Genomic DNA, 56,921 nt, shown 5'->3' on the forward strand with positions numbered 1-56,921 from the left:
CCACGGAGTGGATTATGCTTATGACGGCGAGGACCTAGGAGCCGGAGCTAAACAGCACAAACGCTTGTCGGATCTTGATTCACTTCTTATCTAGTTTTGAAGGTACTTTAAAAACTTCAAAAACACAAGTCCAGTAGCAAAAGCGGAGAGGTCACACCTGTTCCCATTCCGAACACAGAAGTTAAGCTCTCCAGCGCCGATGGTAGTTGGGGTTTTTCCCCTGCGAGAGTAGGACGCTGCTGGGCAAAGTAACATTTTAATTGCTCCATAGTGCCTTAGGGTAGAGCAGTCGTTAAATACCGTTTGGTTGTAGGTTCAACCTATCTATGGAGTCATTTTTATGTGAAATTTTAACTGGCCCGTTGGTCAAGTGGTTAAGACACCGCCCTTTCACGGCGGTAACACGGGTTCGAATCCCGTACGGGTCACCATATTGGAGGATTAGCTCAGTTGGGAGAGCACCTGCCTTACAAGCAGGGGGTCGGTGGTTCGAGCCCGCCATCCTCCACCATTAAAGAACTTCATATCACAGAAGCTAATATAGCTTTTGCACTATCGCGGGGTGGAGCAGTCTGGTAGCTCGTCGGGCTCATAACCCGAAGGTCGCAAGTTCAAATCTTGCCCCCGCAACCAAAATATTCATCAAACATCATTGAAAATTCACCATTGTAGGATGAGATAAGTTCGATATGGTACAACCTAATTATGGTCCGGTAGTTCAGTTGGTTAGAATGCCTGCCTGTCACGCAGGAGGTCGCGGGTTCGAGTCCCGTCCGGACCGCCATTTTTGTTGGGCCATAGCCAAGCGGTAAGGCATCGGGTTTTGATCCCGTGATGCGCTGGTTCGAATCCAGCTGGCCCAGCCATTTTATTTCATTAGCAAAGTAGTTAAACTAGTATACATTGTACGAGCCATTAGCTCAGTTGGTAGAGCATCTGACTTTTAATCAGAGGGTCGAAGGTTCGAATCCTTCATGGCTCACCATTTTTCATAATTTAATAACGCGGGTGTGGCGGAATTGGCAGACGCGCTAGACTTAGGATCTAGTGTCTTTCGACGTGGGGGTTCGACTCCCTCCACCCGCATTTTGCGAAAGTAGTTCAGTGGTAGAACACCACCTTGCCAAGGTGGGGGTCGCGGGTTCGAATCCCGTCTTTCGCTCCAGAACTTACAGCGATGCCGGGGTGGCGGAATTGGCAGACGCACAGGACTTAAAATCCTGCGGTAGGTTTCTACCGTGCCGGTTCGAGTCCGGCCCTCGGTACCATCATCATGCGCCCGTAGCTCAATTGGATAGAGCGTTTGACTACGGATCAAAAGGTTAGGGGTTCGACTCCTCTCGGGCGCGCCATTACGGGAAGTAGCTCAGCTTGGTAGAGCACTTGGTTTGGGACCAAGGGGTCGCAGGTTCGAATCCTGTCTTCCCGACCATTCGAATAGAATATCGTTCAAAACGGAGGAGTACCCAAGTCTGGCTGAAGGGATCGGTCTTGAAAACCGACAGGGGTGTCAAAGCCCGCGGGGGTTCGAATCCCTCCTCCTCCGCCAGAATGGCTCGGTAGCTCAGTCGGTAGAGCAACGGACTGAAAATCCGTGTGTCGGCGGTTCGATTCCGTCCCGAGCCACCATTCTATTCATAAATGCCGGCCTAGCTCAACTGGTAGAGCAACTGACTTGTAATCAGTAGGTTGGGGGTTCAAGTCCTCTGGCCGGCACCATTTGATGGAGGGATAGCGAAGTTGGCCAAACGCGGCGGACTGTAAATCCGCTCCCATCGGGTTCGTAGGTTCGAGTCCTACTCCCTCCACCATTTGCGGGTGTAGTTTAGTGGTAAAACCTCAGCCTTCCAAGCTGATGTCGTGGGTTCGATTCCCATCACCCGCTCCATCATAAAGATGGGCCTGTAGCTCAGTTGGTTAGAGCGCACGCCTGATAAGCGTGAGGTCGGTGGTTCAAGTCCACTCAGGCCCACCATATGGGGCCTTAGCTCAGCTGGGAGAGCGCCTGCCTTGCACGCAGGAGGTCAGCGGTTCGATCCCGCTAGGCTCCATTTAATAAAAAAAGACCTTAGTCTATATTTTATTAGACTAAGGTCTTTTTTTCGTTTATATTGAGAATAGTAGATTAAAAAATCGCTATATTGATCGTTCCTTACATAAACCATATCATAATTTTTCGAATGAATAGACCTATCAGTACCCCGAAGATTGAGAATAACAAGCCTATATTTATTAACCCTATGTTTAAATTAGACATGATCAAGCCTAAGTCACCAATCATTACCGCTGTTGCAAAGGGTATCATGTTAAATGGAAAGGGTTTGGTTGAATGAGCTAATTCAAATGCTGAATAATAGGCTTCAAACATTGCAACATAATACCAACTCATGTAGCTAAGACCCCAAGCTAAATTTAATATTTTGTCCCCATTGATAAAATCGCCTTTAAAAGTATATATTAGGGCTTCATTTAAATTTGCTTTCATATTTAAAAATATACTAATCAATACGAAAAAAATGGCCTTGATAAATTGTTGATTGTAAACTTGTCCTGCACCTGTACCTAGAGTAGATAAAAGAATGGCAATGAACGGTGATATTTTTGTTCATTCTTTTTCATCAAGTTGTTCCCCTTTTACCGGTTCGAGTGAGGGCTATAGTCCAAAAACACCAACGCTTTTCATATATTTTTTACAGACTAAGAAGTTATATTCTTTATATTTCCTTTGTTCTTCATTTCTTTTGAAGTGTATATATTAACAGATAATCGTAATCTGATTACATTTTATATTACATACTGAAAAGGGAGGAATTAGATGATAGGTCAAGAGTATTTAAGAATTGTGGTCGAACGATTCAATAGTGTGAAACGTCTTGGGGATCGAACCCTAGAGCAATTATCCGAACAAGAACTACATTGGTCACCAAATGAGGAGTCAAATAGTGTTGCCATTATCATCAAGCATATGAGTGGTAATATGATTTCAAGATGGACGGATATTTTTACATCAGATGGGGAGAAGGAGTATCGAAATCGTGATGACGAGTTTATTGATGATATTGCCTCGAAAACAGCGTTAACCAATGTTTGGGAGCAGGGGTGGCAAACACTTATGGCTACGCTAGATGGTTTACAGGAACAGGATTTATTAAAATCTATTTATATTCGGGGAGAGCGCCATATAGTCATAGAGGCGATTGAGCGGCAAATGGCTCATTATGCTTATCATGTCGGGCAAATGGTTTACATTGGAAAACAGCTGAAAACATCGAATTGGGAAAGTCTCAGTATTCCAAAGGGAAAATCTGAAGAATATTTACAACAAAAGCTGGATCAACACAAAAACAATTAACCCTCAATCCAACTACGTCTAAAGTCTTAGATACAATACACCACCAATCTGATGTCCTTTTATTCTTCAACTGTTACATTTAGATAGGATGAAATAAAATAGAAAGAAGGATTTGCGGTGGGAGAATTAGCTGTTGAGTCACTTGATACTACCTATGAAGAAGTATTGTTGGATGAAATTATGAATAAGTATGGTCAACTCATTTGGCGCTTGGTATATTCCTATGTCCGAAACCAAGCTATTGCTGATGATTTAACTCAAGAAGTCTATGTAAAATGCTATAAATCGCTTCATACATTCAGGCATCAGTCCAAGCTGAAAACGTGGGTGTGGACTATAGCAGCCAATCATTGTAAGGACTACTTAAAAAGTGCCTACCATCGTAAAGTCTTAATCACAGATCAGCTACCCGCTTTTTCTCAAATCGCGACCAATGATGTGGAGGATATAGTGGTAGCGAAGGAAATGGGGGAGAAGCTTGATGCTGCGGTCCGCAAACTTCCTGAGATCTATCAGGATATTATCATGCTTCACTTTTATGAGGAGCGCTCTCTGAAAGAAATTGAGGCCATCACAGAATTGAATATGAACACGATAAAGACAAGAATACGTAGAGGAAAGGACATGCTGAAACAAGAGCTGGCCAGTTCTTTAGTATAATTGGGGCCACAATCATAAATGGCCCCATTATCGATTGATGGAACGACACATGCGTATATACGTATGACGACGCCCCCTGATCGCAATCGAGTAGCTCATAATATTTTCAGGTATGGCGATGCCGTAATAACCCGCATCTCCTATATGATGAATGTCAGATCCGGCACTTTTATTCATAAGCGCGATTTGGCGAATGGTTTCTTTATCCGCACCCTCTTGGCTCGTTCCAATCGTTAGCATCGTGAGGGCACCTTTTTTATGAGCGATTTGAATCCATTTTTGTGCCGTCTCTAAGGTGACACCTGGCACAGTTCCAGGGGAGGGAAATAAGATAATATCGGCTCCAGCATCTACAAAGCCTGCAATCGATTGTTCATCGGCAATTTCTGCACCGCCCTCATTCGAAACGCCCGCTCCGTGCATTTTGCCTGCAATGATGAACACATCTTCACCTAAAATTTCCTTGGCCTTATGAATGGCCTTTTCAATTTGTGTATTGGTTACGCCTGTTTTCGGGTTTCCCGTTAGGCACACAAAGTCGATGCCTAATTTTTTGGCTTGATGTAGTGATTTTTCGGAAGCTGTTCTTCCTTGTGGTAATTCTCGAACGGATTCTACCAGGTCTGCATCTGGGTCAACCGGCTCCAGGTTAATGCCGACTGGTCGACCTGTTAGATGCTTAATTTCTGAAATGATTTGATTATTGTTCTCAACTTCGATTCCACTCACAACAGGGTTAAACACATCAAATACATTTAGTAGCAGGAGGTCGGCACCAAATCCAGCGGCTAATTCTGCGTTGGTTATTTCAGGGTAATGGGGCTGAACCGTGCCAATGATCTCTGACAGCATGACACGTCCTTCTGATGCTTTTATGGACTTGAGCAATTCCTTGCCCTTCATCGATTTAAAATCTGAAGCGGTACAATTTAATATTCGTTTCACGATTATTCCTCCATATGTAAAAGGTAAGGAGACCTCAGAAAGGCCTCCTTTATTTAATTTCAATAATATCGGTTGCTCCTTGCTCGTTTTGTCCTGTTTTCTTAAGCTCAATACTCTTTCCTTCAGGTAAATTGGTGAAGACAACAGGTGTAATTGCAGATGGCGCGTTACTACGCACATAATCGAGGTCAACTTCCAGTAATTTTTGACCCTTTTTCACCTCATCGCCTTCCTTAACAAAGGTATTGAACCCTGTTCCTTCCAATTTCACCGTATCTAAGCCAACATGAATGAGAATTTCGTAGCCTTGCTCAGACATAATGCCAATGGCGTGCTTGGTCGGAAAGACAGTGGCAATTTTTCCGTCAACAGGAGAGGTAATTTCGCCTTTTTCTGGAACAATCGCAAAGCCATCACCCATCATTTTTTGGGAAAAGGCATCATCCGGGACTTCGGTAATCGGCATGATTTTTCCCGTCACAGGGAGCACGAATTCGTCTGGATGGATTGGGTCACATGGTTCGGCAGTAGTCGTTGAACTCTGCTCGGTATCATCATCCTCCACCACAGGAGCTGCTTCGTTACTTTGCTTTAATTTTTTCATGGCCTCAGCAACAAATTCCACTGTGGTCCCGACAATGACCTGTACGTTTCGGCTTCCTACTTTCATGACGCCTTTTGCACCATGCTTTTTTAGCTTGCCTTCGTCTATTTTTTCCATGTCATTGACTTGGAGGCGAAGTCGGGTTGCACAGTTGTCGATGGAGTGGATATTTTCTTTACCACCTAAATCCTGCATGTACTGAGCAGCCATGCGTTCATATTTGTCACCGCCGTCTCCAGCTTTTTCAGGAGCAACCTGGTCATCCCACTCATCCTCATCCTCACGTCCAGGTGTCTTTAAATCAAAACGTTTAATGAGGAAGTAGAAGACGACAAAATAGATGCCTCCGAATACAAGCCCTTGCAGGAATAATAGCCAGGCTCCATCTGCAAGTCCCATATTTAAGAAAAAGTCAATGGCACCTGCTGAGAATCCAAAGCCGTGCCTAATGTCTAGCCAATAAGCTACAACCATCGAGGCTGCAGTTAAAAGCGAGTGTACTACATAAAGAAGTGGGGATAGGAACATAAATGAAAATTCTAGCGGCTCTGTAATGCCGGTTAAAAAGGACGTAAAGGCAATCCCAATCAGTGCTCCTGAGACCTTTTTACGTCTTTCTGGTTTGGCTGCTGCTATCATGGCAAGTGCACCAGCAGGTAGACCGAACATCATAATTGGGAAGAACCCGGCTAAGAAGTAACCTGCTGTTGGATCTCCAGCGAAAAAGCGGTTGATTTCACCGGTCGCTCCTTCAAATTCACCAAACACAAACCAAATAAGCGTGTTGATGACGTGGTGTAAGCCGGTCGGAATCAAGAGTCGGTTTAAGAAACCATACACCCCAGCTCCGAGCGAACCGGCACCGATGATCCACTCTCCAAGGGCATTTATTCCCCCTTGGATCGGTGGCCAAATAAAACCGAAAATAAAGGCCAGAATAACCATGGTTCCACCGGTTACAATCGGCACAAACCGGCGACCACCAAAAAATCCAAGCCATTCAGGAAGTTTAATATCATAAAAGCGATTATAAAGGAGCCCGGCAACGATACCAGAAATGATACCACCTAGTATATCCATGTTAATATCGGCGTTTATCGCTTTTGTTCCTTCTGTTAACACTAAGAACCCAATAGCACCGGCTAATCCTGCCGAGCCATTGCCGTCCTTGGAAAGTCCTATCGCTACGCCTATCGCAAAAATGATGGCCAAATGTCCAAATAGCGCATCACCTGAGGCGGCCATAAACGGAATGCCAAGCAGGTCATCCTGTCCTAGACGTAAAAGTAACGCTGCAGCAGGCAGCACCGCAACAGGTAGCATTAAGGCTTTTCCAATCTGTTGAAAAAAACCAAACATGTGGTCTCCTCCTTTCTAGGATGAAAAGACATATTTTTTTCTTAGCATTCACTGAACTGAAAATTTTATAGAGGAATACATATATTTGTTATGGAAAAAGTAAACGCAAACGGATTGGAAAGAGGGTACAATTATGAAAATCATTCGTGTCAAAGATGATCGAGAAATGAGTAAGCAGGCAGCGCGCCGTATTATCGAGCAAGTACGCCAAAACCCTGAATCCACCCTCGGACTCGCTACTGGAGGCACGCCAGAGGGAACCTATAAAGAATTGATAAAAGATTATCAGGAAAATCAAACCTCATACAAGCAGATTCGAACGTTTAATCTCGATGAATATGTAGGTTTGGCACCAGATGATCCAAACAGCTATCATTTTTATATGAATCAGAACCTGTTTGATCACATTGATATCCCCTCAGAAAACATTCATCTTCCCAACGGTCTAGCAGAGGATTTGGAAGCTGAATGTCAACGTTATGATGATTTAATTGCAGAATTGGACGGAATTGACCTGCAAATTTTAGGCATTGGTGAAAATGGCCACATCGGATTTAATGAACCTGGTACATCCTTTCAAAGTCATACCCATGTGGAAACTCTGACTGAATCGACACGGGAGGCGAATGCCCGGTATTTTGAGAGTCTTCGTGATGTCCCAACCCATGCGCTTACCATGGGAATTTCCACGATACTTCTGAGTAGGGAGATACTGCTGATGGCATCAGGGGAGCATAAAGCGGAGGCAATCTATAAATTGTTTTATGAGGATGTGGATGAGCAAATGCCAGCATCGATTTTAAAAACGCATGACAATGTGACGCTGATTGCGGATGAACAGGCGCTTTCGCGAATGGAAGAGGCGAGTAGGGAAAGTATGTGAATCGCTTTATAAGTAAGCTTGACAAACCACCCTTGTATTGGGTGGTTTGTCATAAATATGGTGAACTACGAAAAATGTTCTATGTGACTTAGCGGTTATGGCTCAATTTTAGAAAACACTCTTATTTCTTCTTCCTCAACAAACCCAATGCTAACGCACCGATTCCAACCGCAACGGCTGTAGAAAAAACTGGGTTTTGTGCTGCCTTAACCGTCATACTTCCTTGACGAACCCAACCTACATTGGTGCCCCGCTCGTGCATGCCGTAGCCTGCATGGTATAGGGCACTTTCTTCGGCTGGCTTGGAAGGACGATTGGCATCCACTTGAGTTGGATACATGTAAGATTCCACGATTTTATCTGTTAGCCGTGGGAATAGGGTGCCAAGCAGCTCAAAGACTTTTGCTTGTGAGCCTACATATATGTCTCTTTTTTCATGCTCTGCCGAATATAAAATCGCTTCTGCAACTGCTTCAGGTGGGTATATCATACCACCGTGTGCAGGTTGCTTGTTTAAATAACTGCGTGCATGCTCGTTATAGGGGGTATCAATTCGACCAGGATGAATCAGAGTGACAGAAACGGGGGCTTGCTCCTTTTCTAGTTCCATGCGAATGCTTTCTGTCCAGCCATGTACCGCAAATTTAGCAGCCGCATATGTAGATTGGATAACAGTTCCCCGATCCCCAAACAGGCTCCCCACGTTAATTAGTGCACCAGCAACGCCTCTTTCTTTAAAGTGTTTGACTGCTGTCTTTGAGCCATATACAACCCCCCAAAAAACAGTATCAAACATCCTTTTCATATCATCATTACTTACATCCATTGCGTGTCCATAAATCGAGACGCCCGCATTATTGACCCACGTATCAAAGCTTCCGTACTCGTTGATTGCTGTATCTGCAATTTTTTGAATATCCTCTTCACGACCCACATCGGCTTTCACATAGCTGGCGGTTTGTCCCTTGTTTTGCAGTTCCTCCACCAATTTTTGAAGAGCATCTTCATTTCGAGCAGCGGCTACCACCTTAGCTCCTCTTGCAGCTGCCATTCTAGCTGTGACCAGACCAACTCCACTTGATGCGCCCGTAATCACAATCACCTGATCCTTGAGACTTTTAAGGCCTGTATGCTGTGGTTGAAGGGTGGGGAGGGTGATATTTCGATTGTGTGGCACTTGGTTCATTGTTCAGCCTCCTTAAAATTTAGCATTTTCGTTTTATTATGGGCTCTTTTTTGGAGGAACATGCAGGTGATCATTTGCCCCTGTTTCCAAAATTTCATTTGATTTGTACACAGAGTTTACTAGAATTTAATATTCAGATGATATGATTGGTTTATCAATGAATGAGGAGGGCGTTTAATGAATATCCGTGCAATATTTATTGATATGGATGGGACACTACTAGATACCTCGAATCACATTTCCACCCGCAATAAGGTTGCTATTTTTCGGCTTATCAACCAGGGAGTTAAGGTTTTTCTTGCTACTGGCCGACATTATGAAGTTACCGCTCCTTACCATAAGGAACTAGGATTACGAACTCCGATGATCTGTTTAAATGGAGCAGCCATTCATGATGCTGTAACAGGAAGAATTATTCAAATGAATAACGTACAATTAAACGAGGAACGATTCCATCATTTGACTGCAGACCATTCTTGTAATGTGATTGTTCATACAGCGAGCGGGATTTATTGTAAAGAAACAAATGCAGAAATTGATTATTGGACCAACGTTGGGCAGATTCCGCCGAAATATATTGGTGATTTAAGGCAGGCAAACTATCAAGATGTTTTGAAATATAGTGTTCGAACAGGTGCACCTTCTCCGGCTCTATCCTCTTTATTTCAAAAGGAGGCAAAGGTCATTGATTGGAATGACGGCTTCGAGCTGGTTGCCCCTCATATATCCAAGTGGTCTGCGATCAAAACTCTGCTTTACCCATTTCGAATTCGTCCAAGCGAAGTCGCAGCCATTGGAGACGGACCGAATGATATAGAGATGCTTCGTCATGTTGGGATGGGTGTGGCAATGGGGAATGCCAGTGATGAAGTAAAGGCGGTGGCTGATTTTGTAACCGGGCACCACGAAAATAATGGATTAGCTGAATTTTTTGAACGTTATCTTCATGTAAGTGATGTAGAAGTACTTTAATTACGGGTAACCACATCCTCCGTCACTCCCGAACCCAAATTCTATACCAAAGTATAATTACCAATGAGAACCTTACATGGTAATATATACAAACAATATAATGGGAGTGATGAAGCCATGAGATATGCGTTATCCGTCATATTATGCCTTGGTATTGTAGTTCTTTCAGGCTGTGGAAGTGAAGAGACTGCAGAAGACAATACTGAAACCGTATCTGAAGAGAACACTGCTACAGATGCGAATCAAGGCAATGAAAAGGAAACGGAATCAAATGGAGATAAAGCGTCCAATACGGAAGCGGAAGTAGAGCCAGTCAATAAGGAAGGTGAAAACCTATCTGTACCTGAAAGTTTCCCGCCAGACATCCTGATTCCAGATGGAGCCAACATTATCAAAAAAGAGGTTGTCCCAGAAGAAAACGGTGTCCGTAATACGATTAAGTTCTTGCTCGACCAGGATATGAATAGTATTGCCGAACAGTATATCGCTTTTTTTGAAGAAAACGGCTATACCATTGCGTCACAAACAGAGCTTGAAGGTGTAAGTAAGGGGATTCGTGCAGTCCAAATTAATACAGAAACAGGGGTTATGGTAGATATTTTCACACCAGAAGAAGGGCCTGTTGAGACAACATTAGAGGTTTTTTAATTGTAACAGGACACCACGAAAATAATGGATTAGCAGAGTTTATTGAACGTTATCTTCATGCAAGTAATTTAAAAGTACTAAAAAAGGACTGTATAAGACTCAATTCAAAGATTACTATTCGCTTATTCCACATAGACCAAAAGGACTAATAACTGAATTGTTAGAAAAAATATTAAATTCACACTTGACTGTTTTTTGTGTGTTCGATATGATAGAAACACTTTAAAAATTATATACGCTTTTTCTTATCCAGAGTCGGGGGAGGAAACTGGTCCTGTGATCCCGCAGCAACCTGTAAGATACAAGGTGCTAAGTCCAGCAAGCATTTGCTTGAAAGATGAGATGATGTTTAATTGTTTATTAACCTCTTCCTCATCGGAAGAGGTTTTTTAAATTTGATGGAAAAGGGGAGGGTTCAAGGGCATTATTTAACTTTAATTCCGAGTATTCGGATTTGTGAAGTATATATTTATATGAAAGGGAGAGATTACCATGACCATTACAAAAACTGATAGCTTGTATCAAAAGTCTTATTTTAGCCGCATTACGGAATTAAAAAAGTATGCTCCAGAAAGCTTCCAAGCGTTTTTTCAATTTAATGACCAGGCACTAGCTGAAGGCGACTTATCCGTTAAAACAAAGGAACTCATTGCTGTTGCTGTAGCCCATATTACTGGTTGCCCGTATTGCATCGAGTTACATGTTCAGAATGCTAAAAAAAGTGAAGCAACTAAGGAAGAAGTAACAGAGGCAATTTTTGTAGCAACTGCACTGAAAGCAGGATCTTCAGTGGCTCACGGTGTTAATGCTTTGAACGCCTTTGATGGGGAATCAGATGAGGAGTTGTATAAGGCAAGCTATTTCAGTCGTATTAAAGAATTTGCCCAGTTAAAAGGGGAGACCTTTCAAGCCTTTCTTGATTTTGATCAGAAAGCAATTAAAACTGAACAGCTCACGGAGAAAGAAAAAGAATTAATTGCCGTAGCATCTGCCCATACAACAGGATGTGCTTATTGCATAGATCTGCATACGAAAAATGCTAAGAAAGCTGGGGCAAGTTTAGAAGAAATCTCAGAAGCTATTTTCGTGGCCGTTGCCCTTAAAGCGGGGTCCGCTGTTGCGCACAGTGTGAACGCTCTGAATGCATTTGATAATGAATAAAGGTTGTTGATTTGATTCAAAAAATCTGAAAGGGAGTTTTGACAAATGGCAAAGCAAATTCACTTAAACGGTTTTATTCAAAATTCACCCTCCCCGCATTCGACAGGATTGTGGAAGCATCAAAAAGACAAGGGAACCAATCATCACTCTTTGTCCTATTGGGTAGAGGCCGCACAGATTCTTGAACGAGGAAAATTTGACGCATTATTTATTGCAGATGTACTGGGGACGTATAGTGTTTATGAAAATAATCATCATGCTGCAACACGTGGTGCCGTACAGTTACCAGCCCACGACCCACTGATCCCCATTTCAGCGATGGCAGCTGCGACCGAACATCTCGGTTTTGCCCCTACGATTTCGGCTACATATGCACAGCCTTATTCTCTAGCACGTCAGCTTTCCACCTTGGATCATGTAACAGATGGGCGGGTCGCATGGAATGTGGTGACATCCTATTTGGAAAGTGAAGCGGTTAACCTTGGACTTTCCGGTCGTTTGCCAAAGGAACTAAGATATAACCGTGCCGATGAATTTTTAGAGGTAGTCTATAAATTGTGGGAGCATAGTTGGGAAGATGATGCGGTTGTGTATGACAAGGAGCGTGACATGTTTGCAGACCCTGAAAAGGTACATTTAATTAACCATGATGCAGAATTTTTCCATGTCCCAGGTCCTCATTTGGTAGAACCGTCACCACAGCGTACGCCGGTCTTGTTCCAGGCGGGAGCATCTCCTAAGGGAAGAGACTTTGCGGCTAAACATGCTGAAGCGGTATTTACCAAAAACCATTCATTAGAAGCATTAAAGCAATATTCTCAGGATATACGAAGGAGAACGAAGCTACAAGGAAGAGACCCAAATGAGGTTCTCATTTTCCCTATGATTCTACCAATCATCGGATCAACAGAGGAGGAGGCGCATGCCAAACTTGAGGAATTGACGAGTCATGTCAGCTATGAAGGTACTGCATCTCTTCTTTCTGGTCATACCGGGATTGACTTTTCCCAATATGATCCTGATCAGTACATTGAGGACATTGAAACCGATGCTGTTCAAGGAAATTTAGATATGTATACGAAAGATCCAAATAAAAAGTGGACGTTACGAGAGGCAGTCAAAAATCATGGTCTTGGTAATGGCACCGTGAAATTTGTCGGGACCCCAGAACAAATTGCTGACAAGCTTGAAAAATGGGCAGTTGAAGGTGATGTAGATGGATTTAATATTGCTCAAACCTACTCACCAGGTACGTTCCAAGAGTTTGTGGATCATGTCGTTCCTGAACTGCAAAAACGCGGTATATATCGGACGGAATATGAAGGGAAGACATTAAGGGAGAATATGTTTGGAAAAGGAAAAGCCCATTTGCCTGATCATCATCCGGCGAAAAGAGTAGGTCTTTTGCAACCAAAATAAATGAAAAGGCCTCCTAATGAAAAAGCTTAAAAAGAAAGGGGATGAAAATGAGTCAATTAACCCTCTATATGTGGATTGGATTTGGTTTGTTTCTAGCTGTGATGTTTGTTCTAGGCTTATGGAGTGCCAAGAAAACGAAAAACGTAGGTGATTTTGCCATTGGTGGCGCAAGCTTGGGGCCGTATGTGCTCGGGTTATCCTTTGCCGCAACATATTTAAGTGCTGCGACATTCTTAGGCTATCCGGGCTGGTCTCATGCCTGGGGCTATTCCAACCTATGGCTGTTTTTGGCCATCATTGGTGGAGGACCAATTGGGGTGCTGATGGTTGCCAAAAAGGTTAGGAAATTAAACATTGGACAAAAGTCTCTATCATTGCCAGATTGGCTAGGGGACTTTTACAAGAGTGATATTTTACGAGTTGGTACAGGATTGATTTTGTTGTTCAATATTTTTTATATTGCTGCTCAATTTGCGGCGGGAGCACGAATCTTTCAGTATATGCTCGACATGTCCTATACAAATGGATTAATTCTGATCGCATCGATAGTTGTATTGTATGTATTTGCTGGTGGAGCCTTCGCTGATATTTATACCGATGCGGTTCAGGCTGTATTAATGGCTATTGCGGGATTATTTATATTTGTTTCCGGAATCGTCATATTTTGGAAAGGGAGTATCACCCAAACCTTCACGGATATCTCCCAAAAACTATCAACTCAAAATGGTCATTTAGTCGAAATATTTAATCCTGAGTCAGCGCATTTTTATTCGATCGGTGTTGTGTCTGGTGCCATTATTATTCAGTGGGCCTTTGCCTCAGCTCCGCATCTATTTAACAAAGTACTCGGATTAAAGAACGAAAAGGACCTTGGAAAAATGATTTTAACCTATGTGATTGCGGCGGCTTTTTCTCTTTTTGTTTTATTTGGGGGAATCTATAGTAGAGCCGCATTAGGTAATAACGTAGTAGCTTCGGATTTGGCCTTAATGGAATATGCAGTATGGGCCTTTCCTGTTGTCATTGTGGCCATTTTAGGTGTGGTGATCCTTGCTGCTGCGATGTCAACAACAGATGGATTATTCGTTTCTATTTCCACCGTGTTTGCCAACGATATATTTCTAAAAGTGTTAATTAAGAAGAGAATCATTAAAGCTAGTAATGAAAAAGCACAGAAGATCGCTCTTCAAATTAGTCGGCTCACCGTCCCGTTGATTGGATTGGCTGCTTTTCTCATTGTGTTAAGGCCACCAACCTATATGGGGGATGTGATGTGGGTTGGAATATCTGGCGTAGCTGCGGGAACCATGGGGCCAATTTTATATGCAGTTTATGCAAAAAGAAAAGCCTCAGCACGCGCAGCTGAACTGTCGATGTTTGCCGGTTTAATCTCTTATCTGGTGATTTATTTTGGCGGAATTATTCCCAGTACGATGTCAGCAGGAGCTGTCGCCACCTTTATTGGGATTGCTACCATTGTGATTTTCGCTCGTGTCATCAAAGATCCAAAATCGTCCACAGTTTATCGCTTTGAGGAAGAAGGTTCAAAGGCGAATTAAAGAAAGGGTGAATCGCTATTTTTGTGAATGGGATGCTGTCTGTTTGGCTCTATGGTTTTATCACGTTTCTAGTCATAATCGGATTCTTGCTGCGAATCTGGTATTTTACGAAATAGGGGGAAGGATGGCGTGAGTCACTTCCCCAGAATTTTTCTGGAGTGAGATGATATACATGAGTACTAGAAGATTTCTACTTTTGGAGGTGTTACGATGATTCAAATTAAACAACAGACACTCAAAAACTATGTCGGTGGAAAATGGATGAGCCCGAAATCAAATCAAACCGAACAGGTCTATAATCCAGCAACAGGAGAAGTCATTGCAGAAGTACCGATTTCAGATAAAGAGGACGTAGATGATGCAGTTCAGGTTGCGGCTCAGGCGTTTCAAGAATGGAAGGAGGTTCCTGTTCCAAAGCGAGCCCGAATCTTATTTAAATATCAGCAATTGCTTGTCGAGCAATGGGATGAACTAGCGGAAATTATTACCATCGAAAACGGAAAAAGCTTAAAGGAAGCCAAGGGCGAGGTGCAACGTGGGATTGAAAATGTGGAATTTGCAGCTGGTGTCCCTTCATTAATGATGGGAGAACAGCTTCCTGCTATTTCAGAGGGGCTAGAGTCCGGAGTATACCGCTATCCGATTGGTGTAATTGGTGGAATCACTCCCTTCAACTTTCCGATGATGGTTCCTTGTTGGATGTTTCCGATGGCCATTGCAACCGGGAATACGTTTGTTTTGAAGCCATCGGAACGGACACCTCTATTAGCCATTCGTTTAGCAGAATTATTGGAGGAAGCGGGGCTGCCAAACGGTGTGTTTAATATTGTTCACGGTGCACATGATGTTGTGAACGGATTGCTAGATCATGAAAAGGTTGCCGCGATTTCTTTTGTAGGCTCACAGCCAGTGGCAGAGTATGTATACAAACGAGGAACAGACAATTTAAAGCGTGTTCAGGCACTTTCCGGGGCTAAAAATCACTCAATTGTCTTACACGATGCAAACCTCGACAACGCGACTACCCAAATCATCAATGCAGCCTTTGGTTCGGCGGGTGAACGTTGTATGGCCGCATCAGTGGTAGCGGTTGAAGAGGCAGTTGCCGATGAGGTGGTTTCTTTACTTGTTCAAAAGGCAAATGAAATCAAAATCGGAAACGGCTTAGATGAAGACGTGTTCCTCGGTCCTGTGATACGTGACCATCATAAACAGCGGACATTGAAATATATTGAAAAAGGTGAAGAAGAAGGAGCCAAGCTCATTCGAGATGGTCGAAAGGATCAAGATACCGAGCGTCAGGGCTATTTTATCGGACCTACTATTTTTGACGAAGTAACATCTGAGATGACAATCTGGAAGGATGAGCTTTTTGCTCCTGTGCTATCGGTTGCTAGAGTGAAGGACTTGGATTCAGCTGTTGAATTAACCAATCAATCTCGCTTTGCCAACGGGGCTTGTATTTTTACGAACGACGGGGGAGCCGTAAGGAAATTTCGGGAAACCATTGATGCTGGGATGCTAGGGGTCAACATTGGAGTGCCGGCTCCCATGGCTTTCTTCCCCTTTTCAGGCTGGAAGGATTCCTTCTATGGAGATCTTCATGCCAACGGAAAAGATGGGTTGGCCTTTTATACGAGACAAAAAGTGATAACGACAAGGTGGGTGTAAATGTAGCCACAGGCGGATTGCTGTGACGTTCATTATCAGACTGTAGTTGTGTTCAAATTATACAGGCGTATATAACTTATCTCCATGGAAATCATACTAAAGAAAATATGTGAAGATATAGGAGGATATTGAACCATGCTCAAAGAGTTAAAAGCAGAAGAGTTTGATAATGCAGTAAAAAATACGAACAAATCCATTGTTCTAAAATTTAAGGCTGATTTATGAACAACCTGTCAACAACTAGTTCCAGTTGTAAGTGCAGCTTCTGAGGAGTTAGCTGATCAAGCGGAGTTTTACACTGTCGATGTCAACGAGGAGGAATCCTTAGCGAAAAAGTTTGAGGTTCAAGGCATTCCTGCATTGGTACTGGTAAAAGACGGTCAAGAAGTAGATCGTTTAACCGGAACACCTACCGAGGAAGAAATAAAAGAGTTCGCAAGTCAATAAGAATAGAAAATACGATACTTAAAAACACACGAAAACACTAGTATGCTAATGTTTTCGTGTGTTTTGTCTTGCTTTACGAATTATTCAAAATCTATTTGATATCCATCCTATAGCGACTGACTGAATCAGAACTAGCTTAAATCAAGGCGACGTGATTACGATTAAAGTAGACGTGATTCTACCAATAAGTGACTGATAAAATAATAGAAAGGACGTGATTCCAATCCGAAGCGACAGGATGAAAAACACACAAACGACCATTAAACCCAGAAAAAAACACACGAGCCTATCAACTCGTGTGTTTCTGCATAAAATTCATTCCGAAAAATCCATATTCGTCGAAAACAAATGCGCAAGCTCCTCCTTAGGATGAATATGCAGCTTAGCACTGTTCACTGCAATAGGTCCTTCATTAAACCCGCCCGCAATTAACGGAAGTTTGTTCTCAAAATTGGCGATGTCCCCAACCGCGAATATCCCTGGAATGGTCGTGGCCATTTCCTGGTCGACCTGCACGCTACCATTTTTCATTTTCATGCCCCACTCAGCAATAGGACCAAGGTCGATTTCAAATCCATGGTTGACGATAACCGCATCAACGGACAACTGCTCCGTTTCCTTCGTTTCCACGTTTTGAATGGTTACCGTCTCAACATGCCCCTCTTTACCTGCTAGTTCTTCAATGACATAAGGGGTCTTCACATCAACAGATGAATTTTTCATTTTGGTAATGTTGCTCTCAATTCCTTTAAAATCTGTCTTTCGGTAAATCAATGTTACCTTTTCCGCAATAGGCTCAAGCTCATTAGCCCAGTCCACAGCAGAGTTTCCACCACCTGAAATTAACACATGCTTTCCACGATAATGCTCGAGTCGTTTAATCGTATAATCTAGGTTATTTTCTTCAAATTGACTGGCATTGGGCAAATCTAGTTTGACCGATTTCAACGTACCAAATCCGGTTGCGAGAATAATGGTTCGGGTGTGATGTTTCGCCCCATTGTCGTTCGTTAGGGTAAAGGTGCCATCATCGTGTTGTTCGAGGTGCATGCACTGCTCCCCCAACACAACGGTCGGGTCAAATGTCATCGCCTGTTCAATGAGCTGCTCGGTCAGTTTTTCCCCTGAAATGCTTGGGATTCCTCCAATATCGCGAATGATTTTTTCTGGATAAAAGTACGGAACCTTTCCCCCTAAAAACGGTAGATATTCGATAATTTTTGTTTTCATTTCACGCATTCCACTATAAAACGCGGTAAACAAGCCGACAGGTCCTCCGCCGATAATGGTTACGTCATAGAGTTCGTCTTGATGGGTCATGGACATGGCCTCCTTGGTTTACTTGGTTTTCATTAATAGATAGACAAAATAGGGTGCACTTAAAATAGAAACGACAATGCCAACTGGAATCTGAGTTGGCGTTAGCAGATTTTTTCCGATGGTGTCTGCAACCATCAAGAGTAAAGCACCGGTTAATGTTGAAATCGGGATGACGTATTGGTGCAAGGGCCCAATAATTTTCCGCGTAATATGTGGCACGACGAGTCCTAAAAAGGCTATCGCACCACCCGCAGCCACACTTGCTCCAGCTAAGGCAACCGCAATAATGAGTAGAATTCGTCGCTCTTTTTCAACCTTTGATCCTAAGCCTGCTGCCACTTCATCGCCTAATGTGATGACATTTAGGGCGTTTGATTTGTGAAGTGCATAAGGAATGAGAATGAACAACCACGGCAATAACGCAAGCACAAACATCCAGCTAGCATTCCAGATGTCCCCAGACAGCCAGACGGTCGCTTGGCGGAAGTCCTGTGGGTTCATTTTCAGCTGAAAAATAATTAAAGCGGCGCTAAATCCGGCATTGACCCCAATCCCAACAAGGACGAGCCGAATCGGATTAATGCCTTTTTTCCAGGCAATTGAATAAATTAAAATAGCCGCAAACAACGCACCGACCAATGCAAATAAAGGCATCATGAAAATAGATGCAGTTGAATTGAACGTGTCTTGAAAAAAGAATATAAATAACACAACCGCAAGACCTGCTCCTGTATTGATTCCGAGAATTCCAGGGTCAGCTAAATCGTTCTGGGTGACTCCTTGTAAAATAACCCCGGACACAGACAGCATGGCGCCAATGAGAATGGCCAAAACAATGCCAGGTAAGCGAAAGTCAAATAGTACAAGTTCTTGTTTGTCTGTTCCCTGATTCATCAGCGTTTTGATGACTTCCATCGGAGAGATGTTGATCACGCCCGTACTTAGGGTCACAAAGAACATGACGATAATCAATAATATAAGTACTAGAATAATTCCTACAAAACGGCTAGGTCTCTTTTTATGTTCAGTATTCATGATTTTTCACCCCCACTACCACGTGCCAGATACAAGAAGAATGGAACTCCAATCAGCGATGTGACGGCCCCAACTGGTGTCTCAAATGGGGCATTGATGAGTCGTGATACCACATCTGATAGTACGAGTAAAAGCGCACCAAACAAGGCAGAGGAGGGGATGATCCAACGATAGTTTGTCCCTACAATAAAGCGGGTCAAATGGGGAACAATAAGTCCAAGAAACCCAATGACACCTGCAACAGATACGGCTGCTCCGGTTAAAATTAAAACAGATATGATGCCAAGAACTTTAACTAAAAAGCTGTTTTGGCCAAGACCTGCTGCAACGTCTTCGCCTAAGTTTAAAACGGTAATGGAATGGGCAATCATAAGGGCAATTACCATTCCAATCGCTCCGGATATCAGTAAAACCTGAATCGAAGTCCAATTCGTACCAGCTAATCCACCAGCTAGCCAGAATCCGAGTTGTTTTTCGAGTTGAAAATGCAACGCTAGTATATTGGATAAGGAACTAAGCATTGTTCCAATGGCCACACCAGCTAAAGCTAACTTCGCAGGGGTGAGACCACTTGCGGAAAAAGAACCCACCATAAAAACGAGAACAACCGCAACACCCGCACCGACAAACGAGGCAACCGTCTGTCCAAAATTCGTAGCAGCGGGAAAAAAAGCTAGCACAATCACGAGTGCGAATGCTGCACCATGTGTAACCCCCATGATGGATGGGGAAGCCAGCGGATTTCGGGTCATGCCTTGCATAATCGCACCTGAAACCGCCAAGAACGCTCCGACTAATGCTGCTGCAATCGCTCGGGGCAACCGCAGCTCCTGAATGACCTGGTGGGAGGTCAGATTTTGATCAAAATTCACAATGGCTTGCCACACTGTTGATAGTTGAATCTCAACGGCACCAAAAGCAACCGAGAGGCCAATCGCAAACAGTAGGATGATGAGTGTGACGATATTTACAATGATTTTTAACGTTGTTGATCTGTGTATAAAAGATAGCATGCTTTCTCCTGCTCCTAAATGAATTTCTATTTATGTATGACTGATTCCATATGGGTCATAGGAAAACTTCCTTAATTATAAAGTTTTTCCTAACATGTCGCAATTGTTGAAAAGCAATTGACAAATTAGATGAAAATGATTATCATTACCATTGTCAATAGTTAGTATAGCATATATAGGGGGCATACATAATGAGAATTTGTAGATATTTTTTAACCATTGGATTATTAGCTTTGATTCTGTTATTAGCTGCCTGCGGTGGAGAAAATGAAGATTCTGGTTCTGAGTCTGCAGACAATAGTGACGAACAAAACATAGAGGTCACACTGGACAGTCAACAGGGTGAAGTGACCCTTCCGACGGATGCCGAGGCGATCATGGCTCCGTACCATGAGGATGCATTAGTGGCGTTAGGTGTTACGCCAGTTGCCAAGTGGGCGATTGGGGAAAGTATACAGGACTATTTGGAAGAGGATTTAAAGGACGTTCCGAAAATCGAATGGAACATGCCGCTTGAACAAGTGCTAAATCATAGTCCAGACTTAATCATCCTAGAGCACGGGCTCGACAGCTACGAAGGAACCTATGAAGACTATAAAAAAATTGCGCCAACCTATGTGATGAAAGAAGAAGTTACGAATGACTGGCGTAAACAAATCGAAGTGTTCGGCAAAATCCTTGGCAAGGAAGACAAGGCTGAGCAAGTGATGAACCAATACAATGAAAAAGTAAAAAGTGCAAAAGAGGAAATAAACAATGCCATTGGCAATGAAACAGTCGCAGCGATTTGGGCAACTGGCAACCAATTCTTCCTATTTGAAGAAAATCGCCACAGTGCAGAAGTGCTTTATTCTGAATTAGGTGTTCAAGCGCCTGAGCTGGTGCAAAGCTTAAGTGGTGATGTAGAAGCCCAGTGGAATCCGATCTCCCTAGAAAAACTTTCTGAATTAAAAGCTGATCACGTATTCTTGTTGGCATCTGAAGGTGAACAAGGGATTGAAACCTTAGAAAACAGCTCCGTTTGGCAAAGCACACCTGCAGCAGAAAATGATCAAGTGTATGTGTTGAACGACCCTAGTAACTGGACAAATAAAGGTTTAATTGCTGCTGAGAAGACGATTGATGATTTATTGGAGTTTTTAGTGAAGTAAATTAGGTGAGGCGTCGCAACTATTATGGTTGCGGCGTTTTTTTTGTAGGCTGATTTGCTAGGGTGTTTGGGGAGGGGATGGGAATATTATCTTATAATGAAACCTATAAAAAGAGCTTTCCGTATTAAAATGGATCCGGCTCTCTTGGATTAGTTACCTATATCTTCTATTGATATCTAGGACTCCTCCTTGTTATAATAAGTTTTCATGGCTCCCCTGTAATCAGGGATGAGCGGGTAGGGAGAGGGATATTAATAGAAGGTCGTTAAAAATGAATAAATGGTTCAATCAATTTTTTCAGCTCGACACGAATGGAACGACGTTGAAGAGAGAAGTTTTTGCTGGGATGATTGGTTTTTTCACGATTGTTTACATTATTGCCGTTAACTCACTCATTTTATCTGAGGCAGGAATTCCACTTGAAGCGGCGATTCTGGCAACGATTTTAATATCGTTTGTAGGCTGTTTGATTATGGGATTTTGGGCAAATGTTCCAATTATTTTAGTTCCAGGTATGGGGATTAACGCGCTGTTCGCCTATACAATGGTTGAATCGATGGGGTTGACATGGCAGGAGGCCTTGGCGGTCGTTTTTGTTTCCGGCTTGATTTTTGCGGCGCTCGCTTTTTCACGTTTTGCCAAAACCTTAAGTGAATCCATTCCCCAATCATTGAAGGAAGCCATTACAGTTGGCCTTGGCTTATTTTTAATGTTAATTGGACTTGAAAAGGGCGGCATAGTGGAAAAGGGAACCAACTCAATTATTGCGCTCGGAGATCTTGGGGACCCACATGTTCTGGCCACAGTTCTCACCTTTCTGATTGCAATCATTCTTTTCCTCCGTAATGTTCCAGGAAATCTATTGATTACGGTTGTGGCCGGAACGATGATTGCGTGGGCGTTTGGATTGATAGAGTCTCCAACTGGAGGAGAGCAGCAGCTAGCTAGTTCGGATTATTTAGAAGTATTTGGGGCTATGTCATTTGAAAGTATATTCTCCATGACGTTTTGGGTTGCAGTGTTTTCACTTACGATGGTCTTAGTTTTTGAAAATATTGGCTTAGTTCATGGGCATGTGAACTTTATTAAAAGACCAGAACAATTTTCACGCGCATTCCAGGCGAGCTCGATTTCGGCGCTCCTCTCAGGAATTTTCGGCACGAGTCCTACCGTATCAACCGTGGAAAGTACAGCAAGCATGACAGCAGGTGGTCGTACAGGTTTAACCACAATCACAACAGGGCTGTTATTTTTGCTTTCCATCTTTTTTATTCCGGTGATTAAGCTAATCCCAAATAGTGCGATTGCGCCAATTTTGATCATCATCGGGAGCTTAATGCTTCAAAATATCCGTAACCTGGATTTGAAGGATATGAGTGAGAGCTTCCCAGCCTTCATCATTATTGCGCTCATTCCGTTCACTTACAGCATTGCTGATGGGATTGCAATTGGTTTTATTTTATATCCAATTTTAAAAATATCCATCGGAAAGGCAAAGGAAGTGTCATTTGCGCTTTATATTATCGCGGCATTATTCCTTGTTAATTTTGTCTTTCATGTGGTAGGTTAATAGAAAGTTTAGGGGGAGTGGTTTGCTGACTACTCCCCCTTTCTTGCATCGTCAAAGTATCTTTTTAAGGCAATCACGATTTTATGAAAGCAATTTTTAGATTTTCTTTTCAAAACGTCCTCGTGAGTGGCAATCGAGCGCTCAGATAAGCAATTCATTTCATACTAGGTTCAATAAAATTTGCTAACGAAAAGCAAGTTTCATGAAAAGAAAAAAGAGTCAATTTATGAATAAAAAGAACAATCCCCATTTACTTGCACCTTATTGCGTCAACTCAGTTTTGCGCAAATACTAAGGATGAATCGTAACCCTAGTGCCAATCGGTATCATACTCGCTAACTCCTCAACATCATGATTATACATACGAATACAACCCCTCGAGACCGCCTTCCCAATGGAGCTTGGGTTATTCGTGCCGTGAATTCCATAGTGCTCCTTCGATAAGCTCATCCACATCGTTCCAAATGGCCCACCAGGATTGGGGGCTTTATTAATAATGATAAAATCTCCTACAGGCGTCCCATGCAACATTCGTCCCACTGCAATGGGATATTCCTTCTGCAACCCCCCATTTCGTAACAACTGAAGTCGTCTATTATTAACGGAAACATCTATTTGATAGGGAAGGGTATTTGGATCTGGAAATCCTGGAATGACGATGGTTTGACCAGGGTAAATGACATTGGGATTGATTCCAGGGTTGGCAGCTATAATTTCCGCGAGTGGTTTTCGATAGTCCTGAGAGATTTGTGACAGTGTTTCCCCTGTCTTGATTGTATGAATCAATGTTAACACCTCCTTAAGATATAGGTATGGCTAGAGGAGCGACTAGTGCCTGTTTTTTACGATGTGTAAAGTTGTTGGGGGAAGTGGTTTATGAACGTAGAAAAATCCCTCCTGCACCTTTGATACAGAGAGGGATTTTTGTATGGATATACGTTAAGCGGACTTACTGCTTCTGTTAGAAATAATCCAAAAAAGCTGTAAAGATTTCCATTCCTTGGTACGTGAAAAAAGATACATCCGTTAAAGAAAAAAACGCAATCATAATGATTCTAAAATAGCATTTGGATACCCTCCTTATGAAAGAGAACTAAATATTCATTTTCATAGGAGAAGGAATCACATAATTCGACTGATAAAATATCGGTGTCACCCATCTTTTCTCACTAGGTACATATGTTAAGGAAGTGTAGAGCAGCTTATCATGAATAGTAATTAACTGAAGGGTTAAAGCAGGTTTTCCTAAAGTGAATTTTAATTTTTCGCTATCTTCAAATTGGAGTGAATCAGTTACACCTTGATGTAATAGTAAATTATCATCAGCTGGTTTACTTAGGCTATGATCATGTACATAGATTGACAAAATGAAACTAATCAGGAAAATGGTAGCCATGGCTAACAATCTATACATGAATATCACACACCTTTATGACCTTAATCAATTTTATGCCACAAATAAAATGATTAAAACCTTATCAATAAAAAATATCTTAACAAATCAATATTACTTTTTAAACATGAATAGTCCTGTCTAAGTTTCTATTAACAAAAACCCTACAGTTGAAGGGTTATGAAGTGCTAAAACATTTATAAATCGCTATAATAGTAGTATCACATAATATTAATAAGAATAAAAAATGTTCATAAATTAACAAAGACAAGTATTCCTATCCAATATTGATAGGTAACAAAAATAATAGAAACACGACAACATGGAAGGATTGTTTTCATGGGAATTATTGGTCCATTATTATTTTTACTCTCAGTGATGCTGATCATTGGTGTATTAGCTACGAAGTTCTCTTCTCGATTAGGGCTACCTTCCTTAATTCTTTTCTTAATTGCGGGGATGCTCCTCAACCAATTTATCTATTTTGACAATGTTGAACTCACCCAATTCATCGGGATTTTGGCCTTGATTATTATCCTGTTTGAAGGGGGTACACAGACGAAATGGGGTAGAATTCGCCCTGTTTTAGGTCCAGCCATATCGCTCGCGACTCTTGGCGTGTTTTTGACCACCTTGGGAACGGGCGTTGCAGCCATGCACATTTTGGATTTTTCCTTGCTAGAGGGGCTGCTTTTAGGAGCCATTGTCGGATCAACGGACGCGGCTGCTGTCTTTTCCGTACTGGGAAATAAAAACTTCAATAAGCGACTCACAGCAACACTTGAAGCGGAGTCTGGCTCCAACGACCCGATGGCGGTTTTTTTGACAATTACCTTAATTGAATTAACCCAAATTCCTGACATGTCGATTTGGGGAGCTATTGGAAACCTATTTTTACAAATGGGACTAGGACTTGGTCTAGGTTTAGTCCTAGGGAAGGCTACAGTTGGACTAATAAACAACATTAAGCTTGATATTTCCGGTCTATACCCTGTGCTTGCCATGGGAGCAGCTGTTTTTACTTACGCGACAGCAGATTTTTTTGGCGGTAGTGGGTTGCTCGCTGTTTATGTTATGGCGGTGTTTGTTGGGAACAGCGATTTAACCTACCGTTTCTCCATTTTACGGTTCAACGAAGGTTTCGCGCTGATGATGCAAATTGTCATGTTTACCCTGCTCGGACTCCTCGTCTTTCCTAAGGAATTGACATCAGTAGTCTGGGAAGGCATTCTCATTGCGCTCATCTTAATGTTCGTAGCCCGTCCCATTGCTGTATTTATCAGCACATCGTTTATGAAATTTAATGTAAAACAAAAGCTGTTTATCTCATGGGCTGGACTAAAAGGAGCCGTTCCAATCGTATTGGCTACCTATCCTACCATGGCCGATTTAGAAAATCACAGTCTAATATTCAACACAGTCTTTTTCGTTGTGTTATTTTCTGCTTTAATCCAAGGAAGTACATTGACGTGGCTGGCGGAAAAGCTGAACCTAACAGGTGATGATGACAATGGCCTGACAAGTATCGAATTAATCAACCTAGGAAACACAGACTCAGAAATTATGAAGGTTACCATGCCCAAAGATTCTCCAGCAATTGGCATGACTTTAGTAAATTTAGAATTACCTGAAGACACCTTAATCATCGGCATCACGCGCGATCGAAAATTATTGACTCCGACCGGATCGTCTGTGATTGAAAAAGGGGATACCCTATATGTACTAAGCGAGAAGGAACATCGTAGGAAGGCGAAGAAGGTACTGCTTGGGGTGTAATCGTTTGGAGCAAAAAAGGCGTTATTGGAATTTTCCAATGGCGCCTTTTTGTTTTAGAAAATAAAGGAAAATGGATACCCTTTCCGAATATAGTAATAAAGACAACCAAGTTATTTGCGGAAATCCAATATTCGGAAGGGGAAAAGGAATGGCGAATACAATTATTGAAACCGCTTATGGAAAAGTGGAGGGTGAAGAGGCTAATGGAATTTATGCTTGGAAAGGGATTCCATACGCAAAGCCACCAGTGGGACACCTACGTTTTCAGCCACCTGAAAAGCCTAATAGGTGGGAAGGAATTCGGGATGCAACGAAATTTGGCCCAGTTGCCTCTCAACCTGTGCGTGAGGTCATGCAGTTTTTAGGAAATGAGATGGATAAGGTATCGGAGGATTGCTTGTCCCTCAATATTTGGTCAAGAGGAAAGGGTGAGAAAAAACGTCCAGTAATGGTCTGGATTCATGGCGGTGCATTTCTATCTGGCTCAGGGTCGAGTAGCTGGTATAATGGTGCGACCTTTGTGGAGAGGGATGATGTCGTGGTCGTGACGCTCAATTATCGTTTAGGTATCATGGGCTTTCTCCATTTAGGTGAAATTGGTGGGGAGGAGTATACAACCTCCGGAAATTGCGGGTTGCTTGATCAAATTGCCGCTCTCGAATGGGTACAGGAGAACATCGAAGCATTTGGCGGTGACCCGAACCGTGTGACTGTTTTCGGGGAATCAGCGGGGGCTATGAGCATTGGAGCATTATTAGCGATGCCTGCTGCAAAAGGTCTGTTTCAGCAAGCAATTTTACAAAGTGGTGCCGCCAACAATGTGCTGAGCACGGCCAAAGCTACAGAAGTGGCGAACAAAATGCTAAGTGCACTAAACGTTGAACCTAACCAATTATCCAAACTCTATGACATTCCAATTGAGGATTTACTTGAAGCGTCAGAGCTTGTCCCGATGATGAGCTTAGGTCCAGTCGTGGATGGGGTATCCATACCCAAGCATCCCAGTGAAGCATTAGCAGAAGGCGCGGCGAAGGATATCCCTGTTTTGATTGGAACAAATAAAGATGAATGGCGACTATTTTCCTTTTTTGAGCCGATGTGGAAGGATCCAGATGAATCAACTAAGCAAGCTATTTTTCAACAAACCTTCCGTGACAGTTGGCCAAAGCTTGCTGAGAAATTTGTTGATGAAAGGGAAGGCTTGACCCACGGGCTATATGACCGCCTCATGACGATGCAAGTCTTCAGTGAACCTGCCATTAGACTGGCGGAGTCTCAGCTAAAGCACGATACTCCTATTTGGATGTACCGCTTTGACTGGCAAAGTCCTGTCTTCAATGGCGGACTGCAAGCGTGTCACGCACTAGAGCTTCCGTTTGTTTGGAATACTCTCGATTATGCAGAGCATTTAACTGGAGATGGTCCTGAACGCCAACGCGTTGCTGATCAAATGCAGGCGGCATGGATTTCCTTTGTGAAAAATGGGGAACCACGGGCTGAAGGGATGCCAGAGTGGCCTGCCTATGATACAGATAAACGTAAGACAATGTTGATTCATACCGAGAGCAAGGTTGAGAGTGATCCTCATGGGGATGATCGGGTGAAATGGACTGAAGTGATGACTGCGTTGAATCAGGGAGCGAATTTGTAAATTGGAGGGGCGTGGGGGATGCTGAAGATGGGTTCCGAAAAGCTAAAGAGTCAGTAGAGATGCTGAAGAATGTCTGAAATACTATAGATTTCCAGGTTTTTGCTAAAGTTCCATCCAATTAAACTAGACTTGACCTTTTATATGCTAAACTTCAGTGTGAAAATGCTGAACTCAGGCTGTTCATGCAACTCACCGCATGAACAGCTTTTTAATTCTTAAACCACCCCCCTCATGAATGAAACCGCCACATCTGTAGAAAATACCAATTGTAATGGTCTTCAACCAGGAGTGTCAGAATGAATCAGTCAAATCAAAGACCAAGAGGGTCAAAACTAGCTCATTTAAGTGCTTTTGGCACGACTCAAATCCACCTGCGAAATCCCTACATTATTGCTTGTTGGTCCATAGCTTTCCCAGGATTTGGGCATCTTTTATTATCGAAATACATTCGTGGTTTTGTTTTAGTCATTTGGGAGTTTTTCATTAATCACAATACAAACTTAAATTTGGCCATGGTGTACACGTTTATGGGCGACATTGATACAGCGCAGGCTGTGTTAAACGTGCGGTATATGCACATGTATATTCCAGTTTATTTGTTTGCTATTTGGGACAGTTATCGATCTACGGTTGATTTAAATAAACTTTATCTTTTAAACGAAAAAGGAGCTCCTACCGTAAAGTCATTTACCATTAGACCTTTTGAGATTAATTACCTGGATAAGCGAAATCCAGCTATTGCCGTATTTTGGGCGATGACCATCCCTAGTGTTGGTCAGCTTTATATCCATCGTGTCATTGCGGCTTTTTTCACTTTAATAGTGACGGTCATTTTAGTACATTTTTCACACATTTTAGAGGCTGGCCATTATTTGATATTAGGTAATATAGAAAAGTCGACGGAGGTTTTAAGTAAACAGTGGATCCTATATATGCCATCCTTTTATTTCTTTACCATTTTTGATTCCTATATGAATGTGGTGGAAAACAATAACCTATACGATGCGGAACAAAAGCATTTCTTGAAGACCCATTATCAATCGAAAATGTTTCAAATAAAGAAAGGTATTAAGGTGGAGTAATATGCAGGTATTTGCGACATTTGACCACTCACCCTATGTTGAACTCGCCATACGCAAGCTTGAACAAAAGGGCCTGCATGATATTTTTGCGGTGCCACTGGATAACCGAACAGAGGATGCTAAAATTTTTGATACCATTCATCGATCTGATGGCATTTCCTTGATCAATAAAGGAATGTTTTTGGCTGTAATTTTCTCGGTTATAACGGCAAGTAAAGGCTTTGAATTGAAATGGGGCCCCATCTATTGGGGGCTGATTGGGGCGGGATTTGGCTTTATACTTGGATTCATCATTGATTTGATTATTCTTAAAGTGAAAAATAAAAAGCTTCGTTTGCTTAAGGGAAAAAAGTCAGAAGTGATTTTGATCGTAGAGTGTGAGAATGAACAAGGAAGAGAGGTCGAGGAGGTTCTCTGGGAGCATTTTGCTCTCGGGGTAGCAAAGGTAGAGTAGTTGAAGGAGGTGCAAATATGAATAAGGAAGCTATTACCGAAGAGCTTAATACCCTGTTAAGAGGTACATATATGGGAATTCGTTCCTTGGAGCATTATATCCAAAAGGTGGACGACCAGGAGTTAAAAACGCAATTTCAAGCAATCCAGCAGGAAACGAAGGAAAGCGCCCAAAAACTAGCAGAGCGAATACAAAATCTGGGTGGTGTACCCGCGGATAGTGAAGGGTTTTCAGGTTCTATGCATAGCATGATGCACAAGGTCATGCTATCAGACAATGAGCATAAAATCATTGACGATGCTATCAAAGGGTTTGACCAATACGGAGTGGAATACTCAGAGGAAGTTGTCAAAGGTGACTTAGATCCAGAAAGTAAACAAATTGTCGAGGAAGTCATTGATCGAAATCGACGCTACGCTGATCAACTCCAAAAGCTATTACATTAAGATGATTTCGTTTACAATTTGCAAAATTATTTTTATTGACAGAATATTTTAACATGGGATATAATATCACTATAATAAAAAATATACCTTTCACATAAAGGGGAGTAGCTTTAACAGTAAAGTCGTCAATACAGAGTACACCACGACTCTCGGCTTTATTGGCAATTGAGATAATTGTTAGCCAGACCTTTACCTGTACTAGGTAGGGGTCTGTTTTGTTTTACCATCAGAATTTAAGCAAGATATGCCTTCCTATACAGGTAACCAACTAGGTGAAAACAACAAAGGAGATGGGATAGTTGAAAAAAGCAAAACTTTCATTAAAAGACCTTATTGAGGAAAACAAGCAGGAGTTACTTTTAGATAAGGAGGAAGTGGAGAAAATCGAAAAACGGCTAGATGAAAAATACGTTAAATTAACAGCTAAATAGAATGTGATAGCCTGGCACTCACTTGTCGGATTCAATATTATAAGTGCCAGGCTTTTTTGTGGTTTGGAGTGTTCGTGAATAAAATAAACCTTATATTAGCATTGACACGTATAAAATGTTATTGACAATTATTTGCTAGAGGAGTAGTTTTAATTTAACAATTTAACTAGGACTAATAGAATGGTGTATCATTATAGAGGGATGGCAAGTATACACAAAGACTATAATTTTGTGATGGTCTTTTTTTATGAAAAAAACGAATGTAAATTCTAGCTAAAGTTATCTTAAGGGGAATTCATTATGTTCAACACTTTAAAGAAAGATAGATTACGCCCTGCTCAAATGATTGTTTTATTTTATATAGTAGCTGTCTTTATTTCTATAGGGTTGTTAAGTTTACCGATAGCCTTGAAACCAGGAGTGGAGTGGACATTTATAGACCTTGTGTTCACAGCTGTTAGTGCTATAAGTGTAACTGGACTTACAGTTGTACCAACAGCTGAAACATTTAGCACTGCTGGAATCTTTATTTTGCTCTTTATTTTGCAATTTGGCGGAATTGGAATTATGACACTAGGGACCTTTTTTTGGTTACTCATTGGGAAGAAGATTGGCTTAAAGGAACGACAACTGATTCGGACAGATCAAAACCAAACCCATTTTGCAGGTTTGGTTAGTTTAATGAAGCAGATTTTAGTTATTATTCTATTCATCGAATTTATTGGAACCATTATATTAGGAACTTATTTTCTAAACTATTTTCCGTCCTGGCAGGAAGCCTACTTGCAAGGGCTATTCGCATCTGTTAGTGCAACGACAAATGCAGGCTTTGATATTACAGGGAACTCACTCATTCCATTTGCTCAAGATTACTTTGTGCAAACGATCAATATCATCTTATTAACTTTAGGTGCCATTGGGTTTCCAGTACTAATTGAACTTAAGGATTATATTAAAAGCAAAAATACTAGTTTACAGAACCACTTTACGCTCTATACAAAATTAACTACATTAACATTTTTTTCTTTAATGGTATTTGGGACGATCCTGATATTTATCTTTGAAGTTAATCATTTTTTTGCAAATAAAAGTTGGCATGAATCCTTATTCTATGCATTTTTTCAATCCTCAACAACAAGGAATGGTGGACTAGCAACCATGGATGTTAGTCAATTTTCTAATCCAACCTTAATGCTATTGTGCTTCTTAATGTTTATTGGTGCCTCCCCAAGTTCTGTCGGGGGAGGGATTAGAACGACCACCTTTGCGGTAATCATCTTGTTGATTATTTCTTTTGCCAAAGGACAAAAAGATGTGAAAGTTTTTAAACGTGAAATCCATGAGGAGGATATTCGAAAGTCTGTTGTCGTGAGCTTTCTGGCTCTGATGATTTGTTTTATCGCAGTCATGATACTTTCCAAAACAGAACCTTTTTCTATGATGAAAATTTGGTTTGAGGTAAGCTCGGCATTTGGTACGACAGGTCTATCTATGGGAATCACATCAGAGTTAAGTTCAATCGGAAAAGTCGTCATTATTCTTCTTATGTTTATTGGGAGAATAGGCATATTGTCGTTCATTTTCATTTTCAATCGTAAAAACCAACAAATAAGTTATCATTATCCGAAAGAACAGTTGATTGTGGGATAAATATCTAAGACGATATTTGCACCTGCTAGATAATTTCTTTAAAATAGCCTAACAAGGAAACCATCTGAAAGGAAGATTTAATGGAGAGACCAGCAGGATTTTGGCTAAGATTTGTGGCAAGCATACTTGATTCACTCATCATAGGATTCATTTTTGGGATCGTCACATTCATTACTTATGGCGAATTTTATCTTGATGCCCCTAATGTCACAGATCTCCTAAGTGTGCTTTATATGATCTTAGTTCCTGTATTCTGGAGAGGTTACGTGATTGGAAAACGCATCATGAACATTCGTATTGTCAAGGTATCAGGTGATAATGTAACTATTGGTACCATGCTGTTACGTGTTTTGTTAGGTGGATTTATCTATGCCATCACACTCGGGATTGGATTAATTATTAGTGCCTTCATGGTCGGGTTAGGTGAGGAAAAACGGGCGATTCATGACTATGTTGCAGGTACCTATGTGAAGCGCGGAGAATAAATCAAGAGACCAAATGACATTGGTGACTTCGAATTTATCGAATACGACGATACCATCCAAAAAGACCAATAAGACCTCGTATTTATTTTTATTTTCACCCTAGAAGAATTCAAAAAGTATCTGAATACAATGGTGGATAAGCAACTGGTGAAGGATAACGGCTATCTTTACTTTGCCTATCCAAAAAGGAACAACCCTCAATATGACGAATATATAGAACGGGACGAAATTTATAGTGAAAAACATTATAATGAAGATGGGTTTGTTCATGGTAGTCAATTAAAATTTTCCCGTATGGTTAGCTTAAATAATGTGTTTACGATTGTGAGGATGAAATCGCAGGCCCTAAAGAAAACGAAAAAAGCAACCAGCAACAAAAGCAGTCAGCGTGTGGATGACTACATTGTACATATTGATGATATTAAACAATACTTAAGCAAAAATGATGAGCTTTTGTGTATCTATAACGATTTAACCCCGGGCTATCAGAGGATTGGGCTCGGTTTGTGTATAGTGCAAAGCGAGAGACTACTCAGGCGAAGCGGTTACAGCAAATGGAAGAGGTGTTAGGAGAAGGGTATAAGTCGATGGATTTGTATCGGCAAAGAGGATCCTAAACGTAATGCCTTCCTTATTTACAGCAGGCATCTGAAAAGGCTTTTCTTTTCGTAAGCCAATCTGCAAATAAATAGATTAATGCATAGATGGGTAGGGAGTAGGTATATTTCCATCCTGTTAAAACATAATAATCAGCCCAAACAAACAGGGGTTCACCTATATACGAGGTTAGAGCACCAAAAAATAGCCCCTTTTTCCAGGCTGCAATATGGGGTTTGGTTTGAATTAAAAACATAATACACACGGGCAACATACAAAAGTTGAAAGGTAGCCAAGCAGGAAAGGAAGGGGTTGCCTTGCCTGTGTAGTACCATAGACCAAGGGCAGCGCCTATGTAATCTAAACATAGCGAAATGAGCATGACAAAAACACCTGCATAAAGTAGACGATGCGTGCTTTCCTTTTCTCGATAAAAAATCCAAAATATCCAGGCACCTACACCTAAAATAGCAGACCCCCACCAATTCCAGTGAAGGAATGTCTCATCGAACCAAAGCTGACCATACTCTTCGTGGAGATGGTGAAATCTTTCAAATAAATTACCTGTCTGTTCTACTTTTTCTTCTTTGTCCATATTCTTCACCCTTTTGAACATTCTAGTTGTTATTGTTTGAAAGTATAAGGGAATTATTTACATTTTATCGAATTAAAAACAATCATGAAAAATAGAACTTCCATTTATATGGAAGTTCTATTTTTTTACAAAGCCTCTTTAATCACCTTTTTATAATACTGCACAGACAACAACCCAAATATTGAGTACAGTACGGTGTATAAGCCCATCACCATCAACATGGGTGTCCAAAGCTCGGTGCCGAACAAGAACCAGCCTGACTTCACGGCGAAATAGCTGTGAAGAAGGCCAATGACTAACGGGATTCCAAAGTTAAACAGCTGCTTCGTCTTAATACCACGTAGGAGGTCTTTGCGTGTAAAGCCGAGCTTTCTTAAAATCGTATAGCTTGGTTTTTCTTCCTCGCCTTGGTCCATTTGTTTAAAATAAAGAATACAGCCTGATGTGATCAGGAAGGTCAGACCTAAAAAGCCTACAATAAACATAGACAGTCCCATGTTTTGCTTTTGATTCATACTAGTATTTAGTTGAGATGCGAAGTGTGGACTTCTTTCCATAAACTTCTCTTCCATGTCATTAAAAATTTCATTCGCCTGCTTGATATCACCGTGGTTGGAGATATCGACGCCTATAAAAATTGAAGAGGATTTTTGAATTCCTTCATTTCGATCTTCTTGAAGCTGTTTAAAATCCGATTCATCCACAACAACGACAGGCAGACCGCCATTGGTAAAATAACTGGAAATGATCGGTTCATCCAACATACCTTGATATTTTAAGGGAATTTGACTCTCTTTTCCGATTATCTCCACTTCACCACGATCATGAAGAGGCATGAAATTCTGCAACATGTTCGCATAACCTGCAAGATATGTCTCTCCAGGTGATACATTGACATCCTTTACATCTTGATCACTAACAATGGGGAGAGTCATTTTATTCGGATCAAAGTTCAACCCTTCCAGCTGCACATCCAAAATATCTTTAACATTCAATTCGGCTTGAATGACATCTACTGTACGCTCGCTATACGCAATGTTTTCCGCATCTAAAGCGGCTTTAAATTGACTCCCACTGTCCTGATTGGTAAGGGCAAAATCACTTGATACGTAATTTTCAGCCGTTTTTTCCGCTGAGTAATAGGTAATATAGGTTAACGACAACAGCCCAATGGCGAGAGCCGAAACCGCAGTAATAATCGTTAATAACAACGCATTCGATTTCATCCGAAACATAAGCGATGATAAGGATAATACTTCATTAATATTAAGATATCCGCCTTTTTGCTTGCGAATCAAATTCATAATAAAGCTAACGGATCCCTTATAGAAAAGATAGGTTCCTAAAATTACGAGCCCAAGAATAATGACCATCGCGAGAAATATCTCCGTTATAGACGTAAAGTCGCCACCAAATAGTTTAGACGAAAGATAGTAGCCGCTGATGATGAAAAGGATTCCGACAACCCCAATGACCATTTCGAAAACAGACATTTTTTTTACCTGATTCTCAGTTGATGACTGAACTCTGAATAGAGATAAAATGCTTTGCTTTCGAATATATAAGTAGTTCGTAAACATGATGAGCACGTAAATCAGGGTAAACACAATTAATGTTTGGATTAAGGCAGCCCATGAAAAATGCAAGCTGGCTGTCTCATTTACCTGGGTGACTTTATATAAAATCATCATAATAAACTTGGATGCGCTAAAGCCTAGAAAGGTTCCGATGATGGTCGAACCAAAATACATAATAAAGTTTTCGACACTTAGGATGCATGAGATTCGGTTTCTAGTCATCCCAATGAGTTGAAATAACCCAATTTCCTTACTACGTCGCTTGATAAATATATGATTCGCATACAGTAAGAATACACCGACAATCACGATCAGACCGATGGATGCTGTACGAAAGAATGCAGCCCCTTTGACAGATGATTCGGCCTCATTCATCGCTGGGTCAAACTGCAGGGTGACAAAGGCAAAATACAGTGCCACACTGAATATCAACGCAAACACATATAAATAGTAGTTTTTGAGGTTATTCCTCAAATTACGCAAAATTAGCTTTTGAATACTCATTGCTGCACACCACCTAAAACTCCTTGTGTTTTCATGATGTCCTTATAGAAGTCCTGCCTGGATTGCTCTCCCTTCGTAAGCTGGGTGTAGATTTGTCCATCTTGAATAAAAATCACCCGATTACTAAAGCTTGCCGCTGTCATATCATGGGTCACCATCACAATGGTCGCGCTGAGCTTATCATTTAAATCACTTAATTTATCAAGTAAATCAGATGCCGATTTGGAATCCAGTGCCCCAGTCGGTTCGTCGGCAAAAATGATGCTTGGTTCATGGATAAAGGCTCGAACAGCAGAGGTACGTTGTTTTTGTCCTCCTGAGAGCTCATTCGGGTATTTATCTTTAACCTCATAAATGCCTAACTCTTTGGCTAAGCGATCAAACCGGATAGTTGCTTCTTTTTTCGACACATTTGCAATGGATAGTGGCAATAAAATATTTTCCTTCGCTGTTAGGGTGTCGAGTAGATTGTATTCCTGAAAAATAAACCCTAAGTGATGCTTACGAAACTCTGCTAGCTTCTTCTCTTTCATAGCTGTAATTTCATGGTCTTCAATATTAATCGTTCCTCTAGTAACCCGATCAATAGAGGAGAGGACGTTGAGTAAGGTTGTTTTCCCTGAGCCTGATGGACCCATGATGGAAACAAACTCTCCTCTTTCAATAGACAGGTCAAGTCCCTTAAGTACTTCATGCTTATTAAACTTGTTTCCATAGGTTTTATGAATTTTATTGGCTTGTAAAATCGTCATTGAACTTCACTCCTTGCCTTGCTTTGTTAATTTCATTATAGGTATTACTGCTTGGGATTTCCTTCGATTCGACGAACAAATGAGAAAAGCATGTGACAATGTTGTCACATGCTTGTGATGTTTACAAAATCATTCTTCTTTGGAAAGGTTAACGTAAAGGTTGTTCCTTGTCCAAGTGTGGATTGAACATCGAGTTTAATGAATAGAGATTTGGCCACCTTTTGCGTTAAATATAGCCCCATTCCCGTTGCCGCCTGATTTTGATGATCAGACGTGGAGGTAAATCCTTTTTCAAAAATGCGTGGAAGATCTCTCGAATCAATGCCCCGTCCTGAATCCTTGATTTCCAATCTTATTTGTTCCATTTCGTTAAAGCTATTGATCACAATATCGGTGTTTTCACTATATTTCGCCGCGTTCGTCAAGAGCTGACGTATCATAAAGGCAAGCCATTTGGCATCACTGAGCACCACAGGTTCCACTAGGTTCACTTCAAAGCCAATCCCTTTTCGCAGACACCACGATTGTAGGGTTCGAATTTCCTCAAATAGGATATCCTCTAATTGTACTTTTTCGATATAGAGATCATTTTCAATAAATGGCATTCGTTTTTGGTGAAGCTGCTGGTCGAGTAAAAGGTGAATTCGTAGCCATTCAAGGGTTAGTTGCTCCTTTACATCCTTCTTTTCGATTCGATCAATGATTAATTGCATCGCCGTAAGCGGTGTTTTGACCTCATGAATCCAAGCAAGCAGCTCATCCTTTTCCTGCTCCAAGGAGACCTGACTTTGTGATGAAGATTTTTTCAACTGTTCGGTTTGATTTTCGATGCTTTCCGTGATGATCTGCTCAAATGGACTTTCAGGCTGTTGAATCGTCGTTAAATCCAGATTGTCGTCTCGGTCCTTTAAGCTTTGGTAAAATCTCGTTTCCTTCTGATAGCGGATGATAAGAAAAAAGACCAAAATAATTACGGATAAAAAAACAATGTATAGTGCCGATGTAATGGAGAAAGATGGATCGAAATAGGCTATCGATAATGAAAGAACCTGTAGGGACAGGACGAGAATAATCCAGCTACGTCTTTCTATAAGATATTGCTTAATCATAGGCTAGCCTCATCAATGGCCCGGTAGCCTTGTCCAACCTTTGTTTCAATATATTGCCCTAGATCAATTTCCTCCAAACGCTTTCGAAGTCGGTTTACATTGACAGTTAAAGTATTATCACTGACAAAACGCTGATCATTCCACAGACCCTCAATCAGGGAATCCCGACTGACGATTTTATTTTTTTGGTCAATCAGCTGTTTTAGAATGGAAAATTCATTTTTCGTTAGTTCTATCGAGCCTTTATCATTGGTCACCGAGTTTTGCTCATAATCAATAGTGGCACCACACCACGTTTTCAGCTCAACATTTTCGGTATTATAATTATATACTCGTCGTAGAATGGCTTGAATCTTAGCAATGAGCACCTCGAAATGAAACGGCTTTTGAATAAAATCGTCAGCCCCAAGCTGCATTGACATCACCATATCAGTTGGATGATCTCGTGAGGATAAAAAGATAATCGGTACACTGGAATGAGACCGAATCATCCGACACCAATGGAAGCCGTCAAATTTGGGAAGTTGAATATCAATAATGACCAAGTCTGGCTTCACCTCACTAAACTCCTGCAGCACCTGGCTAAAGTCATTAATTCCATAAACCTCATAGGACCACTGGCTCAATCGCTCCTGAATTTCTTGAAAGAGGGAGACATCATCCTCAATGAGTAAAATTTTAAACAATCGAACACACCACCAAATGTTTCCTTATTATTTATATTGTATAGGAAAACACGACATGTGACCATTGTGATGTGTTGCATCCGATGGTGAAATAGGTGAAAATAAAAGTAACAACCATTAAAGAAGGGGTCGAATCATGCCTTGGAAACGTAAGTGGCAAAAAAATACGTCTAATTTCACCGAAAAAGACATAAAAACAGAAAGTAAAAAAGCCAATAGTAAAGCTAAGGATTACTTAAAGGATAAAAATAAACTAAAGAATTTAATTGAGGAAGCTGAAGAAAAGGCCGAACTCAAGAAGGGCAAAAAAGGATTTGTTCAGGAAACATGGACAAGCTTAAAAGCTATGTTCGAGCTGGTTAAATCCTATATAAAAGGGGATTATCGCAATATCCCCTATGGTTCGCTTGTAATTATTGTCGGTGCCATTCTATATTTTGTGATGCCAGCAGATGCCATCCCTGACTTCTTAGTAGGCCTTGGCTTCACCGATGATGCTGCTGTAATCGGGTTTGCCTTAAAGAAAGTGAAGGACGATGTAGATAAGTTTCTGGAGTGGAAGGAGGCTCAGGAGAGGGAATAAAATTATACTTAAGTATAATTTACCAGTGTATAAGGATTTGGTACGCTTTTTTAGCACAAAGAAAATGCTGGAAAAGAGGTATATGAATGAAAAAAATACTGACCCTGATTCTGATTCTGATGCTTAGCATGTTTATGATTGTGGCCTGTAGTGAAAGCAGCTCTACAAAAGATAGAACTAATGATCAGACGAAAACAGAGGAAACTCAATCCACTGAGGAGACCTCATCCCCTGAAAAATCTTCAGAAGAAGAAAATGAGGAAACGAAAAATGAAGAGGAGAGTGGGGAAGGAGATTCTGTTGCAACAGGTAATGCACAGGATGTATTAGCAAAGGCAGCCGATGCGATGGCTGAGGTTACAAGCTTCAAGGCTACAAGTGAGTATTATGATGACAGTACCTTAAATGGACAGAACACCGTAACAGACACTAAATTTACGATGGAGCTTGTATACGGAGATCCTGCTATGATGTACGCTCAAGCCACTTCCACTTCTAACGAAACTGAAGAAGGGGCTTTCGAGATGTATATGACAGGTGAGCATATTTATATTAACTCGGAAGAAAACTGGTTTTCCATGCCAACGGACTCTGAGCATGCAGATATGTATGACCAGTTTAAAGGCATTGAGAAAGACCATATGGAGGGATATGCCAATCACAGTGACTTGTTTGAAATCCAGGATAATGAGAATCACTACCTATTCACATTTACAGGAAATGGTCAGGAATATAAAGAGGTTGTAATTGGAGCTGGTGGAACGGCTCTAGGCGGAATATTAGAAGAGCATTACGATAACATGGAAATTACGGATGGTGTCTATGAAATCAAAATTGATAAAGACACCTACTATATGACCCATTATCAAATGGAATATTCAGCTCGAACATCAGGTGAAATCGGTGACGTGGAGCAGCATTATAAAGGAACGTTTGAACTAAGTAATTTCAATGAAATTGATGACATTGTCGTTCCTGAAGCGGTTAAGGAGCAAGCCCAGCCGCTTGTTAATTAGTGGAAATCTTGTTCTAATCCTGTCCAATCTAGCATAAAATATAGCAATAGAATATAGAAAGGTGGGAAATATAGATGATACAAAACGACTATTACACCGAAGAAAATCATGGCACCTATGAAATGCATTCGATTGGAGACTTTGAGCTAGAGGATGGGGGAATGATTCCAAACTGTCAGCTGGCGTATGCAACTTATGGAGCATTAAATGATGCCAAGGATAATGTGATTCTGATTCCAACGTGGTTTTCCGGCACGAACATTGCCTATGATCCCTACATTGGGGAAGAAAGGGCACTCGATCCCGAAAAATATTTCATCATCATTATTAACCAAATCGGAAACGGCCTCTCAAGCTCACCACACAACAGTCCTACCCCAGTTGATATGGCAAATTTCCCGAATGTTCGAATCAGTGACGATGTTCGCGCGCAGCATCAGTTGCTTACAGAGAAATTTTCAATTGAAGAAATCGCACTCGTCGTCGGAGGTTCCATGGGAGCGCAGCAAACCTATGAATGGGCAGTTCGCTATCCAGACATGGTGAAGCGAGCAGCGCCAATTGCTGGAACGGCGAAAAATACCGATCATGACTTTATTTTCACCTCAACCTTGATGGAGGCAATCACCTCTGATCCCGGTTGGAATGGGGGAAACTATCAATCCTGTGAAGAGGTCGCTGATGGCTTAAAGAGACACGCCAACATATGGGCTGTCATGGGGTTAAGCACGGAGTTTTATAAGCAAAAGAAGTGGGACCTGTTTGAGGTGAATTCACTTGATGAATTTATCAATGGCTTTCTACAGCCTTTATTTCAAGCGATGGATCCGAACGCCCTGCTTACCATGGCGTGGAAATGGCAGCGTGGCGATGTCAGTCGTATGACGAACGGAAATCTCGAGGAGGCTCTTGGCCGAATTAAAGCGAAAATGTTTGTGATGCCCATCGATGAGGATATGTTCTTCCCAGTACGAGATTGTGAGGCAGAGCAGAAACTCATTCCGAATAGTGAATTAAGGGTTATACACAGCATTTGCGGTCACTTTGGTCTTTTTGGGGGAGAAGGAGCGGACTATTTTAACCAAATTGACCGCCATCTCAACGAATTGTTGAGTACACCTGTGTAAAATAGAGAAAAAGATAGATAGCACCTTACTTAATGGTAGGGTGCTATTTTTTGTATTGCGATTGGGTAAACTCATAATTCAGGAAAACATCGAATCTACAATCTTTTCAACATGAATGTCCTTCGTATCTAAAATAGGTAAGGCAATATCGCCGTCTTTAATTAACATTGGAAGCTCTGTACAGCCTAAAATGATACCGTCAATATGATTAAAATGATTCATGTCTTGGATGATCTCGAAAAATCTGCTCTTTGTCTCTTCACTTACGATTCCGTTCTCAAGCTCTTCCACAATTTTTGGATGGATGTACTGCTGCTTTACTGCATCAGGTACCACGATGTCCATGTTCCGCTTCACAAAGGGTTTTTGGAAAAAGTATGTTCCATCGTAAACTTAGTTCCAATCAGTCCTAGTCGATCAAATCCCAATTGCTGAGCTTTTTTCGCCGCTTCCTCCACAATGCTAATCATCGGAATGGAGACCTTTTCTTGCAGCTGGTCAAAGACAAGGTGGTTCAATATCTAGCTGATGCAGTTCACAAACTGAAAATTGATTTCCATCAAAGGTGACGATAAAGAATAGATCTTAACGCTTGTCCTTTCATGTCCAATAAAGTATTTTATAGGAAATGAACTTATGGAAAGGACGTTATTGGTGAAAATCGTTGTGACAGGAGATACCCATATACTAGGTAGAGGAAAGCGGCTTCCATCCGTATTACTTGAAGAATGTGAATCAGCAGATCTCATAATTCACACAGGGGATTGGAAGTCGCTTGAGGTTTACAACACGCTATCCCAATATGCGCGGGTAGTGGGCGTTTACGGAAATATCGACGGGGACGATATCAAGGAGCAATTCCCATCACGAGAAATCATCGAAGTTAAGGGACATAAAATTGGAATCATCCACGGACATGGTGAAAAGAAGACGACAGAAAAACGGGCTTTGGAAGCGTTTGAAGGTAAACAGGTGGATGTCATTCTTTTTGGTCATTCTCACATTCCCTTAATAAGATATTTCAAAAAAGTCATGCTTATGAATCCAGGCTCACCAACGGATAAACGCACCCTTCCCTATTATTCATATGGAATCCTAGAAATCAAGGAGAAAATCAAGGCTGAAATCATATTTTATCAGGATAAAGCTTAAACATTAATTTACAGATGAGGGTCCAATTCAAAATCAGAATAAGAAAGAGAACAGGATAAATAGGAACTGAATACCATAGTCTCCAACCATTGTGAATGAAAAAGCCCGTTTGAACAGCCAACCATTCAAAGAACAAAGCGAATATACTCCAACCAAGAATATATTTTATTTTATGTAACTTTGATTTTGTTCTGGGATAAAAATTGAGAAAAATAGTACTCGCAGCAGGGTAAATCCAGAAAATCACCCACAAGGTCAGAAAGTTAACATCAGGACTAAAATACCAATATAAACGATATTTAAACTCTAGGTAAGTATCCGTAATTAATTGCAGAACGATCGCAAACAATGATGTTGTATAGATTTCAAGTGATGTTATATGCTTTGGCATCATAAACACAATGACGGCAAAAACCACAGTGGTTATTACTAAAAGTAACATATGGATTCCTCCAAAACAGTACCCAATATTCGTCTTGTGTATTATGTCCCAATTAAGTTCTTTTATTTGCGAGTGCAAATAACTGTTCAATCAAATGTATGTATTTCCTTAGCAGAGGAGGAAATCCACTCGGTAAATGGTTTTCCAATTAATTCATCACTAAGAAATTTAGCAACTTTAAGGAACATATGGAGTTCATGTTTAGGAATATGATCAATGACTTTTGTAATATCAAGCTTAGGATCTTGAATCTGTTGGTCGATGAATCCATGTACAAGCTCACGTCCAGTTTTTGTGATGGTTATTTCCTTCGAGCGGGCATTTTTCCCACTTTGAATGTCCACCAGTCCTCGTTCCTTTAGATTCGTTAGTTTGCGATAAACATTGGATATATTCGTTTGAGATAAACAGGACAGCTGTGACATAGTCATATGAGATGAAAAAGTAAGAATCCATAGCAGTCGAAAACTAGGAAATGAGATATTTTTGCCCTTTAAGCTATCTCTTATATCATCCTCAATACTGAACTGAATTCCCTGTGCAAGTGCATACACCAAATAACTGTTCGCAAAAAGCTTGCTGGATGATTTCATGGGTTTTCTCCTTCCGCATCTGATTTCTTCTCTTCATTATTGCCATAAAATCCCATACCTAACCAGCATGACTACTTAACAAAGCCGAAATAATTGTACTATCCAAATGAATATAGGAAATGCTATGTGCAGAAGAATGAATAGGAGTCATGTTCTAATGAAAAAGGGAATTTTCCTCTTTTGTTTATATGGAATCCTTGTACTCACGGCATTTACATATCGTGAGCCTCTTATGGATTGGTTAAATCGTAGCGATGCTAATCAGCTACCCATCATGTTTTTTCTAGGGGTATTATTCGGGGTCATTCCGATTGTTCCATTTTCTGTGTTCGCAGGGATGATGGGAGCAAAATATGGGATTTTGATCGGAGCTGCTGTAAACTGGATTGGTTCAGTAGGGGCGGCGATCATATTTTTTATTCTGACCCGCTACTTTTTTGTTCACCAATTTCAGCAATATATAACCCGTTATAACAAGATTAAAAAGTTTGATGAGATCATCAGTGAAAATGCTTTTGTCGCTGTTTTATTTAGTCGCATGCTACCCATCATTCCACCGCCTATCGTCAACATCTATTCAGGATTAAGTGCGATGAAGTTTTCCGTCTATTTGTTAGCAACTGCAATTGGCCAAATCCCAGGCATGCTAGTCTATGCGTATTTAGGAAACCAAATTTTTGCCTCCATTCAATCGTTTTTGTTTGGGATTTTGTTGTATATAGCATTTCTGTTAGTTGTGCTTCCAATCTATCGTTGGTGGTATAAAGGCATTTAGCTATTCATAAAAAAACTAACGAATCCGCATATTGACGAGCGAATTCGTTAGTTACCTTAAAATAAATCACCTAAAATCTTCACAATGCCACGTAGGAAAAAGAACAAAGCCGAAAAGGAAGTAGGAGTAATTCCGGTACCCAAAGTAAAATATCGACAACCCCGTCCCAAAAGGAATAGATACCATCCTTTTTCCTTTGTTCCCGTCTATCTTTCCAGTTTTTATTCCACATTGGCATGGTTCCTCCTCATGAATTTCCTTATCCAAATTATACCACATCTATATACATACTATAGTTAAGGATTATTCGAAAATTTCCCATGCAATGGTAATAAAAATGTATTAGATATATTTTTACATAAAAGTGTAATTATATGAAAAATCAGTCGTCTTATTTATACAGACACATAAAAAGGAAACTGGCAACTGGGAGGAGAAGGTTTTGGCGAACGAGGAAATCATAACTTCATGGTTCAGGCAATATAGTGACGACGTCTATAATTTCCTGATTTACTATGTCGGAAATGGGGACGTGGATGACATGGTACAGGAGGTATTTATAAAGGCGCTCAGGAACATTGAGTCGTTTCAATATCAATCCAAGCCTCGCACATGGCTATTCAGCATTGCGAGAAATGTAGCCATTGATAAAATCCGAAAGCATAACCGAGAGAAAAGAAAAGAGGACAAATTGATTCAGTATCAAACAGGAACCAATGAACTGTCTCCTGAAGAAATTTATCAGTTCAGTGAAACAAAAAGAGAGGTCTTTCAAGCAATGCAATCCTTAAATAAAAATTATTACGAAGTCCTCCTATTACGCGGCATTAACGAATTATCAGTACAAGAAACAGCAAGCATTTTAAATTGGACACCCAGTAAGGTCAAAGTAACATTTCACCGAGCCATCAAAAAATTAACAAAGGAAATGGGGGGGATAAAATGAAGGAAGAAAATCTTATGGAAGAGCTAAGGACCTTTCCGAACAATAAAACGATGGGTGAACAGTCGAAAGTGGAAATCGAGAAAGCCATTCAGGAAGAGGCTAGAAAACGGCGTAACCATCAACCAATCAAGCAATCTTCAGGTGGATTCCCTTTTAAAGGAGTGGTCATTAGTGTGATGAGTGCAGCGGTATTATTTTTGGCTGGTACCTTTCTATATAATGAAATTCAATTGAATGAAGGTGTAGCCCCTTTAACGGACAATTCGGGAAGTGATGATCCTAAACCATCGATAGATAATGAAGACCCGAATGAACAGGAGACACAGGAACAAACACCTGAAGAATTAGATAAACAATCTGCACTAGAGGTCATGGAAACGTTCAAAACAACATTTGTGCGAATGTATTCTAGTAGCGATGAGAACCTGAAAATTCCTGAAGCACAATCCATCGAAGACATTAAAGAGGAATTTCGAACCATAATGTCTGATGAGTTAGCTGAATGGTATGCGGAGTCATACTATCGCGAAGAAAATGGGGAAGTATTCGTTGTAGCCATGGATGGTCCAACTTGGTTAGAGGCAGATATACCTTATGACTTGGAAAAAATAAGTGAAACGAAATTCAAAATTAACCAAGAGAGGGATAATGAGCAGTTAGGGCATAGAATAATGAGTTATGTACTAATTTATGAGGAAGGTCATTGGAAAGTTGATGATATTGAAACAGAAGTCCTTGAATAGAGAAAAACAAACGCAAAGTTTGTTCATCTGACAGGCTTTGCGTTTGTTCTTTCATTAATAGACTTTATCACCATTAAAAATGGAATTTTTCACTACTACATAATCAACCGTCCGAATAGAATCAAGTTTATTTCCACCAGCATAGGAAATGGAAGATTGTAGGTCTTGCTGCATTTCATTTAACGTATCTTGTAAAGGTCCTTTGTAATCTACATACATTTTCTTACCTTCAACGTTTTTCTTTTCCCCTTTTTGGAACTCAGAGGCAGAGCCGAAATACTCTTTATAAAGCTTTCCGTCTTGTTCAACGGTTTCACCAGGAGATTCTTCATGGCCAGCAAACAAGGACCCAATCATAACCATGCTGGCGCCGAAACGAATGGACTTAGCAATATCCCCATGCGTACGAATTCCACCGTCAGCAATAATTGGTTTACTTGCAGCTTTGGCACACCAACGAAGCGCGGCTAATTGCCATCCACCTGTTCCAAATCCAGTTTTAATTTTTGTTATACAAACCTTACCTGGTCCAATGCCTACTTTGGTGGCGTCAGCTCCCGCGTTTTCTAATTCACGCACAGCTTCAGGAGTCCCAACATTCCCGGCAATGACAAAGCTATTTGGTAAATGTTTCTTAATATGCTGGATCATCTCAATGACAGCATTTGAATGTCCATGAGCAATATCTATTGTGATGAACTCAGGTGAAAGCTGTTCATCAGCTAGCTGTTGTACGAATTGGTATTCTTCATTTTTTACCCCAACACTGATAGAGGCAATGAGTCCACGAGCTTGCATATCTTTCACAAAATCAATTCTCGTTTCTGGTTCAAAACGATGCATTATATAGAAATAACCATGTTCGGCTAAGTAGAGAGCAATGTTTTCATCAATAATAGTTTGCATATTGGCAGGTACAACAGGTAATTTGAATTGGTGTCCTCCCAATGTGATGGATGTATCACATTCTGATCGGCTATTTACTACACATTTTGCTGGAATTAACTGAATATCTTCATAATCAAATACGTTTTCCATGATTTGCACCCCTAAACACGAATAATATTTTAATGTAAAACAAAATTGTTCGTCCAAAGTGTAATATACATGAATTTTGTGAATCTGTCAAAGGGAATTTGTAATGGTTTTCAAGGATTGGATTACAGGAATAGTAAAAAAAGCCATAACACCTTCTCGGCATTACGGCTTCTCCTTCTTCACCATCGACAACAACCCTACTGTCCCTAATATGCAAAATGTCCCAATCCACTCCATAACCCCAAAAGGTACGTTTAGCCAAAGAACAGCCAATAAAGCGGCAGACAAAGGTTCAAAGTTTGCTAGAATACTAGCTTTGGTAGCGCCGATGTATTTTAAGCTTTCTAAATAAAATACAAAAGCAACTAGGGTACCAAATAAAATAATAAATAAAATAGCGAGAATCGTCGTTAAAGAAGCTTCCCCTCGAAAATCCCACGGTGTATGGATGAAGCTAAATACAACGCCACCGACAAACATTCCCCAACCCACTACAATAACAGACCCCCAATTGGCTAATAATTTATGAGGGTGCAAGGTATAAAAAGCCAAACTGACCGCAGAAAGTAGACCCCAAAAAAGGGCTAAAGGAGAAATGGACAAGCTGTTGATATTCCCTTGGGTTACAAGTGAAAATGTACCTAAAACGGCTACAAATACAGCGGTGATCTCAATCCCCGATGGTAGTTTTCGGTACCTAACAATAAGAAAGCAAGTAATCATCACAGGTGCTGTATACTGCAGAACCGTCGCTGTAGCAGCATTGCCATGTTCTATGGCTGCGAAATACGTGTATTGAACAGCTAGCATTCCTAGAATACTGAAGAGAATAAGGCTTATGGCATCCTTTTTCGTTCTCCAAATTCTATAAACGCTTTTTCCCTCTTTTAAATACCCAAAAAGTAATAAAAGGAGACCAGAAAAAAGTAATCTAACTGTAACAAGCCACTCGGTATTTATACCCTTTGTATGAAATAGATACTGGGCCACCGTGCCAGATACTCCCCATAACGTCGCTCCTATTGTGACAAGCAGAATTCCTATGAAGCTTGAATGTTTTAGCCGATTCAAATGTATGACCCCTTCTAATAAGACACTAGATTTTTGTTTATCGTAACACATTATTTTATTAGTTCATGAGGTAAATTATAAAAGTTTTATTAGGAATATCATTACGAAAACAATGGGGAGAGGTGGAAGGGTGGGAAAGAATCATAATTTAAGTTGAATATTCACACCTAACATAAAATTCAAAACATTGATATAATGGGTACTAAGTTTTTATACATACTTTTAGCTGTGAAGAGGTGACGAGCTTGAATATTACGCTGTCAGAGAAGATGAATAGGTTTCCAACATTAATTTTTAGCGAGCTTTCTAACTATAAGAACCAAAGGATGCAGGAAGGGCATGATATTGTAGATTTAAGCATTGGAAGCCCTGATTTACCACCACCTCAGTTTGTGATGGATGCATTAGCTAAACAGGTACAAGATCCGACTCAATATGGCTATACTTTAACCGGATTAGAGGAACTCCATCAAGCTATTGCCGAGTATTATGAGCGACATTACGATGTTCCGTTACAGGAGAAGGATGAGGTTTTAATGGTCATGGGCTCTCAGGATGGTTTGGTTCATTTGCCAATGGTCTTAACGAACCCGGAAGATATTATTCTAGTCCCAGATCCGGGTTATACAGCGTATGAGGCAGGGGTATCTTTAGCGGGAGCGACCACCTATAAGATGCCATTAAAGGAGGAAAATGAGTTTTTACCTGATTTAGAGGCTATACCTGAGGAAATCCGGGCTAAAGCGAAAATGATGATTTTAAATTTCCCTGGAAATCCTGTCCCATCGATGGCAACGAAGGAATTTTTTGAAAAAGTGGTGGCGTTTGCAAAACAAAATGAGGTCGTTGTGTTACATGATTTTGCTTATTCAGAGCTATATTTCGAGGATGAGAAGCCGATTAGCTTTCTTTCCGTTGAAGGTGCGAAAGAGGTGGGGGTTGAATTTAATTCCTTGTCTAAAAGCTTTAATATGGCAGGATGTCGAATTGGTTATGTAGTCGGAAATCCGACTGTTGTCCAAGCACTGGACCAGCTTAAATCGAACCTTGATTATGGAGTGTTTAGACCTATCCAAAATGCGGCTATTCAAGCGTTAAACAACTCTTCCACGTTTAGTGAGGAGCTTCGAAATGTATATCGCAGACGTAGGGATGTGTTTGTGCAGGGCTTACATGAAATCGGCTGGGAGGTAGAGTCTCCTAAGGCCTCGATGTTTATTTTCGCGAAAGTACCCCTGAACATGAATTCATTAGACTTTGCTTATAACCTCATTGACGAAGCCGGGATCGTGGTAACGCCAGGGAGTGCATTTGGGGCAGAAGGAGAAGGGTACGTTCGGATTGCCATTACCCAAAATGAGAATGTGCTGATAAAGGCTGTAAACAAACTGCAGGAGAGTGGGGTTATATCTCCTATTAAGAAATAACGATAGATAACATGATGTAGTGCTAGGTTTAGAACACCTAGCACTTTTTTAATGAGGGAATGTGGATGTCAGAGATGATTTAAATGAAAATAATCACAAAATCCCTAATTATGATAAACTTGGAGGGATTGGCTATCTTAGAATTTAGTTCATTTTGGAGTGATCATATGATTCCTTTTTTGAAAAAAGGTGCAGCAGAACTGTTTCCAGGTTATTTTGCCTTAGTCATGGCAACAGGGGCATTATCCATCGGTTCACATTTATTGGGTTTGACCTGGGTTTCCTTGCCGCTCCTTTACATGAATATACTAGCTTATTTGATTTTGTGGTTATTAACGATTACTCGCCTGCTTTTATTTCCTTCTTATATATTAGCGGACATAACGAGTCACACCAAGGGTCCAGGCTTTTTCACGCTAGTTGCAGGAACCTGTGTATTTGGAAGCCAGCTAATTATTGTCGGCAACCACATTGCGATTGCCAACTACTTATGGGGGCTAGGGATTGTCCTCTGGATGGTTGTGATGTATACGTTTTTTACTGCCGTGACGGTACGTAAAAACAAACCACACTTAGATGAAGGAATAAATGGTGCGTGGTTAATTGCCGCTGTTGCAACCCAATCCATTTCCATTCTCGGTACATTACTGTCTGATTACACAGATCATGGTCGAGTAGCCATGTTATTTTTCACTTTATGTATGTACTTTTTAGGCTGTATGCTGTATTTGAATATCATAACGTTAATTTTTTATCGGTTCACTTTTTTGCGACTTGAACACGCATCCCTAACGCCCCCATATTGGATTAATATGGGGGCAGTCGCGATTACAACTCTGGCTGGCTCAACATTGATCCTGCATGCCGAAAACTGGAGCTTGCTGATGGAAATCACTCCCTTCATAAAGGGCTTTACGATGTTTTTTTGGGTAACAGGTACATGGTGGATTCCACTCCTGTTTATACTAATGATATGGCGACATTTATACCATCGCTATCCATTAACGTATGAACCGCAATTTTGGGGAATGGCCTTCCCACTTGCCATGTATACTACGAGTACATTTCAATTATCTAAAGCACTTGAAGTTCCTTTTCTTCTAGTGATTCCTAAGGTGATGGTGTATATTGCACTATTTACCTGGGTTGCTATATTTATGGGTCTTCTTCATCATTTATTCAAAAGCTATAAAGAGGTCAGTGTCTAATAATGGAGATTTTTCAACTATAAGTTGAATTCATATAATTCTACAGTCTTGTTCGATATAATTACATATAGAGTTAGTCACAAAAAGAAGAGGTGTCGACATGAAACAACTTAGTGTTAGTCAAGAGGCAGCGAAATGGTATATGGATGAAATGGATTTGGAAAAAGGTGATTATGTACAATTTTTCGTTAAACTGTATGGGGGAATCCCAACCGTTTTCCCGAGCTATTTTTTAGGCATATCAGAAGGCATCGAAGGAAATATCGCCATCCAGGATGAAGTGGAAGGCATTACGTTTTATTTTAACAAAGAGGACTCATGGTTTTTAGATGACCACGATTTGAAGGTGGAGCTTAAGGGTGACGATCCCGAATTTATCTTTGAAGAGCGAAAATAATTATATTCAGCACCACATGAAACGACGAGGTTTTGTGTGGTGCTTTTTTGTATAAATATATCCCCTCCTGATGAAACTAAACATACGTTCGGGAGGTGAATGGAATGAATAAGCAGGATGATTTTGAGAACATTTACAATGAATATAAAAGTCAAGGCGATGAACAGGCGCGTCTCGAGGTAGAAGAGGATGCCACCGGAAAGGAAAAAATTGTGGCTGTTCGCAAAAATGATGATGGAGACTTGATTGCCTTCAAAACCGAAACTGGCCGAGAGCTTGATTATGTATCAGCGCTGCAAGAGGCAAAGGAAGGGAAGCTCGCCCATATTGATGTCTTCCACAAATACGGACGAGATATTATCCGCAGTGAGCCGGATGGTGTGAAGGAAAATAATCTAGACGAACTAGATACCTTCTAATTTCATTGAATATTCAAACATACAGGAAAATATGGTAAAATGGATGGTGTGATTATTTAACCAGGGGGAATGAGAATGTTAAAAAAGTTTGCTTCCGATGCTTTAGGTTTGTCCGATATTGGGAGAATTATTGACCCACAGGATTTTGACAAAACAGACGCGGATGATTATGTACGCCATGAAGACGATGAAAAAATTTACTTTTTGATTAAGACCAAATCGGATGAGTATTGCTTTACCAACATCGCCTTTATCCACGTCGATGGGGAAAATGCGGTTTCATCCAAACGTACGTTAAAGCGATACCCTTTCTCAAAATATAAAATCACTGATGTACTACTGGAAACGGCGGGTCGTGTTGACCTTGATATTGAAATTAAATTCACACTAGGAAATCAAGCCTTTAGTATTGATGTAGATAAAAAACAAATTGAAAAACTAAACGATCTCTATAAAGCTCTGGTATACATTTCGGAAATCACAGAAGAAAATGACATTATCTTAAACATGGCAAGTAAAAGCTTAGACAAAGCCGTTACGGTTCTACAGCATTCTAGAACAAATGAGAAGGACCTTGCCAATCAATATAAAGAGTTAACCGAGTATGGGTTTTCCTGGCTAAAATCAGTTCGGGAAGACTATCATCAGAAGGATTTTGGTGACGTGTTTGAAAAGTATATCAATAATTAAAGCTAGAAGGGGATGCACAAGGCATCCCTTTTTTTATTCGTTAAAAAACTCGTTAAACAAACGGTCATTTGTATCTTTTTCACTTGTATACGGATTGGCTTCTCGATTGCTTTGTACATCTATATTGGTTTTTAATACAATTCGTGGGCTTGGCGAGTTGTCCCGAATAAATCGATCATCTAGTGAGCTAAAATCGGGCATGTTTTGATTTTTTCTAGTATTCATATGGCCGTCCTCCTTTCATAATTAATCCCCTCTTTGATGTTCACCTTTAACTGATGCTGTCGCACCTTGATGTCCTTCCTCCTTCTTAAAATGCTCAAGGTTTCCAGCATTTTCGATGTCTCCTGAGGCTTTATAGCCTGCTAGCTCTTCGTCTGAGGTCGTTCCATACAAGCCCATTCCACCCAATTCCGCATTGGCATCTTCTCTCATTTCATTACTTTTTCGTTTCGCCATCCATATCACCTCCTACCATTAATTTCTCCTAGTTATCCGAAAAAGAAATAGGTAATTAATGCCTGAGGTGGTTGAATGATCATTTAAAAAGGTATAATTTAAATGAACTTTTTACCGTTTATAATACTCTTATCTGTGAGAGGAGTGGCAGCATGGACATTCAGCGGCTTGTAAAAAAAGCAAAAAAAGGCGATAAAGAAGCCTTGTTAGAGCTAATAATGGAACAAAAAGATGATTATTATAAACTTGCTTATACATATACGGGAAATAGGGATGATGCGCTGGATGCAATGGAGGATATGATTGTAAAGCTTTACGAACAGATTCCACGACTAAAGAAACCTGGCTCATTTTACAGTTGGAGTAAAACCATTTTGGTAAATTGTTGCCACAGCATTCATCGCAAGCGAAAAAAACTTGTGTTTGTTGAGGACTGGACCGATGATGCAGGAATTTCTTCTCAAGAAGTTAGTCCCATCGAAACTTCGGTGCAGCATATGCACATTCACCAGCTGTTATCCAAGTTGAATCCTAATCAAGCCGAGGCTATTCGCTTACGGTATTTTCAAGATTTGGATTATCAATCGATTGCAAATGTAACGAACACGTCATTAGGAACTGTAAAGTCGAGAATTTTTCAGGGTCTAAATAAGTTGAATCAATGGTATGGAGGTGAACGTAATGACTGAAATCGAAAGACGATTACGAGAAGAGAAACAGCGGATCGATGAGCAGGAAACGCCCAAAGAATTGGAGGACCGCTTGCGTTCAGCTCTTACCCATACAAGTAATACCAAGAGACGGAAGCCTGTTATGTGGAAAATCATTGCTGCATTTTTCCTGGCTGCTATTTTGCTTAGCTACAATTACCCGGCGCTTGCTTATTACGGAAAGCAAATTCTCGGTTTTGATGAGGTTGTTTCAGGGACGTTGCAGGACTTAAACGAAGCGGGGAAGGGACAGGTAATCGAGGAAAGTATCACTTTAGAGAAGGGTGTGACTTTCACTGTTAATGGTGTGATAACCGATGAAAATCGTTTAGTATTATACTATACATTCGAATCAGAAAAAGGAAATGCAGGGGATGTATCCTCTTATTATCAGCCAGCAAAATTGACTGGCTTTTTAACGAATTCCCATGTACAAAGCGGACATGGACAGGTAAATTCAGATGGAACCGAACTGAAAGGAACATTCGATTTCGAGCCTCCAAGTGCCTTCGCTAAAAAGCTTACACTACACTTTGGGGGATCAGAAAAAACGTTAGAATTTCATTACGACCCTTTCAAGGCGTTGGAATCTAGAGTAGTTCAGGACATCAATCAAGAGGTTCAAGTGGATAGTGGAAGGATAAAATTTGAGTCGCTAACAGCATCACCAACGCAAACCGTGATAAAAGGAACGACTAATGTTAAAAATCTTGATCAGGTTATGCAACCCTTCGGAAGGATCAGCCTTTGGGCAAATGGAAACAAAATGGATGAAATGGGAAGAGGAGTAGCATCCTCCATTTCCGGTTCAACATTTGAATTGGAATTTGATGCTCTCCCTCAAAAGTTAAAATCCCTTAACATAAAGGTTGATGAATTCATCGGCTATGAAGATTTACAAGCAGAGGTTCCTTTGGTGGAAGGAACTGAAGTGGAAGTAGCAGGGGAAACCGTAAAAGTTAAGCAGATTACTGTGAAAGAACACCAAACTGAAGTTACGATTTCAACAAAGGAATCCGTGACGTTTGATGATGTTTCCTTAGGTAATGAGCCATTAAGCACCACAGTGGGGCAATCCCTGAAGAAAAAGAGCAATTTTATCGAAAAAGAACGAACCCTTGTTTTTGAAACAACTACATCAGCCCCATCCATGTTTGTCGGGGGGATGTATTATATAAAGACGTACAATGAAAAGGTGGAGATTACATTTGAGTAAGGGTGCGGGGGATGCCGGCGTGACGAGTTGATGTTTAGCATTTGGTCGCCGGGATTTGGGTAGAAAAGAGTGATTATTAGTTAAAATAGGTGCAACTATAGCACAACGGCAATCAACTTTAGCAAAAATGCGGATCTTCTGCATTTTAAGGGTGCTTTTAGCAAAGCTGATATCAACTTTAGCATCCAGCGGCGGCGCCCCATTACGATTTGTCCAAAAAAATTCTCCTTCATTCCAAAAAGTATTCAAAAGAAACATGGGAACAATAAAAACAACTATCCCAAATAGAATGGAGGGGATGACCATGTCGATGGCGATGACCGATAACGAAATTACACTCGCTATTATCCAAACCTTAAAGGAAGGCAAAAAACAAACTTTCCAGGAGTTAATGGATGAGCTCCAGCCTTACGATATGGCTTGTCAATATAAAGAAATTCCACACAAGCACCGTAATAAATTTTTGATTTATTTATCGCTTGAGCATTTGACCGAGATGATGCAGGAGCTTGATAAAGAGGAGCAGCTGGATGTCCTCGGAAAATTGGGGATCGAAAAATCAACACAGGTCCTAGATTTAATGGAAAATGATAATTTGGCCTCCTTACTGGCAGATTTAGACCAAGAGCAAATTGATGACCTGACTTCAGAAATGAATAGGGAAGAGTCAAAGGTCGTTCAAAATCTTATAAAATATCCTAAAGAAACCGCTGGACGTATAATGAATAACCGCTATGTGTGGATCCCAAAGCACTATACGGTCAGAGAAGCGGTAGATAAAATTAAGCATTTTGCTGAGTTAGCAGAGTACTTGAATTATTTATATGTAATTGATGAGGAAAAGAAGCTGGCGGGAGTTGTGTCCTATAAGGATTTAATCTTAGCCGAGTTACACGACAAAATTGAGGACATTATGTATAGTCGGGTGGTCAAATCCGATGTACATACGGACCAGGAGGAAGTGGCTAAGCTCATCAGTCGCTATGACTTTGTTTCGCTTCCCATTGTGACTGCAGACGATACACTAGTCGGAGTTATCACGGTGGATGACGTCATCGATGTTGTGATTCAAGAGGCGAATGAGGATATTGAAAAGCTATCCGCATCAGGTAAAGCGATTGACTTTAATACCAAGCCTTGGGTGGCTGCCTATCGTCGACTTCCTTGGTTAATTTTATTGTTATTTATTGGACTCATATCTGGAGGTATCATTAGTGGTTTTGAAGACACCCTGGAAACGGTTGTGGCATTAGCTTATTTTATGCCGATGATTGCTGGGATGACAGGGAATACGGGAACACAGTCATTGGCTGTAGTGGTGCGAGGCTTAGTGTCCGATGATTTAGACATGAAACGAGTAATCAAACTGGTACTTCGAGAGCTCTGGGTCGGCCTCATCATCGGGGTGACGTGTGGTTTATTAATTTCGAACATCGCTTACTTTTGGCAAGGCAGTTTTACATTAGGGATTGTTGTCGGCAGCTCACTATTTCTAACTTTAATCATCGGAACACTAGCAGGAACCATTATTCCATTGATTTTATATAAACTAAACATTGACCCTGCAGTCGCATCAGGACCTTTGATCACAACGATTAATGATATTTTTTCCCTATTGATTTATTTTGGGCTGGCTAGTATGTTTATTTCGAAGTTGATGTGAAGATATTATCGTACAATCTCGAGGTGAGGTTGTGCGATTCTTTGTATTGAATCTTTTCATTTGAGTATATAAGCAAATTATTATATATTAATATGCGGACATAAAAAGGAGGTGTTTGATTTGGAAAAAACCGCTATTGAAATGGAAAAAGCTGCTTCGATTTTAAAACTGCTTGGGGATTCGACTCGCTTAACCATGATGAAATTACTTGAACACCACGATTGCTGTGTGTGTGAGTTTGTGGAAATTTTTAATCGAAGTCAGCCCTCCATTAGTCAGCACCTTCGCAAGCTACGTGATGCGGGAATGGTGAAGGAAGAAAGAAGGGGACAAAGGATTTTTTATTCGTTAAATCAAAGCTATGAGTACTTTTCATTTATCCAACAAATCCTACAATCATTACCGGATCAGGATGAAAAAATCAAAGAACTAGAACAAAAAGGTACACGCATTACCTGTTGTTAACTGGAGGGAAAGAGATTGTCAGCATCGGTTATACTCGCATTAGTCATCTTTTTGGCTACATTAATTTTAGTTATTTGGCAGCCAAAGGGGTTATCGATAGGTTGGTCCGCATGTGGCGGGGCTATCATTGCTTTAATTGTTGGTGTTGTTGGATTTCAAGACGTTATTGAAGTAACCCAAATTGTTTGGAACGCAACGCTTGCATTTGTCGCTATTATTTTAATTTCTTTAATTCTTGATGAAATTGGCTTTTTTGAATGGGCAGCTCTACATATGGCGAGAGCTGCAAAGGGAAATGGACTCAAAATGTTTGTTTATGTCAGTTTATTAGGTGCCATCGTGGCAGCCTTTTTCGCCAATGACGGGGCTGCTTTAATACTGACACCAATCGTTCTTGCAATGGTACGAAACCTGAACTTTCAGGAGAAAATGGTCTTTCCATTTATTATGGCAAGTGGATTTATTGCCGACACCACCTCCCTACCGTTGGTGGTCAGTAACTTAGTTAACATTGTGTCAGCCGACTTCTTTAACATTGGCTTTGTGGAATATGCATCACGCATGATTATTCCGAACTTTTTCTCATTAGGGGCTACGATTCTTGTTCTCTTAATTTATTTCCGAAAAAGTATTCCACG

Annotated in this window: 59 protein-coding genes, 18 tRNA genes, 1 rRNA gene, 1 pseudogene and 1 riboswitch (1 of these 80 running past the window's edge); of the genes and pseudogenes, 57 read left to right on the top strand and 22 right to left on the bottom strand. The window is 40.8% G+C overall.

Annotated elements, in window-relative coordinates:
• The first annotated feature begins 129 nt into the window (after positions 1–129).
• From rrf to GH754_RS15875, 19 genes are all read left to right on the top strand, one after another.
• Positions 130–245: ribosomal RNA gene (rrf, locus tag GH754_RS15785) — 5S ribosomal RNA — on the top strand.
• Positions 246–356: 111 nt separating this feature from the next.
• Positions 357–431: transfer RNA gene (locus GH754_RS15790), tRNA-Glu, on the top strand.
• 4 nt (positions 432–435) lie between these two features.
• A tRNA-Val gene (locus GH754_RS15795) sits at positions 436–511 on the top strand.
• A gap of 45 nt (positions 512–556) precedes the next feature.
• Positions 557–633, top strand: a tRNA-Met gene (locus GH754_RS15800).
• A 74-nt stretch (positions 634–707) separates the two neighbouring features.
• Positions 708–784: transfer RNA gene (locus GH754_RS15805), tRNA-Asp, on the top strand.
• 7 nt (positions 785–791) lie between these two features.
• Positions 792–866, top strand: a tRNA-Gln gene (locus GH754_RS15810).
• A gap of 43 nt (positions 867–909) precedes the next feature.
• Positions 910–985 (top strand) — tRNA-Lys (locus GH754_RS15815).
• 19 nt (positions 986–1,004) lie between these two features.
• A tRNA-Leu gene (locus GH754_RS15820) sits at positions 1,005–1,086 on the top strand.
• A gap of 4 nt (positions 1,087–1,090) precedes the next feature.
• Positions 1,091–1,165, top strand: a tRNA-Gly gene (locus GH754_RS15825).
• A 14-nt stretch (positions 1,166–1,179) separates the two neighbouring features.
• Positions 1,180–1,268, top strand: a tRNA-Leu gene (locus tag GH754_RS15830).
• A 7-nt stretch (positions 1,269–1,275) separates the two neighbouring features.
• A tRNA-Arg gene (locus tag GH754_RS15835) sits at positions 1,276–1,352 on the top strand.
• Positions 1,353–1,355: 3 nt separating this feature from the next.
• Positions 1,356–1,432: transfer RNA gene (locus tag GH754_RS15840), tRNA-Pro, on the top strand.
• Positions 1,433–1,456: 24 nt separating this feature from the next.
• Positions 1,457–1,549: transfer RNA gene (locus GH754_RS15845), tRNA-Ser, on the top strand.
• Positions 1,550–1,553: 4 nt separating this feature from the next.
• Positions 1,554–1,629, top strand: a tRNA-Phe gene (locus GH754_RS15850).
• A 14-nt stretch (positions 1,630–1,643) separates the two neighbouring features.
• Positions 1,644–1,719 (top strand) — tRNA-Thr (locus GH754_RS15855).
• A gap of 6 nt (positions 1,720–1,725) precedes the next feature.
• Positions 1,726–1,811: transfer RNA gene (locus GH754_RS15860), tRNA-Tyr, on the top strand.
• Positions 1,812–1,814: 3 nt separating this feature from the next.
• Positions 1,815–1,888: transfer RNA gene (locus GH754_RS15865), tRNA-Gly, on the top strand.
• A 10-nt stretch (positions 1,889–1,898) separates the two neighbouring features.
• A tRNA-Ile gene (locus tag GH754_RS15870) sits at positions 1,899–1,975 on the top strand.
• Positions 1,976–1,978: 3 nt separating this feature from the next.
• Positions 1,979–2,051, top strand: a tRNA-Ala gene (locus GH754_RS15875).
• Positions 2,052–2,152: 101 nt separating this feature from the next.
• On the opposite strand, the gene GH754_RS15880 is transcribed toward GH754_RS15875, so the two are convergent.
• Entirely contained in the window at positions 2,153–2,389 is a 237-nt protein-coding gene (locus tag GH754_RS15880; RefSeq protein WP_153729653.1) for a hypothetical protein, read from the bottom strand.
• Positions 2,390–2,815: 426 nt separating this feature from the next.
• Between GH754_RS15880 and GH754_RS15885 the strand changes: the two genes are divergently transcribed.
• Positions 2,816–3,352 (top strand): DUF1572 family protein, encoded by a 537-nt coding sequence (locus GH754_RS15885; protein WP_153729654.1) that lies wholly within the window; start codon positions 2,816–2,818, stop codon positions 3,350–3,352.
• 117 nt (positions 3,353–3,469) lie between these two features.
• Positions 3,470–4,012 (top strand): sigma-70 family RNA polymerase sigma factor, encoded by a 543-nt coding sequence (locus GH754_RS15890; protein ID WP_323742068.1) that lies wholly within the window; start codon positions 3,470–3,472, stop codon positions 4,010–4,012.
• A 27-nt stretch (positions 4,013–4,039) separates the two neighbouring features.
• Here GH754_RS15890 and GH754_RS15895 read toward each other — a convergent pair whose 3' ends face one another.
• Together GH754_RS15895 and nagE are read right to left on the bottom strand one after the other, a co-directional pair.
• Positions 4,040–4,957: a DUF7916 family protein gene (locus GH754_RS15895; RefSeq protein WP_323742069.1), complete on the bottom strand. Its 918-nt coding sequence runs from the start codon at positions 4,955–4,957 to the stop codon at positions 4,040–4,042.
• A 49-nt stretch (positions 4,958–5,006) separates the two neighbouring features.
• Positions 5,007–6,920: an N-acetylglucosamine-specific PTS transporter subunit IIBC gene (gene nagE / locus GH754_RS15900; protein ID WP_153729655.1), complete on the bottom strand. Its 1,914-nt coding sequence runs from the start codon at positions 6,918–6,920 to the stop codon at positions 5,007–5,009.
• 133 nt (positions 6,921–7,053) lie between these two features.
• Between nagE and nagB the strand changes: the two genes are divergently transcribed.
• Entirely contained in the window at positions 7,054–7,803 is a 750-nt protein-coding gene (nagB, locus tag GH754_RS15905; protein ID WP_153729656.1) for a glucosamine-6-phosphate deaminase, read from the top strand.
• A 121-nt stretch (positions 7,804–7,924) separates the two neighbouring features.
• Here nagB and GH754_RS15910 read toward each other — a convergent pair whose 3' ends face one another.
• Positions 7,925–8,989 carry an SDR family oxidoreductase gene (locus GH754_RS15910; RefSeq protein ID WP_153729657.1) on the bottom strand — a complete coding sequence of 355 codons (1,065 nt, stop codon included), beginning with the start codon at positions 8,987–8,989 and terminating at the stop codon, positions 7,925–7,927.
• Between the two features lie 177 nt (positions 8,990–9,166).
• Between GH754_RS15910 and GH754_RS15915 the strand changes: the two genes are divergently transcribed.
• From GH754_RS15915 to GH754_RS20125, 7 genes and pseudogenes are all read left to right on the top strand, one after another.
• Positions 9,167–9,961, top strand: a complete 795-nt coding sequence (locus tag GH754_RS15915) for an HAD family hydrolase (RefSeq protein ID WP_153729658.1) — start codon at positions 9,167–9,169, stop codon at positions 9,959–9,961.
• Positions 9,962–10,078: 117 nt separating this feature from the next.
• The gene (locus GH754_RS15920) at positions 10,079–10,609 is read left to right on the top strand and encodes a hypothetical protein (protein ID WP_153729659.1); all 531 of its coding nucleotides are present in this window, start codon (positions 10,079–10,081) and stop codon (positions 10,607–10,609) included.
• A 242-nt stretch (positions 10,610–10,851) separates the two neighbouring features.
• Positions 10,852–10,953, top strand: a riboswitch (SAM riboswitch).
• 148 nt (positions 10,954–11,101) lie between these two features.
• A complete protein-coding gene (locus tag GH754_RS15925; protein ID WP_153729660.1) occupies positions 11,102–11,770 on the top strand; it encodes a carboxymuconolactone decarboxylase family protein in 669 nt (222 codons plus the stop codon).
• A gap of 45 nt (positions 11,771–11,815) precedes the next feature.
• Positions 11,816–13,189, top strand: a complete 1,374-nt coding sequence (locus GH754_RS15930; RefSeq protein WP_153729661.1) for an LLM class flavin-dependent oxidoreductase — start codon at positions 11,816–11,818, stop codon at positions 13,187–13,189.
• A gap of 47 nt (positions 13,190–13,236) precedes the next feature.
• Entirely contained in the window at positions 13,237–14,748 is a 1,512-nt protein-coding gene (locus GH754_RS15935; RefSeq protein ID WP_153729662.1) for a sodium:solute symporter family protein, read from the top strand.
• A 210-nt stretch (positions 14,749–14,958) separates the two neighbouring features.
• Positions 14,959–16,419, top strand: a complete 1,461-nt coding sequence (locus GH754_RS15940; protein ID WP_153729663.1) for a CoA-acylating methylmalonate-semialdehyde dehydrogenase — start codon at positions 14,959–14,961, stop codon at positions 16,417–16,419.
• A gap of 240 nt (positions 16,420–16,659) precedes the next feature.
• Positions 16,660–16,866: pseudogene (locus tag GH754_RS20125) on the top strand (thioredoxin family protein); the annotation flags it as partial.
• A gap of 315 nt (positions 16,867–17,181) precedes the next feature.
• On the opposite strand, the gene GH754_RS15950 reads toward GH754_RS20125, so the two are convergent.
• Genes GH754_RS15950 through GH754_RS15960 form a run of 3 tightly spaced genes read right to left on the bottom strand, consistent with a single transcriptional unit; the run spans position 17,182 to position 20,234 of the window.
• Entirely contained in the window at positions 17,182–18,186 is a 1,005-nt protein-coding gene (locus tag GH754_RS15950) for an NAD(P)/FAD-dependent oxidoreductase (protein ID WP_153729664.1), read from the bottom strand.
• Positions 18,187–18,204: 18 nt separating this feature from the next.
• Positions 18,205–19,221: a FecCD family ABC transporter permease gene (locus tag GH754_RS15955; RefSeq protein ID WP_153729665.1), complete on the bottom strand. Its 1,017-nt coding sequence runs from the start codon at positions 19,219–19,221 to the stop codon at positions 18,205–18,207.
• Complete coding sequence (locus GH754_RS15960) at positions 19,218–20,234, bottom strand: FecCD family ABC transporter permease (RefSeq protein ID WP_153729666.1); 1,017 nt, start codon at positions 20,232–20,234, stop codon at positions 19,218–19,220. The genes GH754_RS15955 and GH754_RS15960 overlap by 4 nt, the downstream gene beginning before the upstream one ends.
• A gap of 191 nt (positions 20,235–20,425) precedes the next feature.
• Here GH754_RS15960 and GH754_RS15965 point away from each other — a divergent pair, with 191 nt between their 5' ends.
• Positions 20,426–21,385, top strand: coding sequence for an iron-hydroxamate ABC transporter substrate-binding protein (locus tag GH754_RS15965; RefSeq protein ID WP_153729667.1), 960 nt, complete (start codon positions 20,426–20,428; stop codon positions 21,383–21,385).
• 271 nt (positions 21,386–21,656) lie between these two features.
• Positions 21,657–22,955 carry an NCS2 family permease gene (locus GH754_RS15970; RefSeq protein ID WP_153729668.1) on the top strand — a complete coding sequence of 433 codons (1,299 nt, stop codon included), beginning with the start codon at positions 21,657–21,659 and terminating at the stop codon, positions 22,953–22,955.
• 291 nt (positions 22,956–23,246) lie between these two features.
• Here GH754_RS15970 and GH754_RS15975 read toward each other — a convergent pair whose 3' ends face one another.
• Positions 23,247–23,741, bottom strand: a complete 495-nt coding sequence (locus GH754_RS15975; protein ID WP_153729669.1) for a L,D-transpeptidase family protein — start codon at positions 23,739–23,741, stop codon at positions 23,247–23,249.
• A gap of 307 nt (positions 23,742–24,048) precedes the next feature.
• Positions 24,049–24,369, bottom strand: a complete 321-nt coding sequence (locus GH754_RS15980) for a hypothetical protein (protein WP_153729670.1) — start codon at positions 24,367–24,369, stop codon at positions 24,049–24,051.
• A gap of 318 nt (positions 24,370–24,687) precedes the next feature.
• Between GH754_RS15980 and GH754_RS15985 the strand changes: the two genes are divergently transcribed.
• From GH754_RS15985 to GH754_RS16025, 9 genes are all read left to right on the top strand, one after another.
• Positions 24,688–26,124 (top strand): potassium/proton antiporter, encoded by a 1,437-nt coding sequence (locus tag GH754_RS15985; RefSeq protein ID WP_153729671.1) that lies wholly within the window; start codon positions 24,688–24,690, stop codon positions 26,122–26,124.
• Between the two features lie 148 nt (positions 26,125–26,272).
• Positions 26,273–27,775 carry a carboxylesterase/lipase family protein gene (locus GH754_RS15990; RefSeq protein WP_153729672.1) on the top strand — a complete coding sequence of 501 codons (1,503 nt, stop codon included), beginning with the start codon at positions 26,273–26,275 and terminating at the stop codon, positions 27,773–27,775.
• 296 nt (positions 27,776–28,071) lie between these two features.
• On the top strand, positions 28,072–28,857 hold the full coding sequence (locus tag GH754_RS15995) for a hypothetical protein (RefSeq protein WP_153729673.1): 786 nt from the start codon (positions 28,072–28,074) through the stop codon (positions 28,855–28,857).
• Position 28,858: 1 nt separating this feature from the next.
• Positions 28,859–29,311: a hypothetical protein gene (locus GH754_RS16000; protein ID WP_153729674.1), complete on the top strand. Its 453-nt coding sequence runs from the start codon at positions 28,859–28,861 to the stop codon at positions 29,309–29,311.
• 17 nt (positions 29,312–29,328) lie between these two features.
• Positions 29,329–29,757 (top strand): DUF2383 domain-containing protein, encoded by a 429-nt coding sequence (locus GH754_RS16005; RefSeq protein ID WP_153729675.1) that lies wholly within the window; start codon positions 29,329–29,331, stop codon positions 29,755–29,757.
• 299 nt (positions 29,758–30,056) lie between these two features.
• Positions 30,057–30,188, top strand: a complete 132-nt coding sequence (locus GH754_RS16010; RefSeq protein ID WP_153729676.1) for an FbpB family small basic protein — start codon at positions 30,057–30,059, stop codon at positions 30,186–30,188.
• A 300-nt stretch (positions 30,189–30,488) separates the two neighbouring features.
• Positions 30,489–31,838, top strand: a complete 1,350-nt coding sequence (locus GH754_RS16015; RefSeq protein WP_153729677.1) for a TrkH family potassium uptake protein — start codon at positions 30,489–30,491, stop codon at positions 31,836–31,838.
• A gap of 80 nt (positions 31,839–31,918) precedes the next feature.
• Positions 31,919–32,323: an RDD family protein gene (locus GH754_RS16020; protein WP_153729678.1), complete on the top strand. Its 405-nt coding sequence runs from the start codon at positions 31,919–31,921 to the stop codon at positions 32,321–32,323.
• A 147-nt stretch (positions 32,324–32,470) separates the two neighbouring features.
• On the top strand, positions 32,471–32,893 hold the full coding sequence (locus GH754_RS16025) for a hypothetical protein (RefSeq protein ID WP_153729679.1): 423 nt from the start codon (positions 32,471–32,473) through the stop codon (positions 32,891–32,893).
• A 61-nt stretch (positions 32,894–32,954) separates the two neighbouring features.
• Here GH754_RS16025 and GH754_RS16030 read toward each other — a convergent pair whose 3' ends face one another.
• From GH754_RS16030 to GH754_RS16050, 5 genes are all read right to left on the bottom strand, one after another.
• Positions 32,955–33,515 carry a CBO0543 family protein gene (locus GH754_RS16030; RefSeq protein WP_153729680.1) on the bottom strand — a complete coding sequence of 187 codons (561 nt, stop codon included), beginning with the start codon at positions 33,513–33,515 and terminating at the stop codon, positions 32,955–32,957.
• Positions 33,516–33,640: 125 nt separating this feature from the next.
• Positions 33,641–35,596 carry an ABC transporter permease gene (locus GH754_RS16035; RefSeq protein WP_153729681.1) on the bottom strand — a complete coding sequence of 652 codons (1,956 nt, stop codon included), beginning with the start codon at positions 35,594–35,596 and terminating at the stop codon, positions 33,641–33,643.
• Positions 35,593–36,348 carry an ABC transporter ATP-binding protein gene (locus GH754_RS16040; RefSeq protein WP_153729682.1) on the bottom strand — a complete coding sequence of 252 codons (756 nt, stop codon included), beginning with the start codon at positions 36,346–36,348 and terminating at the stop codon, positions 35,593–35,595. The genes GH754_RS16035 and GH754_RS16040 overlap by 4 nt, the downstream gene beginning before the upstream one ends.
• A 104-nt stretch (positions 36,349–36,452) precedes the next feature.
• On the bottom strand, positions 36,453–37,457 hold the full coding sequence (locus GH754_RS16045) for a sensor histidine kinase (RefSeq protein WP_153729683.1): 1,005 nt from the start codon (positions 37,455–37,457) through the stop codon (positions 36,453–36,455).
• Positions 37,454–38,143: a response regulator transcription factor gene (locus GH754_RS16050; protein WP_153729684.1), complete on the bottom strand. Its 690-nt coding sequence runs from the start codon at positions 38,141–38,143 to the stop codon at positions 37,454–37,456. Before GH754_RS16050 ends, GH754_RS16045 begins: the two co-directional genes overlap by 4 nt.
• 136 nt (positions 38,144–38,279) lie before the next feature.
• Here GH754_RS16050 and GH754_RS16055 point away from each other — a divergent pair, with 136 nt between their 5' ends.
• From GH754_RS16055 to GH754_RS16065, 3 genes are all read left to right on the top strand, one after another.
• Positions 38,280–38,726: a YkvA family protein gene (locus tag GH754_RS16055; RefSeq protein ID WP_153729685.1), complete on the top strand. Its 447-nt coding sequence runs from the start codon at positions 38,280–38,282 to the stop codon at positions 38,724–38,726.
• Positions 38,727–38,812: 86 nt separating this feature from the next.
• A complete protein-coding gene (locus tag GH754_RS16060) occupies positions 38,813–39,742 on the top strand; it encodes a DUF6612 family protein (protein ID WP_153729686.1) in 930 nt (309 codons plus the stop codon).
• A gap of 74 nt (positions 39,743–39,816) precedes the next feature.
• Positions 39,817–40,869 carry an alpha/beta fold hydrolase gene (locus GH754_RS16065; RefSeq protein ID WP_153729687.1) on the top strand — a complete coding sequence of 351 codons (1,053 nt, stop codon included), beginning with the start codon at positions 39,817–39,819 and terminating at the stop codon, positions 40,867–40,869.
• Between the two features lie 78 nt (positions 40,870–40,947).
• Here the strand turns inward: GH754_RS16065 and GH754_RS19845 are convergent, their stop codons facing one another.
• On the bottom strand, positions 40,948–41,214 hold the full coding sequence (locus tag GH754_RS19845) for an aspartate/glutamate racemase family protein (protein WP_153729688.1): 267 nt from the start codon (positions 41,212–41,214) through the stop codon (positions 40,948–40,950).
• Positions 41,215–41,222: 8 nt separating this feature from the next.
• Positions 41,223–41,387 (bottom strand): aspartate/glutamate racemase family protein, encoded by a 165-nt coding sequence (locus tag GH754_RS19850; protein WP_153729689.1) that lies wholly within the window; start codon positions 41,385–41,387, stop codon positions 41,223–41,225.
• A 118-nt stretch (positions 41,388–41,505) separates the two neighbouring features.
• Between GH754_RS19850 and GH754_RS16080 the strand changes: the two genes are divergently transcribed.
• Positions 41,506–42,021: a metallophosphoesterase family protein gene (locus tag GH754_RS16080; RefSeq protein ID WP_153729690.1), complete on the top strand. Its 516-nt coding sequence runs from the start codon at positions 41,506–41,508 to the stop codon at positions 42,019–42,021.
• Here GH754_RS16080 and GH754_RS16085 read toward each other — a convergent pair.
• Together GH754_RS16085 and GH754_RS16090 are read right to left on the bottom strand one after the other, a co-directional pair.
• Entirely contained in the window at positions 41,996–42,463 is a 468-nt protein-coding gene (locus tag GH754_RS16085) for a CBO0543 family protein (protein WP_153729691.1), read from the bottom strand. The two genes, GH754_RS16080 and GH754_RS16085, sit on opposite strands and share 26 nt — an antisense overlap.
• An 86-nt stretch (positions 42,464–42,549) precedes the next feature.
• On the bottom strand, positions 42,550–43,056 hold the full coding sequence (locus GH754_RS16090) for a MarR family winged helix-turn-helix transcriptional regulator (protein ID WP_153729692.1): 507 nt from the start codon (positions 43,054–43,056) through the stop codon (positions 42,550–42,552).
• A 157-nt stretch (positions 43,057–43,213) separates the two neighbouring features.
• Between GH754_RS16090 and GH754_RS16095 the strand changes: the two genes are divergently transcribed.
• The 3 genes from GH754_RS16095 to GH754_RS16105 all read left to right on the top strand — a co-directional run bounded on the left by GH754_RS16095 (position 43,214) and on the right by GH754_RS16105 (position 45,520).
• A complete protein-coding gene (locus tag GH754_RS16095; RefSeq protein ID WP_153729693.1) occupies positions 43,214–43,831 on the top strand; it encodes a TVP38/TMEM64 family protein in 618 nt (205 codons plus the stop codon).
• 442 nt (positions 43,832–44,273) lie between these two features.
• A complete protein-coding gene (locus GH754_RS16100; protein WP_153729694.1) occupies positions 44,274–44,777 on the top strand; it encodes an RNA polymerase sigma factor in 504 nt (167 codons plus the stop codon).
• A complete protein-coding gene (locus GH754_RS16105) occupies positions 44,774–45,520 on the top strand; it encodes a hypothetical protein (protein ID WP_153729695.1) in 747 nt (248 codons plus the stop codon). Before GH754_RS16100 ends, GH754_RS16105 begins: the two co-directional genes overlap by 4 nt.
• A 54-nt stretch (positions 45,521–45,574) precedes the next feature.
• On the opposite strand, the gene guaC is transcribed toward GH754_RS16105, so the two are convergent.
• Positions 45,575–46,558: a GMP reductase gene (gene guaC / locus GH754_RS16110; RefSeq protein WP_153729696.1), complete on the bottom strand. Its 984-nt coding sequence runs from the start codon at positions 46,556–46,558 to the stop codon at positions 45,575–45,577.
• 162 nt (positions 46,559–46,720) lie between these two features.
• Entirely contained in the window at positions 46,721–47,680 is a 960-nt protein-coding gene (locus tag GH754_RS16115; protein ID WP_153729697.1) for a DMT family transporter, read from the bottom strand.
• 194 nt (positions 47,681–47,874) lie between these two features.
• Between GH754_RS16115 and GH754_RS16120 the strand changes: the two genes are divergently transcribed.
• From GH754_RS16120 to GH754_RS16140, 5 genes are all read left to right on the top strand, one after another.
• Complete coding sequence (locus GH754_RS16120) at positions 47,875–49,056, top strand: LL-diaminopimelate aminotransferase (protein ID WP_153729698.1); 1,182 nt, start codon at positions 47,875–47,877, stop codon at positions 49,054–49,056.
• Positions 49,057–49,223: 167 nt separating this feature from the next.
• Complete coding sequence (locus GH754_RS16125) at positions 49,224–50,264, top strand: tellurite resistance/C4-dicarboxylate transporter family protein (protein ID WP_153729738.1); 1,041 nt, start codon at positions 49,224–49,226, stop codon at positions 50,262–50,264.
• A 100-nt stretch (positions 50,265–50,364) separates the two neighbouring features.
• Complete coding sequence (locus tag GH754_RS16130; RefSeq protein ID WP_153729699.1) at positions 50,365–50,661, top strand: HesB/YadR/YfhF family protein; 297 nt, start codon at positions 50,365–50,367, stop codon at positions 50,659–50,661.
• A 104-nt stretch (positions 50,662–50,765) separates the two neighbouring features.
• A complete protein-coding gene (locus tag GH754_RS16135) occupies positions 50,766–51,080 on the top strand; it encodes a DUF3892 domain-containing protein (protein WP_153729700.1) in 315 nt (104 codons plus the stop codon).
• A 75-nt stretch (positions 51,081–51,155) separates the two neighbouring features.
• On the top strand, positions 51,156–51,770 hold the full coding sequence (locus tag GH754_RS16140; protein ID WP_153729701.1) for a PH domain-containing protein: 615 nt from the start codon (positions 51,156–51,158) through the stop codon (positions 51,768–51,770).
• 33 nt (positions 51,771–51,803) lie between these two features.
• On the opposite strand, the gene GH754_RS16145 is transcribed toward GH754_RS16140, so the two are convergent.
• Together GH754_RS16145 and GH754_RS16150 are read right to left on the bottom strand one after the other, a co-directional pair.
• Positions 51,804–51,995, bottom strand: coding sequence for a hypothetical protein (locus GH754_RS16145; RefSeq protein ID WP_153729702.1), 192 nt, complete (start codon positions 51,993–51,995; stop codon positions 51,804–51,806).
• Positions 51,996–52,016: 21 nt separating this feature from the next.
• Entirely contained in the window at positions 52,017–52,229 is a 213-nt protein-coding gene (locus GH754_RS16150; RefSeq protein ID WP_228550289.1) for a hypothetical protein, read from the bottom strand.
• A 152-nt stretch (positions 52,230–52,381) separates the two neighbouring features.
• Between GH754_RS16150 and GH754_RS16155 the strand changes: the two genes are divergently transcribed.
• The 5 genes from GH754_RS16155 to GH754_RS16175 all read left to right on the top strand — a co-directional run.
• A complete protein-coding gene (locus GH754_RS16155; protein ID WP_153729703.1) occupies positions 52,382–52,918 on the top strand; it encodes an RNA polymerase sigma factor in 537 nt (178 codons plus the stop codon).
• Complete coding sequence (locus tag GH754_RS16160) at positions 52,911–54,155, top strand: DUF4179 domain-containing protein (protein ID WP_194841381.1); 1,245 nt, start codon at positions 52,911–52,913, stop codon at positions 54,153–54,155. Before GH754_RS16155 ends, GH754_RS16160 begins: the two co-directional genes overlap by 8 nt.
• 304 nt (positions 54,156–54,459) lie before the next feature.
• Positions 54,460–55,818, top strand: a complete 1,359-nt coding sequence (gene mgtE / locus GH754_RS16165; protein WP_153729705.1) for a magnesium transporter — start codon at positions 54,460–54,462, stop codon at positions 55,816–55,818.
• Positions 55,819–55,938: 120 nt separating this feature from the next.
• The gene (locus tag GH754_RS16170) at positions 55,939–56,283 is read left to right on the top strand and encodes an ArsR/SmtB family transcription factor (RefSeq protein ID WP_194841382.1); all 345 of its coding nucleotides are present in this window, start codon (positions 55,939–55,941) and stop codon (positions 56,281–56,283) included.
• A gap of 15 nt (positions 56,284–56,298) precedes the next feature.
• Positions 56,299–56,921 carry the start of an arsenic transporter gene (locus GH754_RS16175; RefSeq protein ID WP_153729706.1) on the top strand. It continues 676 nt past the right edge of the window, so only the first 623 of its 1,299 coding nucleotides appear in the window; its start codon is at positions 56,299–56,301; its stop codon lies beyond the right edge, outside the window.

It is taken from the genome of Salinibacillus xinjiangensis (assembly GCF_009649735.1).
GTDB classification, from domain to species: Bacteria; Bacillota; Bacilli; order Bacillales; family Alkalibacillaceae; genus Salinibacillus; species Salinibacillus xinjiangensis.

Coding starts and splice junctions, on each gene's coding strand:
- GH754_RS15880 (WP_153729653.1), bottom strand. CDS start 2,389: ATGAGTTGGTATTATGTTGCAATGTTTGAAGCCTATTATTCAGCATTT.
- GH754_RS15885 (WP_153729654.1), top strand. CDS start 2,816: ATGATAGGTCAAGAGTATTTAAGAATTGTGGTCGAACGATTCAATAGT.
- nagE (WP_153729655.1), bottom strand. CDS start 6,920: ATGTTTGGTTTTTTTCAACAGATTGGAAAAGCCTTAATGCTACCTGTT.
- nagB (WP_153729656.1), top strand. CDS start 7,054: ATGAAAATCATTCGTGTCAAAGATGATCGAGAAATGAGTAAGCAGGCA.
- GH754_RS15910 (WP_153729657.1), bottom strand. CDS start 8,989: ATGAACCAAGTGCCACACAATCGAAATATCACCCTCCCCACCCTTCAA.
- GH754_RS15915 (WP_153729658.1), top strand. CDS start 9,167: ATGAATATCCGTGCAATATTTATTGATATGGATGGGACACTACTAGAT.
- GH754_RS15920 (WP_153729659.1), top strand. CDS start 10,079: ATGAGATATGCGTTATCCGTCATATTATGCCTTGGTATTGTAGTTCTT.
- GH754_RS15925 (WP_153729660.1), top strand. CDS start 11,102: ATGACCATTACAAAAACTGATAGCTTGTATCAAAAGTCTTATTTTAGC.
- GH754_RS15930 (WP_153729661.1), top strand. CDS start 11,816: ATGGCAAAGCAAATTCACTTAAACGGTTTTATTCAAAATTCACCCTCC.
- GH754_RS15935 (WP_153729662.1), top strand. CDS start 13,237: ATGAGTCAATTAACCCTCTATATGTGGATTGGATTTGGTTTGTTTCTA.
- GH754_RS15940 (WP_153729663.1), top strand. CDS start 14,959: ATGATTCAAATTAAACAACAGACACTCAAAAACTATGTCGGTGGAAAA.
- GH754_RS15950 (WP_153729664.1), bottom strand. CDS start 18,186: ATGACCCATCAAGACGAACTCTATGACGTAACCATTATCGGCGGAGGA.
- GH754_RS15955 (WP_153729665.1), bottom strand. CDS start 19,221: ATGAATACTGAACATAAAAAGAGACCTAGCCGTTTTGTAGGAATTATT.
- GH754_RS15960 (WP_153729666.1), bottom strand. CDS start 20,234: ATGCTATCTTTTATACACAGATCAACAACGTTAAAAATCATTGTAAAT.
- GH754_RS15965 (WP_153729667.1), top strand. CDS start 20,426: ATGAGAATTTGTAGATATTTTTTAACCATTGGATTATTAGCTTTGATT.
- GH754_RS15970 (WP_153729668.1), top strand. CDS start 21,657: ATGAATAAATGGTTCAATCAATTTTTTCAGCTCGACACGAATGGAACG.
- GH754_RS15980 (WP_153729670.1), bottom strand. CDS start 24,369: ATGTATAGATTGTTAGCCATGGCTACCATTTTCCTGATTAGTTTCATT.
- GH754_RS15985 (WP_153729671.1), top strand. CDS start 24,688: ATGGGAATTATTGGTCCATTATTATTTTTACTCTCAGTGATGCTGATC.
- GH754_RS15990 (WP_153729672.1), top strand. CDS start 26,273: ATGGCGAATACAATTATTGAAACCGCTTATGGAAAAGTGGAGGGTGAA.
- GH754_RS15995 (WP_153729673.1), top strand. CDS start 28,072: ATGAATCAGTCAAATCAAAGACCAAGAGGGTCAAAACTAGCTCATTTA.
- GH754_RS16000 (WP_153729674.1), top strand. CDS start 28,859: ATGCAGGTATTTGCGACATTTGACCACTCACCCTATGTTGAACTCGCC.
- GH754_RS16005 (WP_153729675.1), top strand. CDS start 29,329: ATGAATAAGGAAGCTATTACCGAAGAGCTTAATACCCTGTTAAGAGGT.
- GH754_RS16015 (WP_153729677.1), top strand. CDS start 30,489: ATGTTCAACACTTTAAAGAAAGATAGATTACGCCCTGCTCAAATGATT.
- GH754_RS16020 (WP_153729678.1), top strand. CDS start 31,919: ATGGAGAGACCAGCAGGATTTTGGCTAAGATTTGTGGCAAGCATACTT.
- GH754_RS16030 (WP_153729680.1), bottom strand. CDS start 33,515: ATGGACAAAGAAGAAAAAGTAGAACAGACAGGTAATTTATTTGAAAGA.
- GH754_RS16035 (WP_153729681.1), bottom strand. CDS start 35,596: ATGAGTATTCAAAAGCTAATTTTGCGTAATTTGAGGAATAACCTCAAA.
- GH754_RS16040 (WP_153729682.1), bottom strand. CDS start 36,348: ATGACGATTTTACAAGCCAATAAAATTCATAAAACCTATGGAAACAAG.
- GH754_RS16045 (WP_153729683.1), bottom strand. CDS start 37,457: ATGATTAAGCAATATCTTATAGAAAGACGTAGCTGGATTATTCTCGTC.
- GH754_RS16055 (WP_153729685.1), top strand. CDS start 38,280: ATGCCTTGGAAACGTAAGTGGCAAAAAAATACGTCTAATTTCACCGAA.
- GH754_RS16060 (WP_153729686.1), top strand. CDS start 38,813: ATGAAAAAAATACTGACCCTGATTCTGATTCTGATGCTTAGCATGTTT.
- GH754_RS16065 (WP_153729687.1), top strand. CDS start 39,817: ATGATACAAAACGACTATTACACCGAAGAAAATCATGGCACCTATGAA.
- GH754_RS19845 (WP_153729688.1), bottom strand. CDS start 41,214: ATGGACATCGTGGTACCTGATGCAGTAAAGCAGCAGTACATCCATCCA.
- GH754_RS16080 (WP_153729690.1), top strand. CDS start 41,506: ATGGAAAGGACGTTATTGGTGAAAATCGTTGTGACAGGAGATACCCAT.
- GH754_RS16085 (WP_153729691.1), bottom strand. CDS start 42,463: ATGTTACTTTTAGTAATAACCACTGTGGTTTTTGCCGTCATTGTGTTT.
- GH754_RS16090 (WP_153729692.1), bottom strand. CDS start 43,056: ATGAAATCATCCAGCAAGCTTTTTGCGAACAGTTATTTGGTGTATGCA.
- GH754_RS16095 (WP_153729693.1), top strand. CDS start 43,214: ATGAAAAAGGGAATTTTCCTCTTTTGTTTATATGGAATCCTTGTACTC.
- GH754_RS16105 (WP_153729695.1), top strand. CDS start 44,774: ATGAAGGAAGAAAATCTTATGGAAGAGCTAAGGACCTTTCCGAACAAT.
- guaC (WP_153729696.1), bottom strand. CDS start 46,558: ATGGAAAACGTATTTGATTATGAAGATATTCAGTTAATTCCAGCAAAA.
- GH754_RS16115 (WP_153729697.1), bottom strand. CDS start 47,680: ATGTGTTACGATAAACAAAAATCTAGTGTCTTATTAGAAGGGGTCATA.
- GH754_RS16125 (WP_153729738.1), top strand. CDS start 49,224: ATGATTCCTTTTTTGAAAAAAGGTGCAGCAGAACTGTTTCCAGGTTAT.
- GH754_RS16130 (WP_153729699.1), top strand. CDS start 50,365: ATGAAACAACTTAGTGTTAGTCAAGAGGCAGCGAAATGGTATATGGAT.
- GH754_RS16135 (WP_153729700.1), top strand. CDS start 50,766: ATGAATAAGCAGGATGATTTTGAGAACATTTACAATGAATATAAAAGT.
- GH754_RS16140 (WP_153729701.1), top strand. CDS start 51,156: ATGTTAAAAAAGTTTGCTTCCGATGCTTTAGGTTTGTCCGATATTGGG.
- GH754_RS16145 (WP_153729702.1), bottom strand. CDS start 51,995: ATGAATACTAGAAAAAATCAAAACATGCCCGATTTTAGCTCACTAGAT.
- GH754_RS16150 (WP_228550289.1), bottom strand. CDS start 52,229: ATGGCGAAACGAAAAAGTAATGAAATGAGAGAAGATGCCAATGCGGAA.
- GH754_RS16155 (WP_153729703.1), top strand. CDS start 52,382: ATGGACATTCAGCGGCTTGTAAAAAAAGCAAAAAAAGGCGATAAAGAA.
- GH754_RS16160 (WP_194841381.1), top strand. CDS start 52,911: ATGACTGAAATCGAAAGACGATTACGAGAAGAGAAACAGCGGATCGAT.
- mgtE (WP_153729705.1), top strand. CDS start 54,460: ATGTCGATGGCGATGACCGATAACGAAATTACACTCGCTATTATCCAA.